The sequence below is a fragment of the Mycobacterium sp. NTMscope_Eco_3 genome (assembly GCF_976985685.1).
Window position 1 is genome coordinate 1 of sequence record NZ_CDRJYZ010000003.1, and the last position, 41,480, is coordinate 41,480.

37 protein-coding genes and 1 pseudogene are annotated in these 41,480 nt (G+C 64.1%); 10 read left to right on the forward strand and 28 right to left on the reverse strand.

From position 1 onward, the window contains the following. Positions 1 to 49: 49 nt before the first annotated feature. A complete protein-coding gene (gene mobF, locus AC0KTM_RS29370; RefSeq protein ID WP_054586162.1) occupies positions 50 to 2,890 on the reverse strand; it encodes a MobF family relaxase in 2,841 nt (946 codons plus the stop codon). Positions 2,891 to 3,059: 169 nt separating this feature from the next. Between mobF and AC0KTM_RS29375 the strand changes: the two genes are divergently transcribed. Then, positions 3,060 to 3,314 carry an antitoxin VbhA family protein gene (locus AC0KTM_RS29375; RefSeq protein WP_238958577.1) on the forward strand — a complete coding sequence of 85 codons (255 nt, stop codon included), beginning with the start codon at positions 3,060 to 3,062 and terminating at the stop codon, positions 3,312 to 3,314. 97 nt (positions 3,315 to 3,411) lie between these two features. Here AC0KTM_RS29375 and AC0KTM_RS29380 read toward each other — a convergent pair whose 3' ends face one another. From AC0KTM_RS29380 to AC0KTM_RS29415, 8 genes are all read right to left on the reverse strand, one after another. Next, on the reverse strand, positions 3,412 to 4,599 hold the full coding sequence (locus AC0KTM_RS29380) for a helix-turn-helix domain-containing protein (protein ID WP_238958573.1): 1,188 nt from the start codon (positions 4,597 to 4,599) through the stop codon (positions 3,412 to 3,414). Between the two features lie 256 nt (positions 4,600 to 4,855). Then, positions 4,856 to 5,062, reverse strand: a complete 207-nt coding sequence (locus tag AC0KTM_RS29385; protein ID WP_054586160.1) for a hypothetical protein — start codon at positions 5,060 to 5,062, stop codon at positions 4,856 to 4,858. Positions 5,063 to 5,281: 219 nt separating this feature from the next. Further along, positions 5,282 to 5,431, reverse strand: coding sequence for a hypothetical protein (locus AC0KTM_RS29390; protein WP_225336993.1), 150 nt, complete (start codon positions 5,429 to 5,431; stop codon positions 5,282 to 5,284). A gap of 19 nt (positions 5,432 to 5,450) precedes the next feature. Then, a complete protein-coding gene (locus AC0KTM_RS29395) occupies positions 5,451 to 5,753 on the reverse strand; it encodes a ribbon-helix-helix protein, CopG family (RefSeq protein ID WP_054585953.1) in 303 nt (100 codons plus the stop codon). Continuing rightward, a complete protein-coding gene (locus AC0KTM_RS29400; RefSeq protein WP_225336992.1) occupies positions 5,753 to 6,040 on the reverse strand; it encodes a transposase in 288 nt (95 codons plus the stop codon). Before AC0KTM_RS29400 ends, AC0KTM_RS29395 begins: the two co-directional genes overlap by 1 nt. A 286-nt stretch (positions 6,041 to 6,326) precedes the next feature. Beyond that, positions 6,327 to 6,635, reverse strand: a complete 309-nt coding sequence (locus tag AC0KTM_RS29405) for a hypothetical protein (RefSeq protein ID WP_054585952.1) — start codon at positions 6,633 to 6,635, stop codon at positions 6,327 to 6,329. Then, positions 6,632 to 7,417, reverse strand: coding sequence for a ParA family protein (locus AC0KTM_RS29410; protein WP_054585951.1), 786 nt, complete (start codon positions 7,415 to 7,417; stop codon positions 6,632 to 6,634). The genes AC0KTM_RS29405 and AC0KTM_RS29410 overlap by 4 nt, the downstream gene beginning before the upstream one ends. Positions 7,418 to 7,612: 195 nt before the next feature. Then, entirely contained in the window at positions 7,613 to 7,921 is a 309-nt protein-coding gene (locus AC0KTM_RS29415; RefSeq protein ID WP_054586228.1) for a hypothetical protein, read from the reverse strand. Positions 7,922 to 8,011: 90 nt separating this feature from the next. Between AC0KTM_RS29415 and AC0KTM_RS29420 the strand changes: the two genes are divergently transcribed. Together AC0KTM_RS29420 and AC0KTM_RS29425 are read left to right on the forward strand one after the other, a co-directional pair. Then, the gene (locus AC0KTM_RS29420; protein ID WP_054586227.1) at positions 8,012 to 8,572 is read left to right on the forward strand and encodes a hypothetical protein; all 561 of its coding nucleotides are present in this window, start codon (positions 8,012 to 8,014) and stop codon (positions 8,570 to 8,572) included. A 4-nt stretch (positions 8,573 to 8,576) separates the two neighbouring features. Continuing rightward, entirely contained in the window at positions 8,577 to 8,915 is a 339-nt protein-coding gene (locus AC0KTM_RS29425; protein ID WP_054586226.1) for a DUF3024 domain-containing protein, read from the forward strand. On the opposite strand, the gene AC0KTM_RS29430 is transcribed toward AC0KTM_RS29425, so the two are convergent. Continuing rightward, positions 8,912 to 9,511 (reverse strand): recombinase family protein, encoded by a 600-nt coding sequence (locus AC0KTM_RS29430; RefSeq protein ID WP_054586230.1) that lies wholly within the window; start codon positions 9,509 to 9,511, stop codon positions 8,912 to 8,914. The two genes, AC0KTM_RS29425 and AC0KTM_RS29430, sit on opposite strands and share 4 nt — an antisense overlap. A 268-nt stretch (positions 9,512 to 9,779) precedes the next feature. Between AC0KTM_RS29430 and AC0KTM_RS29435 the strand changes: the two genes are divergently transcribed. The 4 genes from AC0KTM_RS29435 to AC0KTM_RS29450 all read left to right on the forward strand — a co-directional run bounded on the left by AC0KTM_RS29435 (position 9,780) and on the right by AC0KTM_RS29450 (position 12,421). Beyond that, positions 9,780 to 10,025 (forward strand): ribbon-helix-helix domain-containing protein, encoded by a 246-nt coding sequence (locus AC0KTM_RS29435; protein WP_082408911.1) that lies wholly within the window; start codon positions 9,780 to 9,782, stop codon positions 10,023 to 10,025. Then, complete coding sequence (locus tag AC0KTM_RS29440) at positions 10,012 to 10,320, forward strand: type II toxin-antitoxin system PemK/MazF family toxin (RefSeq protein WP_082408910.1); 309 nt, start codon at positions 10,012 to 10,014, stop codon at positions 10,318 to 10,320. Before AC0KTM_RS29435 ends, AC0KTM_RS29440 begins: the two co-directional genes overlap by 14 nt. Before the next feature lie 746 nt (positions 10,321 to 11,066). After that, positions 11,067 to 11,627: a lysophospholipid acyltransferase family protein gene (locus AC0KTM_RS29445; RefSeq protein WP_161808164.1), complete on the forward strand. Its 561-nt coding sequence runs from the start codon at positions 11,067 to 11,069 to the stop codon at positions 11,625 to 11,627. An 11-nt stretch (positions 11,628 to 11,638) separates the two neighbouring features. Continuing rightward, positions 11,639 to 12,421 carry a patatin-like phospholipase family protein gene (locus AC0KTM_RS29450; RefSeq protein ID WP_161808163.1) on the forward strand — a complete coding sequence of 261 codons (783 nt, stop codon included), beginning with the start codon at positions 11,639 to 11,641 and terminating at the stop codon, positions 12,419 to 12,421. Between the two features lie 325 nt (positions 12,422 to 12,746). Here AC0KTM_RS29450 and AC0KTM_RS29455 read toward each other — a convergent pair whose 3' ends face one another. Continuing rightward, complete coding sequence (locus AC0KTM_RS29455; protein WP_152981295.1) at positions 12,747 to 13,637, reverse strand: extracellular catalytic domain type 1 short-chain-length polyhydroxyalkanoate depolymerase; 891 nt, start codon at positions 13,635 to 13,637, stop codon at positions 12,747 to 12,749. A 233-nt stretch (positions 13,638 to 13,870) separates the two neighbouring features. On the opposite strand from AC0KTM_RS29455, the gene AC0KTM_RS29460 reads away from it, so the two are divergent. After that, positions 13,871 to 14,251, forward strand: a complete 381-nt coding sequence (locus tag AC0KTM_RS29460) for a MarR family winged helix-turn-helix transcriptional regulator (RefSeq protein ID WP_338341764.1) — start codon at positions 13,871 to 13,873, stop codon at positions 14,249 to 14,251. Here the strand turns inward: AC0KTM_RS29460 and AC0KTM_RS29465 are convergent. The 8 genes and pseudogenes from AC0KTM_RS29465 to hadC form a co-directional block, all read right to left on the reverse strand. Further along, on the reverse strand, positions 14,236 to 14,382 hold the full coding sequence (locus AC0KTM_RS29465; RefSeq protein ID WP_225336970.1) for a hypothetical protein: 147 nt from the start codon (positions 14,380 to 14,382) through the stop codon (positions 14,236 to 14,238). The two genes, AC0KTM_RS29460 and AC0KTM_RS29465, sit on opposite strands and share 16 nt — an antisense overlap. A gap of 96 nt (positions 14,383 to 14,478) precedes the next feature. Then, on the reverse strand, positions 14,479 to 15,240 hold the full coding sequence (locus AC0KTM_RS29470; RefSeq protein WP_054586254.1) for an ATP-binding protein: 762 nt from the start codon (positions 15,238 to 15,240) through the stop codon (positions 14,479 to 14,481). Beyond that, positions 15,237 to 16,934: an IS21 family transposase gene (gene istA, locus AC0KTM_RS29475; RefSeq protein WP_054586253.1), complete on the reverse strand. Its 1,698-nt coding sequence runs from the start codon at positions 16,932 to 16,934 to the stop codon at positions 15,237 to 15,239. The genes AC0KTM_RS29470 and istA overlap by 4 nt, the downstream gene beginning before the upstream one ends. A 320-nt stretch (positions 16,935 to 17,254) precedes the next feature. Further along, positions 17,255 to 17,473: a helix-turn-helix domain-containing protein gene (locus AC0KTM_RS29480; RefSeq protein ID WP_054586171.1), complete on the reverse strand. Its 219-nt coding sequence runs from the start codon at positions 17,471 to 17,473 to the stop codon at positions 17,255 to 17,257. Between the two features lie 37 nt (positions 17,474 to 17,510). After that, positions 17,511 to 18,995 carry a flavin-containing monooxygenase gene (locus AC0KTM_RS29485; RefSeq protein WP_054586170.1) on the reverse strand — a complete coding sequence of 495 codons (1,485 nt, stop codon included), beginning with the start codon at positions 18,993 to 18,995 and terminating at the stop codon, positions 17,511 to 17,513. Positions 18,996 to 19,208: 213 nt separating this feature from the next. Then, positions 19,209 to 19,394 (reverse strand): hypothetical protein, encoded by a 186-nt coding sequence (locus tag AC0KTM_RS29490; RefSeq protein WP_082408954.1) that lies wholly within the window; start codon positions 19,392 to 19,394, stop codon positions 19,209 to 19,211. 57 nt (positions 19,395 to 19,451) lie between these two features. Then, positions 19,452 to 19,730: an ANTAR domain-containing protein gene (locus AC0KTM_RS29495; protein WP_161808173.1), complete on the reverse strand. Its 279-nt coding sequence runs from the start codon at positions 19,728 to 19,730 to the stop codon at positions 19,452 to 19,454. Between the two features lie 634 nt (positions 19,731 to 20,364). Beyond that, a pseudogene (gene hadC / locus AC0KTM_RS29500) lies at positions 20,365 to 20,859 on the reverse strand ((3R)-hydroxyacyl-ACP dehydratase subunit HadC); the annotation flags it as partial. Positions 20,860 to 21,081: 222 nt separating this feature from the next. Here hadC and AC0KTM_RS29505 point away from each other — a divergent pair. Continuing rightward, positions 21,082 to 31,350: an amino acid adenylation domain-containing protein gene (locus AC0KTM_RS29505; protein WP_338341765.1), complete on the forward strand. Its 10,269-nt coding sequence runs from the start codon at positions 21,082 to 21,084 to the stop codon at positions 31,348 to 31,350. A gap of 126 nt (positions 31,351 to 31,476) precedes the next feature. After that, the gene (locus tag AC0KTM_RS29510; protein ID WP_054586168.1) at positions 31,477 to 32,775 is read left to right on the forward strand and encodes a glycosyltransferase; all 1,299 of its coding nucleotides are present in this window, start codon (positions 31,477 to 31,479) and stop codon (positions 32,773 to 32,775) included. Here the strand turns inward: AC0KTM_RS29510 and AC0KTM_RS29515 are convergent. The 9 genes from AC0KTM_RS29515 to AC0KTM_RS29555 form a co-directional block, all read right to left on the reverse strand. Next, on the reverse strand, positions 32,755 to 33,642 hold the full coding sequence (locus AC0KTM_RS29515; RefSeq protein ID WP_238958575.1) for a fatty acid desaturase: 888 nt from the start codon (positions 33,640 to 33,642) through the stop codon (positions 32,755 to 32,757). The genes AC0KTM_RS29510 and AC0KTM_RS29515 overlap by 21 nt on opposite strands. A 333-nt stretch (positions 33,643 to 33,975) precedes the next feature. Then, a complete protein-coding gene (locus tag AC0KTM_RS29520; protein ID WP_198409072.1) occupies positions 33,976 to 34,728 on the reverse strand; it encodes a 1-aminocyclopropane-1-carboxylate synthase in 753 nt (250 codons plus the stop codon). 1,110 nt (positions 34,729 to 35,838) lie between these two features. After that, positions 35,839 to 36,093, reverse strand: coding sequence for a hypothetical protein (locus tag AC0KTM_RS29525; RefSeq protein WP_054586167.1), 255 nt, complete (start codon positions 36,091 to 36,093; stop codon positions 35,839 to 35,841). Then, positions 36,090 to 36,374: a DUF6247 family protein gene (locus AC0KTM_RS29530; RefSeq protein WP_308012698.1), complete on the reverse strand. Its 285-nt coding sequence runs from the start codon at positions 36,372 to 36,374 to the stop codon at positions 36,090 to 36,092. The genes AC0KTM_RS29525 and AC0KTM_RS29530 overlap by 4 nt, the downstream gene beginning before the upstream one ends. Beyond that, positions 36,371 to 36,967 carry a recombinase family protein gene (locus AC0KTM_RS29535; RefSeq protein ID WP_054586166.1) on the reverse strand — a complete coding sequence of 199 codons (597 nt, stop codon included), beginning with the start codon at positions 36,965 to 36,967 and terminating at the stop codon, positions 36,371 to 36,373. Before AC0KTM_RS29535 ends, AC0KTM_RS29530 begins: the two co-directional genes overlap by 4 nt. Positions 36,968 to 37,161: 194 nt before the next feature. Next, complete coding sequence (locus tag AC0KTM_RS29540) at positions 37,162 to 38,391, reverse strand: DUF6880 family protein (RefSeq protein WP_238958574.1); 1,230 nt, start codon at positions 38,389 to 38,391, stop codon at positions 37,162 to 37,164. A gap of 151 nt (positions 38,392 to 38,542) precedes the next feature. Beyond that, complete coding sequence (locus AC0KTM_RS29545; RefSeq protein ID WP_152981329.1) at positions 38,543 to 39,253, reverse strand: hypothetical protein; 711 nt, start codon at positions 39,251 to 39,253, stop codon at positions 38,543 to 38,545. A 94-nt stretch (positions 39,254 to 39,347) separates the two neighbouring features. Beyond that, on the reverse strand, positions 39,348 to 39,773 hold the full coding sequence (locus AC0KTM_RS29550) for a DUF4158 domain-containing protein (RefSeq protein ID WP_054586164.1): 426 nt from the start codon (positions 39,771 to 39,773) through the stop codon (positions 39,348 to 39,350). A gap of 448 nt (positions 39,774 to 40,221) precedes the next feature. Next, positions 40,222 to 40,974 (reverse strand): ANTAR domain-containing response regulator, encoded by a 753-nt coding sequence (locus AC0KTM_RS29555; RefSeq protein ID WP_054586163.1) that lies wholly within the window; start codon positions 40,972 to 40,974, stop codon positions 40,222 to 40,224. Positions 40,975 to 41,480: the final 506 nt, after the last annotated feature.

The window sequence follows — 41,480 nt, forward strand, 5'->3', positions numbered from 1 at the left end:
CCTTATGGCATCAAAGACACTGAGACTGAAGGGGTTCCGGCGAAGGTCACTACAGTTCCAATCCGTAATCTCGACTCTGGCCGCGTCCGCGACTGCGGTGGCGGTGGTGGTTGATCCATTGTTGCTGGTCGAGGAGCCGGTCGAGGCGGCCGTCGCGCCACTGCTGGTAGGAGGCACGACGGCGCGCCACTCCCGCGGCACGCCGAGCCAGCAGGCTTTGCACCCGGGCGGGCAGCTGCGCGCGGTCCTCGGTTTGGGCGGCGACGTCGTGAGCGGTGCGGGGTTGCTCGTCACGGTGGCCGATGATGCCGCGCACCAGCTGGGCGGCCTGATGGCCACTGCCGCGGCGCGCCACATGCACCCCTGGCTGCTGGTCGGGGTGTTCGTGTTCGGTTTCGGTGCCCAGCCGCTCATAGAGGTAGGCGTGGTTGGCCTCGCGGCCGCGGGTCATGGCGACGTAGAGCAGGTTGCGGCGGGTGGCTTCGCTGAGCACGGCATGGGTGGTGTCGGCGGTGACGCCTTGGGCGGCGTGCACGGTGACCGCATACCCATAGCTGACATGCTCGCGCAGATAGTCGCCACTGAAGGCCACCCGGGCGCCGTCGTCGAGCCGGCAGGCGGCGATGCGGTCGTGGTCGGGGTCCACGGCCAGGACCTGCCAGCGTTGCCCGTTGCGCACCGGATCAGCGCTTGGATCATGGACCGCGCGGCTAGCCTCAAACAGCGGCATCGAGGGGTCGTTGCGGCGGCTGAGGATCACATCGCCGACCGCGAGCCGTTGCCCGCGCGCGGCGGCCACGGTAGGGGCGTCAGCGGCGGTGCGCTCGTCGTGCAAGCGCCGGTTGAGCGCGTCAACCATCTCGGTGGTGTCGGCGATCAGCAGCGCATCGCGGCCCGCGGCCACATCCGCTTTGTAAGCCATCAAAGCGTCGGCAGCCATGGCAATCGGGTCCCCGGTATGCAGCCGATCCTGGGCCCGATACCAAGTGACCGCGCGGCGCACCGGGGCCGGCCCGCCGTCCCGCAACGCCAGGGAGGCGGCGCGCTCGTTGGGGTCACGCATCCGCCACACCTGCGACAGTGTCTGGGTCCAGGGCAGGTCGGTGCACAGCTGGGCGAACATGCCCCCGCGGGCCTTCACCGGGGCGAGTTGGTGGGCATCGCCGACCAGCACGGTCTTGGCCCCCGCGGCGGTGGTGGCGGCCAACAGCTCACGCAACGCGTCGGTGCCGACCATGCCGGCCTCATCGACCACCACCAGCGTGCGGGGAGTCAACGTCAGCGTGCCCTCACGCAGGGATTTGAGGGCTTTGGCCACGGTCAGGCCGGTGTCGCCGGCACCTTCGCGCACCGCGACGTCGACGGCTTTGCCGGTCGGCGCCACCACCAGCACCCGCTTGCCGCTATTGTTCGCAGCCCTCCGCAGGGCGCGCATGGAGGTGGTCTTGCCCGCGCCGGCCGGCGCCGACAGCGGGCACACCAGCCACGGCAACCACGCAATCGTGCGCACCGCGCGCTGCTGATCAGCCGACAAGCCCGCCAGGTCGAACTCATGCAGCCCGAACAACTGCGACCGCTCCTCGCGTGCCCCCACCACATCCAACAGCAGCGCCTCTTCGGCCAAAATCCGATCCAGGGTGTAGCGCTCGTGCCCCTCACGCTGATGCGCGGCCCGCGGCCCAGAAAGCCGCATCCCCACCTGCTCCACACTGGCCTCGATCAGCTCCCGCGGAGTGCGAGTCTCACCCTCAATATCGACCGGCAACTGCGCACCGATCACCTCGACCAGATCCGCCCGGGTGAACGCCGCCTTCTCAATCCGTGCCGCGGCCGCGGCCAACCGTCCACGGTGAAACGGCGCCGCAGCTGCGGCCCGCCGGGCCGCACGCGCCGCAGCATGGGCGGCGCGATCCACCCCCAACCCGCGCGCATCTGCACGCCACTGCTCGACCAGCGCCGCCCACGCGAGTTGTTCGGGTTTGGCCGGGCGGGTGGCCTTCTGCGCAGCCGCCAACTGCCCCTGCGTCGGCCCCGCGCCCGGGTCGACGACGACCAAATGGCGGGCGGCCCACTCGCGTAACTGCGAGGCGCGCTGTGACCACGCGGCGATGCTGTTCGAGTCGATGCCGGCGATCTCGGCCATGCCCGTGTGCGGGTCCACCGGCGCCCACTCCAACCCCAAGGCGCGGTGCAGTTCGCGGCGCAACGTGGCCTGATAGATCACCCCCGCCGCGCGCGCTTCGTGAAACAGCGACGTGCCATCGATCGACACCAGCTTCCCGTCGCCGCGGGCCTGCCGGTTGGGCACCAACACATGGGTGTGCAGGTGCGGATCCCCCGCCCGGCTGGTCTCATGCTGATACGCCACCGCCACCAAACCCGGCAACCGCACCAAGTCTTTGTCCCCCGTGGCCGGGTTGTGCACCCGGGTGTAGCCGGCATGCTGAGCCAGATACTCCAGCGCCTCCGCGATCGCCGCAGTGTGCGCGGCCAGCACCGCTTTGTCGGCCACCTCATCACCGCGCAACGCCCGCACCAACGACACACTCTTAGGCGCACAAAACGTCAAATCAAACCCATGCACCGCACCCTTACCCAACCCGCGCCCGCACACCCCGCCCGGCGCCACACCATCATCAAGCCAACGCGCCACCACCTCCGGATCCGCCTCACCACCCGCCCGCGCAGCATCGCTCAACCCCACCAACTCGGCGACCGTATGCGCGTCGCCGGCACACAACCACACCGGGGTCCGGGTGTCCTTTTCGCTGTAGTACTCCCCCAACCCACCATTGGCCCGCGCGGCGTCTTTGGCCGCTTCACCCACCGCGCGCGCGGTGTCGTTGTAATAGTTGATCGACCACCGCGACAACTTCGCCATCGTCAACACCGGCCCATCCTCGCACACCCTTGTGCAAATGTGCCGGAGCGACACGCCGGGGCGGGGAGAATGGTTGCTGGACGGAAGGGTCCGGCAGGGGGCTGGGGGAAGCGCTGGTAGGCAGGGGATTTGACGGACAAGCCGGGTGGGATAAACCTGGGAAAGGGTTGCAGTGGCGATGGTGTGGATGACGGTGGCCGGCGGTGACGGCGACGAGCTCGCGGCGTTGTGGCGCCGCGTCGACGAATTATCGGCGGAGTTGGCGCCGGCGGATCGGCGCGCGGTGCGCAACGCCATCGCCGAGGGCGTCTTATCCGGCTGGCAACCCAGCGCCGACGACATCACCCGACTGGTCGCCTACGCCGCCGGCGATATCAGCATGGCCGACTACCTCACCCACCTCACCCAGACCGCCCGCCGCCAACGTTCCTAGCACACCTAACAACCCGATTTCCGGACGGGAGATTGCGCAGAGTTGTGCGCGGCGCGCACAAAGTCGCGCCCACAACTCTGCGGTTGAGCATCGCGATTCAGCGCTGCACCGGGCGCGCGGCGCGGGCCGCGCCGGCCGCGGCTTCCCGCGCCGCGGCCTCCTGGGCGGCCGCGGTGGTGCGGTTGTGCGCGCCGCGCCGCGCCGCGACCGCGGCGGCCGCCCGCGCCGCGGTGTGGCCCGCACCGCCCAGCGCGCGCCGGCCGGCCGCGCGGGCACGCAGGTGGTCGGTGTGCGCATCGTGCTGCGCGGCCAGATGCGCGCGGTGCGCGGCAGCCGCGGCGGCCTCGCGCGCCTCATCCAGGGCAGCGGGTCGCGCGTCGAGGTTGTCGCGGCCGTGCCAGGCCAGCATCGCGCCCAGCAGTCCGATCGGCTTGTGCGGGTTGTCCGGAATACGGTTGCCGGTGACGCCGGCCCAGTCGGCGATCAGCGCGTTGAGATCGCGCGCACTCCAGCCGTGCGCCGCGGGCGCGGCCAGTAGCGCGGCCCACGCATTGGCGCTGTGCCGGCGCGCCCACGGCGGGCTGTGGCGATCGGCGCGCCAGGCCCGCGCCAGCCCGCCGCCCCGGGCATCGGGTGCTCGGCGGTGCGGCGCGCTGTCTGGCCGGGGGTCCGTAGGGCCACCGGGGTCGGTAGTAACCACCTGCATAGGTGAGTTTTTATCCCTAACGGGACCGCTACGCAGGTGGGGTGACAGCCGATACACCCGACCGGTGAGCTGGGGGTGATCGTGCAGCGCCCACACCGACGCCCAGCCGCGGCGCCGGTCCCCCACCCGCCAGGACGCCATCCGCTCGGCCCGGGTGCGCTGCCGACCCCGCAGCACCTCAGTCGCCACACCCAGCAGCCGCAACACGGTGTCGGCACGCTGCACCGTACGCACGCTGTAACCGGTGTCGGCGGCCAGCCGCTCATTCGACGGCCGGCAGTTACGCCCGGTGGCGTAATCGGCATACCGTGCCCGCGCCCCAGCGACCGCCAGCAGCGCGCGCCGGCTGATCGGATTGCCCGGCATCACCGGCCGCACCTGCGTGTCGTAGCGGCAGTCAAAGGCCACCGGAACCGTCCACGTCACCCAACGCTGCAGCCGCCCGGTCCAGCACGGCACTCCCGCCCACGGCGCCTCCCCCAGCTCGAGAGTGATCGCCGCAACCGCCTCGGCCGCCTGCCGCCGGCGATAACCATGACCGGCCGCCGCCAACCGTGTTGCCCACGGCCGCGTACACACCAAACCACGACGCGGCCGCACCGACGAACACCCGCGATACGTCAGCGGGCTAAATTGCGAATCTGGTACGTCACGGTGCGCGTTACCTGGAACCTGACGCAGGTATGCGCTACCGTGAGACTTGCTTGTCAGAGCAAAGTCCCTTCGGGGAGAGCGGAAACCCTCGGCCCGCCAGCCGGGGGTTTCGCCGTTTATTGACTTGTCACATCTGCCCTGACAGTCATGGCTCCTAAGAGCGCGCGTCGGGCGCGGCTGTCTACATCGCCAGCGGCAGCGCCTCCTTGTCGAGCTCGCGAATTAGTTCGGGGCGCCCGACGTGTTGCGCCAACACGTCGGCGACGTACTGGCCCATAGGAATTCCGCGCTCGGCAGCCTCGCGCTTCACGATGTCGTAGACGACACGATGAGGCCGGGCCATGATCTGGGCGCGGTCGCCTTTGTGTGTGCAGCGCGATTGAGCCATGGCTGAACCATGCCAGTGCGAACGGCTGTTATCTGATAACGACACGCAGACGGCGAGATCTTTTTGTGATCAAGCTGCGCCGAGGGTGGCAGTGTGGTCGACGAGTTGAACTCGGCAGTGTTCAAAGGATTGGATCACCGGCAGCGAGAACGGATAGGCGCTGAAGTCGCCGATTGCGTTGCGCGCCAAATAAATTTCGTTAAGTACTTGGCATTCTGGTCAAGGATCGTCGCCGCCAGCTGAGAACCGTTCGGTGTAATCGGCCAGGTTGGCTTTGAAGTCACGGTACGCGGCGCGGCGTTCCTCGTCGGTGGCGTAGTCGTCGCCGTAGCGGTCCAGCCAGGCCTGCCAGTGCTCGGCTGCACTCATAGCTGGTGACATTTGACGCTCACCGAGTTTTGACGATGGACAGGTTGTGGTCGTGCAGCGCACTGATCAATGCGCGAGTGCCGTCATCGTGCTGTGGCGATAGTTCATGAGCAATGGCTGTTCGTACTACAGCGGACATAGGTAGACCACGTTCTTCCGCGGCTTCGCGTAGTTGCGTCATCTCCGCCTCGGTAAGCCGAACGGTCAGGATCGCGGCCTTATCGCGGTTGGGATGGGTGGCCGGCGCGGCGGCGTATTCGGAACTGTCGACGCCTTCCAGCTCACGGGCCTCGTGGAGAAGGTCGTTGAGTTCAGTGCTCATTACTTGGTCCTTCCTTGATAGGTGCGTTGGTCGGTGGAGTTGGCGCGCCAACAGTTGGCGCCGTAATGCTGGCCCTGGTGCTCGACGACGATGACGACAACGAGCCGACCGGCCGTAAGTGAATAGCCAATAAACCGGCTGCTCTTTCCGGAGCGGCTCTTGGGGTCCGGGATGAACGCCACGACATCGGGATCATCTAAAGCCTCAGCGGCCATCGCCACAGTGGTCTGGTGGTGAGTCCACATGTGGGCTATCACCTCGGGCGGCCAGATCATCTCAGCCAACACCACCTAATTGTAAGACATACGTATGACATTGCGACCTTTTGTTTGCCTCAGCGCTCGGTAAGTTGATTCAATCCACGTCCTTCCCTCGTACTGGCCCGCTCATCGTGCGGCGTGAGGGGGTGCGGTCAGGCTCGGCACCGCCGACCGCGTAGCGGCACGGCCTTGAGGGCACCCCTCACGCCGTTGAACACGATGTTGGTCGAGGGAAGGACTCTTCGGTGACCTACGAAGCGGTGATGGCTTGTCAGGCTTCCAGGAGCTATGCGAGCTAGCAGAGCTATCTGTGCTAGCAGCTTCGCTGTTTCAGGTAGTCGTCGATCGCCTGATCAGTGATGGAGGCGATGCTGATGGTTCGGTCGCCGGTTTCGTAGCGGAGCTTGTCGACGGCTTTGGTGAGGCGGGATTTTACTGAGGGGCGGATGCGGACGTTGTGCTGTTCGCTGAGCTTTTCCTCGGTTGGCGCGGTCGCAATCTGCGCCGCCGACGAGGCCGGCCTGGCGGGGGTCGGCGCCGGCGTCGTGCTTGGTCGGTCGGGAATGGCGTCGGCGGGGTGGCCGGTGACGCGGGTGATGGCGGGCTTACGGGTAGTGGTCATGCGGCCGCTCCGATACTGATGCCAAGTTCGTCGAGGAGGTCGTCGTAGGCGACTTGCAGGCTAAGGGCGCGGCCGCCTCGGTATTTGTGCATGGGTACTTCGGCGCTGTGGGCGTCCTGGCGCGCGCCGAGGTCCGGAATGACGGTGTTGGCGACAAGACCGCCGTAAGCGGCGCGCAGTTCACGTTCTCGATCGATGTGTTCGCCCTTGTTCTGGCGTCGGGAGATGATGATTTTGGCGAATTCGAGGCGGGGGTTTGGCCGTACTTTTACTTTCTCAATGGTGGTTTCGAGGCGGGCCACCCCTTTAACGGAGTCTTTGGTCGGTTCGGTGACTGCGTAAACGTCGTCGACGGTGAGCAGGACGGCAAAAAGGAGCTTGCCGAGGCTGGGTGGACAGTCGAAGAGCACTGCGTCGTAGGCGGATAAGTCGAGTCCTTCGAACGCGACGTCTAAGCGGAAGACGAGGTCGGACGCGCCGCTGGACTCGGCGTTAGACAGGTCGAGGTGCGCTGGGATGAGGTCGATGCCGTCCCAGTCGGTGGCCACGACGGCATCGATAGCTGATCCCGGTTGAGTGCGATCCATCAGGTCGGCGGTGGTGAGTTGGCCTTCGACGGTGTAGATGCCAAGGCCTTCAGTGGCGTTGGCCTGCGGATCCATGTCTACGACGAGAGCTTTGCCGCCGCGATGACTGATGGCGCTGGCCAGCCCAAGCGCGGTGGCGGTTTTGCCGACGCCGCCCTTTTGGTTGCACAGCGCGTGGCGTTTGGGTTGTTGCATGGTCAAATCCTCAATTCCTGGCCAATTGCCGCGACCGCTACGCTAGCTAGCGTAGCGCACATAGCTACGCTAGCAGCGATAGCTATGTTAGCTTGGTCAACTAGCAAAATCGTTCAGGATTGCTCTCGCGTGTCCCGTTAACGAAGGTTTTTGGGACCGTGGAAATGTTTGAGGTGACGGAAAGTCAGGCACGGATCACTCGCGTTGTCGCGGTGTGACCCGTTCCCACCAGTTGATCGTTTCGCCGTCAGTGGCCATCCGATCGAGGATGCCGGCGATCATCTCGATGTGTGTTCCACCGCCACCGGACCAGCAAAATTTCCATAGCTCGCGGGCGGCTTGGTGATAGTGATGGATCGTCTCGTCGACGGTGTAGGCGTCGAGCTGGCCGGCGCGGTAGCCGTCGATTGCAACCGCAATGTGTTCGATGAGCTCACCGAGTCGCGCTTCGTGATAGCCGGCCACGGTTGTCCTCGCGGCCCGGCGTTCGGCCTTTGTTCCCACAACAGGACGATACCGATGCGCCCCTCACCGGCGACGATTCCGACACGTCGACACCGCTGTAGATCGCCCGGCCCGGTACAGTCCTGCACAGTGTTGGTCAGCGACCTAAATCATTTCCTGGACTTGCCCGACGACGTCCCCAGTCCCGCGCGTCGCCTCGCCGAGCACTTCGGCACCATCGTCCGGGCTGCCACCGCCAGCCACGGTGCCGGCGATCTGTGGACCAGCGCGCTGCCCTGCCCGGGACGGATCACCATTGCGCGGCGCGAACCGCCCGCACCGATTGCGTGGCGGTGCAGTGTCTGCGCTGACGAGGGAGTCATCAGCAACTGGGCCGACTCACCGTATGACCTGCGCCGCCGGCGGCTCACCGCAGCCGCCGCCCCGGTCCACGAGGTCGTCACCGCCGATGAAGTGGCCGCCGCGCTGCGCGAGCTGGTATTGCTGGACCCCGACTGTGAACGGCTGGTGTTCGGCATGCGCGCCCACCCCAAGGGCGCCGCCCTGCACGCCACCGCCGACGACCTCGACGAACTGATCGGATTTTTTGCCGCCGAAGCCAACCACGAACCCAACCGCCGCCGCCAACAGCGCCTCGATGCCGCCTTTGACGCACTGAGCACCGCGGCCCAAAAACTCAACGGCTGGTGATCCGATGGCCCTGCCCGACCTCGACGTCGCGCGAGTACAGCGGTGGTGCGCTGACCGGGTGCCCGAGCACGCACGCCACCAAGTACGCGTCGAATGCGACGCCGCCCCAAAACATCTCACGATCATCGAGCGCCGAGCGCCCTGGCGCGAGGACTATGGACCGCACTGGAGCAGCTTTCCCATCGCCCGCCTGCGCTACACCGCTGCGACCAAGGTGTGGACGTTGTACTGGCGCGACCGCAACCTGCGCTTTCACCGCTATGACTCCATAGAGGCCTCGCCACATGTCGACGACCTGCTCGCCGAGATCGACCGCGACCCCACCGGCATCTTCTGGGGCTAACTCCCCAGGCCGTGTACCGCAGGCGCAGCAGGAAGTGGGGACGAGAGATAACGGTATGCTGTGGCCCGCCCAATCCCAAAGGCCGAAGCCAGCTCGCGCACCGGTTCACCAGTGGCAGCCAGTCGGCGCAACTGTTGTTGCCGTTCCGGGCTGAGTTTGTAGGGCTTGGTGGCCGGCAGACGCCGGGCTCGGCGGGATTCGCGTGATGCGGCCCGGCGTTCCCGACCCAGCTCCAGTTCCAGTTCAGCCAGCGTGGCCATAATCGCCGCAACCGCGCGCCCGGTCGAGGTGGCGGTGTCGATTCCTTCACGTAAGGCGCGTAACACGATTCGCCGTTCGCCGAGTTCGGCGATGGTGCGGGTGACTTCGGCGACGGATCGGCCGAGCCGGTCGATCGCGGTGACCACGACAGTGTCGTCGGCACGGGCGTAGTCGAGCATGGCGGTCAGCCCGGGCCGGGCTGTCTTGGCCGACCCGGACAGTTTGTCGGTGAAGATCCGCCCCGGCTCGACGCCAACGGCGTTCAATGCGGCCAGTTGGGCGTCGAGGTCCTGGCCGGTGGTGCTGACCCGCGCGTAGCCCAGAATCGCCGTCACCGGCACACCGTCTCACAGCCTGCGGCACACCAGATTCGAGACACGCCGGTGCGGGACAAGAAACGAGACGGCCCGCGACAGCGCGAGCTGCGGAGATTCTTTTGGAATGACTCCAATCTGGACATTCCCGAATCTTTAGATTCGAGACATCGGGACTCCTCGCCGAGGTCTGGCGGGGCGATTGGTGCGGCCGCGATAACCTCGGCCGGCAGCCCTGGCCTACGTGTCGATCTCGCGCCGTCATACGGTCTAAGATGGTTGTATGACAATGGTTAGCTTTCGCGTCGACGACGAGGACGCGGCCGCGGTCGAGCAGTGGGCACGTCGGCTGCACATCGATCGGTCTGAGTTGCTCCGCGAGGCACTGCGACGCCACCTGGCCGAGCTCACGGCAGACCAAGACGTTCAGGCATACTCCGAGCAGCCCGTGACGGATGATGAGAAGGCCCTCTCCGAGATCGCCGATTGGGGACCTGCCGAGGACTGGGCTGACTGGGCCGATGCGGCGCGGTGAACTGTGGTTCGCCGCGACACCCGGCGGCGACCGGCCCGTACTTATTCTCACGAGAGATCCGGTTGCTGACCGGATCGGCGCGGTCGTCGTAGCCGCATTGACCCGCACCCATAGGGGACTGGTTTCCGAGCTAGGACTGACCATCGCCGACGACCGTGTACCAAGCGATTGCGTTGTCAATTTCGACAACATTCATACGCTGCCGCGCGCCGCGCTCCGACGCCGGATCACTCGCTTGTCTCCGGCACGGATGCACCAAGCCTGCCGAACACTTCGAGCAGCCACCGGTTGCTGAAACTTGTTATCCGAGACAGGATCTGATCGCTCCCCAATCTCTAGAAAAGAGCACAGGCGTACCCCAAACGGGTTGTCCGAAGTTCATAAGTTTCGTTGCCGTAAATTTGATCTATGTCACGGAGCTCTGACTTTGAGGTTGGTCAACACGTACGGGTTTACCCTGGCAGCAGCGACGAACGTTCCGGCGTAATCGTCGAAGACTTTGGCGATTCATCTGGATACGTCGTCACCGTCGGAAACACTCGCATCGCCGAACCAAGCCGACGATGGGCAATCGAGCTCGACGACGGAAACCTTATCTTTGCTGACGGCACCGATCTCCAGAGATCTCAAGACAAGATCTGATCGGCCTTATTTCTTGCTCGATTATCTGGACATTCTGGCGCGCCTGGCAAGGCCTTGCCGCGACTTGGTTCGCCACCCCGCGTCAGGTTCAAACAGCTACCAGTCGACTATCGTCGGACTCATGGGTGAGTCACCGGTCGACGATGCGTCCGCGGAGGGCAGAGCTGCTTGGATGACAGTTTCTGTGCACCCGGAGACGCCTACGCCTTGATGGAGCGGTCGTTGCCGCGTACTTGCGTCTCCTGGCGCACTGTGCCGACCTTTATTGCGGGCGCGGTGGCGACATTGGCGGTCGCGATGTTCCTAAGTTGTCACGGATCAGTTCGATCGGGGTCGGAGGTGGCTGACCGCGCTGTGCGGTGGTGGGCCAACGTATGGTTGCGCGCTACAGGAGCGCGGGTGATCGTGCATGGTCTCGATAATGTCAGCGGGACAACGGGCTATGTTGTGGTGTCCAACCACGAGTCGAATCTCGACCCGATGGTCCACCTGAGCGCATTGCCGATCTCTTTGCGCATTCTGACCAAACGTGAGCTATTCCGCATCCCTGTACTTGGCTGGTTGATGCGAGTAGTCGGGATGGTGGAAGTCGATCGGCGTTGCGCGGATCTGAAGCAGATCAACGAAGTTGCTGCTGGATGTCTGGCGAGTAGCCACTCCCTTTTGGTGTTTCCGGAGGGCACGACGTCGACTGGTCAAGCGGTTGATAGGTTCAAAGACGGCGCATTCGCGATCGCAGTGATCAATCAGGCGCCGATCTTGCCGGTCACTATTCACGGGAGTTGCCGGGTGTGGGCGCGCGGTGGCACGGCGATCCATGCCGGGGTGGTTCACGTCATCATCGGTAAACCCCTTGCGACAACCGGCCTTACCCACTGCGATGTAGCGATACTGCGTAATCAGGCGCGCGACATCATCGAGTCGACACACCGTGATCTGGTGTATGGAGCGGCTCGCTAGGAAAGGTGACGGTGAGGGAGAAAACACCCGAACGTGGGCCCCGGCTTGGTCTCGTGCTCGGCGGCGGTGCCGCGCTTGGTGCCGCGCATGCCGGTGTCGTAGAGGTTCTCGACCGGGCCGGGCTCTCCTTTCCCGTCGTGGCGGGCACTAGCGCCGGCGGCTTGATCGGAGCTGGCTACGCCGCGGGGCTGAGCAGCCGCGTCATAATTGATGTAGTCCTCAACGCAACGTGGGGCGATATCGCGAAACTCAACCGGGAGCGGCGGTGGGGTCTGCTCGATACGTCGCCGCTAGAACAGAGCATCGAAAAGCACATAGAAGTAAGCAGGATCGAGGATCTACCGCGCCGCTTCGGTACGGTAGCGTGGGATATTCGCGCTCGGGAGGCGGTGCTGCTCACCGAGGGGCCGTTAGGCTGTGCATTGCGCGCTACGAGTGCAGTCCCAGGCCTGTTTCCGCCGGTGCGCATCGGCGATCGGCTGCTCGTCGATGGGGCTATCGCTGACAACCTGCCGGTACGGGCCGCTCGCCTTCTCGGTGCAGATCTGGTCGTCGCCGTCGATGTCGAACGCGGCGTCCTGCGGACGGCACGCCACATGTTGCGTGGGGCTGGACGCCATGCAACGGAGGTCAGCAACGGCCACCCGGCGGAGATAGTTATCCAACCGGACACCAGCGGTGCACCGCGCTGGTCAGCAAAAGCAGTGCCCGAACTCATTGCTGCAGGACAACAGGCCGCCGAAGCCGCGTTGCCCGACATCGCCACCGCGATCGCAGACGCGCGCAAAAGTTAACTCGGAGGAAGTTCGGGTGTGAAGTGGCGGTGCCGACTTCTTCCAGTACCCGTTGGGTAACGGCAGAGACCAGCTGCATCAGCATCGTCTGGATCTTGTACCTGGTGACACGATCCTTACCGACACCCCAAGTTTGCGCGGCGCGCCCTTCGACATCGCTGAACGCATCGAGGAACTGCTCGATCAGACCGGCTTTGTTATCCACCGTTGTGACCGCTACCAGCCCGTGTCCGCCTTGAAAGAGGCCAAACTCCGAAATCGGCGTTCCCGCTGACCAAATCGATGCCCACCGTGGCGAAAGGGTCGTCGTGGCGACCCATGCAGGCTAGCGTGCGTGGGCGGCGAAGAAGTCCCATGAACTCTGCGACTGATCAAAAGCTGTTGTGGTGGGCCCAATGATCACCTTTGGCAGGTATTGGGGACCGCCGGGCCAGGTGTGTCCGCCACCGTCGACGCGCATGAACACGACGCTACTGCCGGCTGCGCACGACGGCGAGACGAAGCGGTCCACAGTCATTCCATCGCTGCCCTGTAGCGTGTCCTCCAGGGGATCGCCCTGGCAGCTATTGATGTCGCGCCACCGATCGACCATCGCGGGTGCCGACATGATCGTGCTCCTGCCGCCTCGGCCGGTCATCGTGCCGCCATCGAACGGCACAATCGGGTCGGCGGTCCCGTGTGTTTCGAACACCGCCACCGGACGAGACGGAGCGCATGTGATGTTGGTACCGAGGGTGCCTGACACGGGCGCAATGGCGGCGAAGGCATCGGCGCGCTCACAGGCGAGCCGATTGGTCATGAAGGCTCCGTTGGAAATTCCGGTGGCGAAGACATGGCCTCGTGGAATGCCGAAGTCGTTGACGAGCTTGGCGGCGAGCGCGGTGAGGAAGCCGACATCGTCGACGCCGCGCCGATCAGGTTCTGATGCCCCACGGCCGTCGGCCCAGTTCTTGTCGATGCCGTCGGGGTAGACCACGACGAACCCATTGGCGTCAGCGACGGCGTCATAGTGGGTGAGCGTGGCTTGCGCTCTTCCGGTCGAGCCGCCGCCGTGCAGGTTGACTACCAGCGCTTGCGGGTGGGTGACACCCGCCGGCGCATGCACGGTGTAGGTGCGCGTCAGCCCACCGTAGGCGAGCTGACCGGATTCGTCGGGATTAGCCATTGCGCGACTGACGCAGGAAGCGGCACCGAGAATCGCGATGGCGCAACTCATTGCGATGGCAGTGGTGCGGCGTGGGGAAGGGCATCTACCGACCCGTTGGTGCATTCTGGTAAAGATACTTTACTAACTTGAAGGGTGCAGAGCTTGTGTCGAAATCCACGCCGCGGCGCGTCCGGGCACTGAGTACCCAGTCCGCAGTCCCGCCGATCGGCGGGAGCGTCGATGTCGGGTTACTTCCGCTGACGGCATTGGTGGCCCGGCTTACGTATCAGATCAGCAGGTCGTTGGCTGACGCATACAAGAGCCAAGGTGTCACCGCCCAGCCGCTGGACGCGTCACTATTCGTGCTGCTCGCCCAGGGCGGTGCGCGGCTGACCGCCGTAGCCGAGCGCCTGGACACCTCGAAACAGGCACTGAGTTTCGTGGTGAGCCGTCTCGAGCGCGACGGCTATCTGGTGCGAGTCGATGATCCAGAGGACAAGCGGGCGAGGCAGATTCAACTCACTGACGCCGGCCATCGGGTAGCAGCCATTACCGCTGACGCGCTGCGCCGGATTGAAGTCCGTTGGCGATCACGCCTAGGAGAAGACTGGCCTCAACTCCGTGCCGCGCTCGCTGACGTCGTCGCCGAATCGGAGCGGAGCACGCATCAGACCATGCCGTGAGCGATTGCGGTGCCCTCCAGCATCGGCCGTCCCAGACCTTGCTGACCCGCCGACGCTCCCGGCGGAGTGCGCACGCACACCTTGCCGAACGCCTTGGCCACGTCGATGGCGCATACCCGCTCGATGATCAACTCGTGCTGTTTAGCCGGAGTTTTTGGTAGCGGGTGCGTGACGAAGTGGTAGCGCGGGCGCGGGGATCTGGTAGCGGTCCCCGCGCCCGCGTTCGTTCATGTGGAGTCGGTGTGGTGGCTGTGTCGGCGCATGTTGGGTCCGTCGAGTTGGACGAGCTCAGCGGTGGAAACGATGCGGTTGAGGATGGATTCGGCGATGACGGCGTCGTGCAGGGATCGGTACCAGTCTTCGGGGTCGAATTGGCTTGTCACGACGGTGGATCCGCGGCCTTCTCGGGCGGCGAGGATGTTGAGCAACTCGGCGGCGGTCTCGCCGGTGATCGGGGTGGTCAGGAAGTCGTCGAGGACGAGGACCTCGCAGCTGTGCACGCCGGTGAGAAACGTCAGTCGTTGGGTGTCGCGGCGTTGGTAGACGGCGAGCTGGTTGGCCAGATCATCGAGGCGGAAATATCTGGCGGTGTAGTCGCGCCGGCAGGCAGCGTTGACCAGCGCTTGGGCCAGATAGGACTTGCCGACGCTGGATTTGCCGAGGATGACCAGGTTGGTGGTGTTATCGATCCACCGGCACGCGGCGAGGCGATTGATCAAGTCGCGGTTGAGGTTTCGGCCGTCGAGGTAGTGGATGTCTTCCACGCACGCGGCCGGGTTCGGGGTGCGGGAGGCTTTGAGCAGTTTGAGCACGCGCCGCTCGGTGCGGGCGGTGGTCTCCTGTTCCAGGGCATGGCGGATCTTCTGGGAGAAGCTCCATTGGTCACAGGCGGGGTCGTTGGCGATCTCGATGACGGCTTCGCCGAACGCGGTCATCCGCAGTTTGGTGAATAGCGGCATGTCATCGACGCTGAGGTGTTGGTCATTCATCGCCGGACTCCTGCCGCGGCGTCATCGCCACCATCGTCGGCGCGCCGATCGCCGGTGGTGAGCGCGTCAAGGCTGAATGCTTTGGCCCCGGCCAGATGCGCGCGGCTGGTGTCACGGCCGCCGGCCCGGGCCACGGCGCCGCCGGTCCTGGGCACGGGCGTGATCGGGCCACCGCCACCGTCGTCGCTGGTGGTGGTGGGGCGTTGGCCGGCGGCGGCGCGCAGCGCGCTGATGCGGTGTTTGACCGCGGTGTAGGTGATCGGCCGGTTGGGGTCTTCGGCGACGAGCTCCCGGCAGGCCGCCTCCAGCAGCGCTCGGTTCTGGCTGGAGCGTTTGCCCAGGTCCAGGATGTTCATGCACGACCGGTAGCCCTGGGCTTCGATCGCCTTGCCGTCGAGCAGCCTCGTGAGCGCTGCCGCCGTGGCCGGACCCACCTTGGCCCCCTGGCGCAGGAAGTAGCCGCGGGTCCACAGCCCGGCCACCGACTCATAGTGCGGGGGCGCGTGCTCGGGGTCGGTGACATAGCCGTTGCGGTGCCGGCCCTGCTGATGGACCGCGATGATCTGCCCGTCGGCGAGCACCTCGATCGCCGTGCCGACGATCCGCACGTCCACACCGAGGCCGGCGAATCGGTAGGGCACTGAGTATTTGATGGTGCCGAGCTGGATATGCCAATCCCGGTGGACCTTCGCCTTACGCCAGGTCACCGGCTCCCACCGCTGCGCCGGCAACGCCATCAGCTCATCGCGCTCATGGGCGTCGAACCAGTCACGCCGCGACCGCGGCTCCCCGCGAAACGGGGTGCGGTCGTTGATCGCCTCGACCTGTGCGGCGACTGCATCGTTGAGGTCATCGAGGCAGGCGAACACCCGATCGGCCAGGAAATGAATTACCCAGTTGGTGACGACCTTCACCCCAGCTTCGGCGTTTCCCTTGTCCCGCGGGCGATTTGAGCGTGTCGGCACCGCCGCGGCCCCGTAATGTGCCAGGAAATCCGCATACGAGGCGTTGACCTCGCGGGCCCGGTCGGCGCGGCTGATCTGGTTCGACGCCGTCGAAGCGTTGTCCGGGACAATCACCTGGGCGACCCCGCCGAAGTACTCGAACGCCCGCCGATGCGCATCGCACCAGGCGGGCTGTTTCTCATCGAGGTAGCCGTAGGCGAACACCATGCCCGAAAACGGCAACGTCGCCACGAACACCGGTACCGGTGTCACTGCCCGAGTGATCGGGTCGGTGACCTGCATCGCCGTGCCAGCCCAATCGACCTGCATCGTATGCCCGGGCACGTGGGCGATCGGCAGACTCAGATCGTTGACCCGGACGTGCTCGGTGACGATCTGGCAGAACCGCTCATACCCGTAGAACCGGGCACCCGGGGCGGCCTCGGATTTCAGGTACCGGCCCCACAGCACCTTCAGCGGAGGCTTCTTACGGCCCAACCGCGCCGTGACGACCTTGTCGATGTCGACCGGCACGAACTCGCCCACCACGCTCTTGCGGCCATCAGCGAAGAGACGATCCAGATCCTCGGCCGACAATCCCGCGACCTGCTCGGCGGTGCTCAGCTGCTCGTCGTCGAGCACCCGGCGGGCCCGGGCGATCGCCCGATGCGAGCACCCCGCCATCGCCTCGATCTGCCTATAGGCCAGCCCCTGCACCAGCAGGCCCATCACATACCGGTAATCCGTCATCGGCAGAAGATCCCTCTCGCTTGCCGCGACCCCTGCGGTCACGGATGAAAGCGATCCTCCACAGCGCTACCAGATACCCGCGCCACCGCTACCAGATAGTTACACAGGTGCTACCAGAAGTGCCGACTTAACACTCGTGCTGGCAACCCAAGCCCATTTTCACGCCTGCGAGGCGTCCCGAAAACGGAACTTGGGGCTCAAATCTAGAGATTCGGGACAGGACAAATTGGATTCGTCCCAGAAAAGTGTTCGCAGTTCGCGCTGTTTCGGGCTGTGATCTTCGGCGGTGTGTGGCGGTGAATCTTCAGCGATAAATGGCGTCACGTGACCCCACCGCCAGCTGGGGCCTTGCCCAAGTGCCGGTAGATGGTGGGTCGGGTGACGTCGAACTCGGCGGCGATCTGGGCGACGGTGTAGCGGCGCTTGCCGTGTTCGTCTTTTTCGTCATACATCTGCGAAGCCAGCTTGACCTGGCGAGGACCCAGTTTGGGTTTTTGCCCGCCGGCGCGGGCCGCGGGCCGGCGCGGCGGCCAGCCCATCCATCGTGCGCTCCGACATCAGGGCGTGCGACAGCGGTTAGCTGATGCGGTAGGCGGACAAGGGGAAATTTGAGCCTTCGTGGACGGCGTTGCGAGTTGAGGTGGGGCGCAGCAGGATCGCTTCGCCAGCGTGGTTGAAGTAGTAGGACCGCGAGGTTGCACAGTTGCCGCGGTTAAAGACCGTGTTGTCGAGCTTTTTGGTCATCCGCTCCAGAAATGCGGCGCTGGCATCATCAGTGACCTCGAAGGTGGTCGCGCCCCGGCGGCGCACCTCGGTGAACAGGCGGTGCATGTGTCGCATCTGGTATTCCATGATGTTGAAAAACGACAACCCGGAGTGCGCGAACGGACCAGCCAGGCTCAGGTAGTTAGGAAAGCCGGGGATCGACACGCCCTGGTAAGACTGGAAGCGGTTGTCGCGCCACCACTTACCCAGGTTTCGGCCGTCGCGGCCGATCACTTCGATGGCCGGGAAATTAGCGTCCCACAGGTCGAAGCCAGTGGCCAGCACCAGGGTATCGATGCGGGTCTTTTGCCCGGCGGCGGTGACAATGCCGTCGGGTTCGATGCGTTCGATCGAACTGGTCTGCAGGTGTACGTGAGGTTTGGTGAAGGCGCGGTAGTAGTCGTTGGAGTAGGTAGGGCGTTTGCAGCCGAAGTCGTAATCCGGGGTGAACTTGGCTCGAAGTTCTTTGTCTCGGATCGAGATGAACCGGTTGATCTTGGCCAGATCAGCCGCGGCAATGTTGACCCGGCGAAAGTACCGATAGTTGAGCACCGCCGAAACCATGCCCAGCTCGAACAGGGCGTCGGTGATAAAACGCAAAGTTCGTTGTACCCACGGCGCCCTGGCGAACAGCCGCCGGATGAGTGGCGGGATGGCGAAATCGAGCTTGGGCACTACATGGATCGCGGTGCGCTGGTAAACGGTCAGATCGGCGGCTTGTTTGGCTAGTTCGGGAATGAGCTGCACCGCGGTCGCGCCGGTGCCGATGACGCCGACGCGCCGGCCGGTGAAGTCGTAGCTGGGATCCCAGGCGGTGGTGTGGATGACCTTGCCGGCGAAGTCGGCGATGCCGCAGATGTCGGGGGTACGCGGTTGGGATAAAAACCCAGTCGCGGTGACCAAATACCGGGCGCTCAGCGTTTCACCGCCGGATAGGCTCACCTGCCAGCGGTGGTCGTCTTCATCCCAGCGTGCCCCCTGCACGACGGTGTTGAACCGCATGTGTCGGCGAACGTCATACTTGCCGGCGACGTGCTCGGCGTATCGCTTGAGCTCCACACCGGGTGCGAACAGCCGTGACCAGGACGGATTGGGTTCAAACCAGTACGAATAGGTGGTCGATGGCACGTCCACCGCCAAGCCCGGATAGCGATTCTGATGCCACACCCCACCCAAGCCGGTCTGGCGATCCAGGATCACGATCCTGTCGACGCCAAGTCGTCTGAGCTGGATCGCCGCACCGATTCCGCCGAAACCAGCGCCAACAATGACAGCGTCGTACTGCTCCGTACTCATCTAAAACTCCGCTCGCTACCGCTGACAATGCTCGGCCAGCCCACCCCGTCTACGATCACAGTTCGCCCCCGGCCGGATCTACCCGGACAAACACTGATACCCAGCGCAGCCTGCGTGCAAGACAGGAGACGCGTCGCAGATCTCTAACAAACGAGACGCTGGCGTTTCTGCGGCAGGGCTAACTTGCGCTGGCGATGCTGCGGCCGCCGGTGCTCATGCGGTGCGACGCAACCGTAGAACGTCGTGGACGACACAACCGACACGGTCGGCGGCTTCAGCGGCCGACAACGCCGGATCAAGCAAGATTTGCAACTCCTCGGCAGTAAACGCCGGTTTAGCATCCCACGGCGCCACATCCCATCCGGTTTCACCAAAGCCGGAAAACAACTCCTTGCGCATCACTTTCCTTCACAAAAACAAACGACAGGACTGAATATTTCGGTGTTGTTTCGCGTGTCAAAGGCCGGTAGATGTCGCCCCGGTACCGGCCGGACTCAGCAGTGAACGGCCGAACACACCACCCCACGTCGAGGCCGCGGCGTCACAGGCGCCCTGATCGGAGCGGTGCCCGCCGTCGAAGGACGCCAGAGCCACCAGCGCCCGAGCGAGTGCGAAAACACCGACGCGATGGCGTTGGGCCACCTCGACCAATTCGGCAAGCGCTTCATCTAAGGTGCACCCCCGTGTTGCAATCAGCACACCCTTGGCCACATCGAACATCCGCGCATCCGACATGCCGCCACCATCATGGGTCATCTGCCACCGCCTCGTTGACGACACCGTTTCTCAAGGTTCCTGGCACAGGATGACCCTGCCAGCCCATCCCAAACCTCTTCTGCCACGGTGTGGTCGGGCCGCATGGAAGAAGGGTATTCGGCTACGGTTATCGCCGCGTTATCTCCGATCGGCGCACAAGTTACATGACCTCAGCCCCACGCCGGTGGCACACCGACCCGTTCGGGGGCCGCTGTGCTGGTCAAACTACCGCGTGGGGCGAGGGCCCGGTGTCTGGTGACAAAGGAGCGGCGGCATGGCGTCGCGACTGCCCAGAATGCCGGGAACTTTTGGCTCTGGCCCGACGACTGCTCGTCTGATGCAGTGGAGTGCGGGCCGGGAACGAAGTCCAAGCGACCCATGTCGCAACCGACCGCCGGTACCGGACGAGACAAGTTCTGATCTGATCACGCTCGTTTGTCTACAAACGAGACCCTGGCGTTTTTACGGATGCGGCGGCCGGAGATGTAATCTTCGGCCGCTTTCAACCCACTGCCGGGCGCCGTGCCATGGGCTGCGGGTCAGGCACGCCGGAGCCAGGCCCCGACATCAGCGCCTCCTCGTCGCGCTGCTGCGTGTCGCGGCTCGGTGGGGTGGTTCTGATGACTTGGCCGGTTGCGGTGTCCCATTTGAGCTGGACGGAGTCGGTGGCTTCGTGACCCATCATCGTGGTGTAGGCCTCTAGCACGAGTTCTCCGGCGTCGTTGGTGCAGAGGTTGCGGGTGACGACGGTATCGGCGCCGAAGCGCTCATCGACAGACTGGATTTCCATCCGGGCGTGCAGTACCTCACCGGCGATGATCGGCTTGTGGAAGATGAACCGCTGGTCGACTTGCACGATCTGCGTTGTTTCGTAGCCGGTGTCGACGCTGCGCATGAAATCGTTTTGGACCAGCTTGGCGAAGATGGTGGCGAATGTCAGCGGCGCGACGATGCCGTCGTAGCCGAGTTCGGCGGCCGCCTTGTCGTCCAGGCAGGCTGGATCGTCGGCCTTGATCGCCTTGGTGAATTCTCGGATCTTTTCCCGGCCTACTACATAGGTGTCGGGGTACGTCCGTACCATCCCACGGATGTCGGTTTTAATCGCCATGCGTCGAGCACTCGCATGGGGCAGACTGAGGCAAGGTCATTGGCGGGATCTCCTTCGGTGTGTGCTTGGCGGTACACACATCGACGATCTCGCCGACGATGCTCACCCACAGCCGAACCTGCCTGCGCTATCGCATAGACTCAGGGACCTAAGCGGACGACGAACCTACCTCAAACCACTGTGACGCCGCACCTGGAACGCCCCGGAGCTTTAGGGTAGTGAATGGGACGTGACCTGGCACTACCGCTGACGCGCGGGCAGCTGGACATCTGGCTCTCGCAGGAGTCGGGTTATGCGGGTACGGAGTGGCAGCTCGGCTTGTTGATCAAGATCGAGGGTGCGATAGACCGGGATGTCCTCGAGCGGGCGATCCACCAAACGGTGGCGGAGGCCGAACCTCTGAGGGTTTCGTTCTTCGAGGTTGACGGCCAGGTGGTGCAGAGCCCGATCGCTCACCTGCATGTCAATCTCGAGTTTCATGACCTGACCGGCTCGCTTGATCCCGTGCGGGACGTCCGCTGGATGACATCGTGCATCCAGCGCACGCCGATGGCGTTGAACGGTCAGTTGTTCAAATTCGTCCTGTTCCAGACGCAGGCCGAGGAATTCTATTTGTTCGGCTCCGGCCACCATATCGCCATAGACGGCCTGGGGATGGCACTGGTTTCCCGTCGTGTCGCAGCCATCTATTCGGCAAAAGTCGCTGGATCAGCGGTTCGCGACGCCTATTTCGGCTCGGTGCAAGACTTGGTCGATCTCGAGGCGGTATACGAAGCATCAACCGATTATCTGGAGGACGAAGCCTACTGGAGCAGGAACCTTCCGTCGGAAGGCGGGCAGGATTATGGCGCGTCCGGATCCAGCGTCGACCGAGACCCGTATTCGCCGTCGGCGTCAGTCAAGTTGGATCCCTCCGCATTCGGCCACATGCAAGAGCTGTCCAAGAAGCTGCGCGTCCGTCGTTATTCGGTGACCACGGCGGCGTGCGCGCTTTTGGTGCATTCCTTTTCGGGAAGTGGTTCTGAGGTAACTCTCGACTTCCCAGTCAGCCGGCGGGTGTGTCCCGAGTCGAAGACGCTCCCGGGAATGCTCGCTGGAGTTGTTCCGCTGGTTTTGCAGACGTCGCCGGAGATGACAGTCGCCGATTTTTGTCAGCACGTTGACGTGCAGATCCGGGAATTGTTGAAGCACCAGCGGTTTCCGGTGCATCAGCTCGTTGAGGGCGAAAGCAGCTTGAGGAACAGCACGAACAGGGTGGGTATCAATTTCATCCCGTCCCGGTTGGCCTTGGAGCTTGGTGGCGCTCCGGCGACCGCGACGTATACCGCCAACGGTCCCGTCGGGCACTTTGCGCTCTTCTTCATCGGCATGGGTGATCAGCTGTTTCTGAGCACGGCTGGGGCGGGCCAGCCGTATTCAAGTTTCGAGGTTTCCTATCTGGCGGCGCGCCTACAACAGATGTTGAGGGACATGACCGCCAATCCGGGCCGGCCGATTTCGTCGATCGGAGTACTCGATGGACGAGAGAACACCCGGCTCGACGAGTGGTCGTGCCGCCCCGCGTTAATCCAGCCGCCAACCGTGCCGGTGTCGATTACCGCGGTTTTTGCCGAGCACGTCGAGCGCAGCCCCGAGGCGGTAGCGGTGACCTTCGACGGCCGCTGCATGACCTATCGGGGACTCGACGAGGCCGCGAACCGGTTGGCGCATCTGCTGGCCGATCACGGCGTTGGTCCGGGGAAGTGTGTGGCGCTGTTTTTCCCCCGGTGCGCTGACGCGATCGTGGGTATGCTCGCGGTGCTCAAGACCGGGGCTGCGTATGTGCCGCTCGATGCGGGGCACGCGTCGGCGCGGACGGAGTTTCTGATTGCCGATGCGGCACCGGCCGCGCTGATCACCACGGCCGAGCTGCGATTACAACTCAAAGAATCCGACCTATTCGTGGTGGATGCCCACGATCCCGCCATCGAGGCCCAGCCCTGCACTCCACTTCCCACGCCCGCCGCTGAAAACGTCGCTTACATCATCTATACCTCCGGCACCACAGGAACGCCGAAAGGCGTTGCCATCACTCACCGCAACGTCACCTGGCTGATCGAGGCGCTCGATGAGCGCCTGCCGCCCGGCGGGGTGTGGGCGCAGTGTTATTCCTCGGCGTTCGACTTGTCGGTGTGGGATATCTGGGGTGCGTTGCTGCGGGGTCGGCGACTGTTGGTGGTGCCCGAGTCGGTGGCGGGCTCCCCGGAAGATCTCCATGCGTTGCTGGTTGCCGAGCAGGTCAGCGTGCTGACCCAGATTCCCTCGTCAGTGGCGATGCTGTCACCTGAGGGTTTGGAGTCGACTGCCTTGGTGGTGGGCGGTGAGGCCTGCCCGACCGAGGTGGTGGATCGGTGGGCGACACCCGGGCGGGTGATGATCAACGCCTACGGCCCGACCGAAGCGACGGTGTGCGCGTCGATGAGCCCTCCGCTGACGCCCAGTGAGGGCTTGGTGCCGATCGGGTCGCCGATACCCGGGGCGGCGATCTTTGTGCTGGACAAGTGGCTGCATCCGGTGCCGCCCGGGGTGGTCGGTGAGATGTATCTGGCCGGCCGGGGGGTGGGCTGCGGATATGTGCGGCGTGCTGGTTTGACCGCGTCGCGGTTTGTGGCGTGCCCGTTCGGGGCCCCGGGGACACGCATGTATCGCACCGGCGACCTGGCGTCCTGGGGTGCGGACGGGCAGCTGCGGCACCTGGGCCGATCTGACGAGCAGGTCAAAATCCGCGGGTACCGCGTTGAACTCGGTGAAATTCAGACGGCCCTGACTGTACTGGATGGGGTGGACCAGGCGGCCGTTGTGGCTCGCGAGGACCGCCCCGGTGACAAGCGGCTGGTGGGTTACATCACCGGCACAGCCGACCCGACCGACATCCGCACAGCACTGGCCGATCGGCTCCCGGCCTACATGGTCCCCGCCGCGGTGGTGGTACTGCCGGCAATCCCGTTGACAGCCAACGGGAAACTCGACAAGCGCGCCTTGCCCGCACCGGAATACACCACGGGTGAGTATCGGGCTCCGGGCAACGCGGTCGAGGAAATTCTGGCCGACATCTACGCCCAAGTCCTCGGGGTGGAGCGGGTCGGGGTCGATGACTCGTTCCTTGACCTCGGCGGCGACAGCATCTTGTCGATGCAGGTCGTGGCCCGCGCTCGGTCGGCCGGGGTGATGTGCCGGCCGCGTGACGTTTTCGTCGAGCAGACGGTGGCCCGACTTGCGCGGGTCGCGACGGTGGCCGAGGGCGAGGTCGGCGTCGTCGACGAGGGCGTAGGGCCCGTGGTGGCTACCCCGATCATGCGCTCGCTGCACAGCGTCGAGGGCCCGATCGACGAGTTCAACCAGACCGTGGTGGTGGCCGCCCCGGCGGGGGTGACCGAGGCCGACGTGACTGTCGTCCTGCAGGCGTTGCTCGACCGGCACGCCACGCTGCGGTTGTACGTCGACGATGACGGCGCCGGCGGCTGGACGTTGGCGGTATCGGAAGCCGGGTCGGTGGACGCGGCCGGATGCCTACATGTCGTCGAGGCATTGTCGGATGAGGCGCTGGCGCGGGCCCGCTCTCGGTTGAACCCCTCGGCCGGACTGATGCTGAGTGCGATATGGGCGACCTCCACCGGCCGGCTGGCGCTGATCATTCATCACCTGGCCGTGGACGGGGTGTCGTGGCGAATCCTGCTGGAAGACCTCAACATCGCGTGGGCGCAGCATCGCCGCGGTCAGCCCATGGCGTTGCCGACGGGCGGGACGTCGTTTGCCCGATGGTCGGCGCTGCTCGCCGAGCATGCGCGCAGCGCCGACGTGGTGGCCCTGGCTGACGCCTGGCGACAAGTGGCGGCGTCACCGCCGGCGCTGCCGAGGGTGCAACCCGAGGTGGATACCTATCAGACCGCTGGACAGTCGATGACGTCGCTGGACCTGGAGACGACCCGCCTGCTGTTGGGCGAAGTGCCGGCAGCGTTCCGAGCCGGGGTGGGCGACATACTGCTGATCGCCTTTGGCCTGGCGCTCGCGGAATTACTCGACACCGGCGGGGGTGTGCCGATCGGCGTCGACGTCGAGGGTCACGGACGCCACGAGGAGATGGCTCCCCAGGTGGACCTGTCGCGCACGGTGGGCTGGTTCACCATCAGATATCCGGTCGCGTTGACGGTCGGTGGCCTGTCGTGGGCGCAGGTGGTTGCCGGTGAGGCCGAATTGGGCGCTTTGATCAAGGCCGCCAAGGAGCAGTTGCGCGCCCTGCCCGATCCGCTGACGTATGGTCTGCTGCGTTACCTGAACCCCGACGCGGACCCCGGTGATCTGGACCTGTCGATCGGGTTCAACTACCTAGGCCGTCTCGGTGCGGGTGTCGACCTGCCCGGCGAATTGTGGCGGATCGACGAAGACAGTCTGTCGTTCGCGCGTAAGGCGGCGGCGGTGCCCCTTCGGTTGGCGCACACGGTGGAGCTCGACGCCGTCACCATCGACACCGAGGCTGGGCCGCAGCTGCAGGCGAACTGGACGTGGGCGCCCTCAGCACTGAATAACGAGCAGGTCAGCCGACTGAGCCAGTTATGGTTCGAAGCTCTGGCCGGTATCTGCGCGCACGTCAAAGCCGGTGGGGGCGGGCTCACTCCGTCCGACATCATCCCTGCGCGGCTCAGCCAACAACAGGTCGATGACCTTTGCCGGCAGGACCGGATCGTTGACGTGCTGCCGCTGACCCCGGTGCAGCAGGGTCTGTTGTTCCACACCAGTTTTGCGCCGGGTCTCGACGACTTGTACGCCGTGCAGCTCGGTATCACGGTCCACGGTGCCCTCGACGCGCACCACCTGCGTGAAGCCGTGCAGGCGGTCGTCAACCGGCACCCCAACCTGGTGGCCCGGTTCTGCGAAGACTTCGGTGAGCCGGTGCAGGTCATCCCGGCCAACCCGGTGATCGCGTGGCAGGACGTTGAGCTGGACCCCGCGGGCGGCATCTTTGATCAGCAGGTTGAGCGACTGTGTGCTGCCGAGCGCGCCGCAGTCTGCGACCTGGCTGGCAAGCCGACGTTCCGGGCGGTGTTGATCCGCACCGCAGCAGAGCGATACCGCTTCGTGCTCACCATTCACCACATCGTGGCGGATGGGTGGTCGCTGCCAATCCTGCTGCAGGAGGTTTTCGGCAGCTACTACGGCGAGCGGCTGCCTGCGGCTCCGTCGTACCGCAGCTTTGTCACCTGGCTGGATGGGCAGGATCGCAGTGCCGCGCGAGGGGCGTGGCGCGAGGTGATGGCGGGTTTCGAGACCCCGACATTAGTGGGCGCGCCTGGTCAGATAGGGCGTCACGACGTCGCCTCCTTCCGGGTGTCCGCCGAGACCACAGCGGCCCTGACAGAGCTGGCCCGCTCGTGCCACACCACCGTGAGCACCGTCCTGCAGGGCGCCTGGGCGCAGCTGCTGATGTTGCTGACCGGTCAGCATGATGTGGCGTTCGGCACCGCGGTCTCGGGTCGGTCGACCGAGCTGATCGGCTCGGAATCCATTGTGGGCTTGATGATCAACACGGTGCCGGTGCGCGCCAAGACTACGTCGTCGACCACTGTTGCCGATCTGCTGGCGCAACTGCAGCACGTCCACAACGACACCCTGGAGTACGAGTATCTGGCCCTGCCCGAGATCCACCGCGCCACCGGTCACGATCAGCTGTTCGACACGCTCTTCGTGTACGAGAACTATCCGATCGACGCCGGCGCCCTGTTGGGTGCCCATGACCTGGCGGTTACCGAGTTCGACAGCCGCGAATTCAACCACTATCCACTCTCGCTGGTGGCGACGCCGGGCCACGAACTGAGCCTGCGCGTCGAATTCGACACGAACGCATTTGACCGTGCAGCCATCGACTCGTTGATCGACCGGTTGCACCGGGTGCTGGTGGCCGTGATCGCCGATCCCGCCCGGCGGTTGTCGTCGATCGATCTGCTCGACCGGGGCGAGCACGACCGCCTCGACGAGTGGGGCAACCGGGCGATGCGGGCCGAGCCGGAGACGTCCGTAGCCTCGATCCCCGAATTGTTCGCCGCTCAGGCGGTCCGCGCCCCGGAGGCGGCGGCGATCAGCTATGGGGATCGGTCGTGGACTTACCGCGAGGTGGAGGAGTCCGCGAATCGGTTGGCGCACGTGTTGATTACTGAGGGTTCTTGCCCGGGTGCGCGTGTGGCCCTGTTGCTTCCGCGTACCCCTGATGCGGTGGTGGCGATCCTGGCGGTGCTCAAGACCGGTGCCGCGTATGTGCCGATCGATCCGGCGGTGCCCGCGGCGCGCATGGAGTTCGTGTTGGGCGACTCTGCGCCTATCGCTGTGGTTACCACCGCGGACGCGCGGTCACGGCTGGAGGGGTCTGGCCTGCTGCTCATCGACATCCACGACCCTGCGGTGACGACCCAGCCCGAGACCGCGTTGCCGGCGGTGGGGGCCGAGAACATCGCCTACATCATTTACACCTCGGGTACGACGGGAACACCCAAAGGTGTTGCAGTGGCTCATCACAACGTCACCCAACTGCTGAATTCGCTGGACGCCCAGTTGACGTTGGGGCAGGTATGGGCACAGTGTCACTCGTTGGCGTTCGACTTCTCGGTGTGGGAGATCTTCGGGGCGCTGCTCTACGGCGGGCACCTGGTGATGGTGCCCGATCCGGTGGTGCGCTCGCCGGAAGAATTGCACGCCTTGCTGGTTCGCGAACAGGTCAATGTCTTGAGCCAGACGCCATCGGCGTTCTACGCGCTGCAGACCGCTGATAGCCTGTCCCCGGAATTGGGACAGCAGCTTAAGTTGCAGTCGGTGGTGTTCGGTGGCGAGGCGCTCGAACCCAACCGCCTGGAGACCTGGCTGGACCACCACCCCGGACTGCCGCGTCTGATCAATATGTATGGCATCACCGAGACGACGGTGCATGCCTCGTTCCGTGAGATCGCCGACGGCGACGTCGAGAGCAATGCCAGCCCTATCGGGGTGCCGTTGGCCCACCTCGCCTTCTTCGTGCTCGACGGCTGGTTGCGTCGGGTACCCGCCGGGGTAGTCGGCGAGCTGTATGTGGCCGGTGCCGGGCTGACGACAGGGTACGTGGGCAGGGCCGGGTTAAGCTCGACGCGGTTTGTGGCGTGCCCGTTCGGAGAACCGGGTGCGCGCATGTATCGCACAGGGGACCTGGTTTCGTGGGACGCCGATGGTCAGCTGCGCTATGTCGGGCGCGCCGACGAGCAGGTCAAGATCCGCGGCTACCGCATCGAACTCGGCGAAATCCAGGCCGCCCTCAACGGGCTAGACGGGGTCGATCAAGTGGCGGTGATCACGCGCGAGGACCGTCCCGGCGACAAGCGGCTGGTGGGCTACATCACCGGGTCCGCTGACCCCGCCGAGGTCCGCGCGGCGCTGACCGATCGGCTTCCGGGCTACATGGTTCCGGCCGCGGTCGTGGTGTTGCAGGACATTCCGTTGACTGCCAATGGAAAGCTCGACAAACGTGGCTTACCGGCACCGGAATACTCCGACGCCGACCATTACCGGGCTCCGATGAACATGGTCGAGCAAATCCTATCCGGCATCTACGCCCAGGTCTTGGGAGTAGAGCGGGTCGGTGTCGACGACGGGTTCTTCGACCTGGGCGGCGACAGCATCCTGTCGATGCAGGTCGTGGCCCGCGCCCGCGCGGCGGGTATCGTGTGCCGCCCGCGTGATGTCTTCGTCGAACAGACGGTCGCGAGGCTCGCGCAGGTAGCCACGGTGATGGCCGACGGCGAAGACGGGATGGTCGACGAGGGTACCGGGCCCGTGGTGGCCACTCCAATCATGCTGTGGCTCAAGAGCGTTGGCGGCGCGATCGAGGAGTTCAACCAGACGATGGTGGTGCAGGCGCCTGCAGGCGTCACGCAGGCCGACGTACTGATCGTGCTGCAGGCGTTGGTGGATCGCCATGCTATGTTGCGGCTGCGCGTCGACGACGACGGCACCGGTGGCTGGTTGTTGTGGGTGCCCGAGGCGGGGACGATCGACGCCGGTAATTGCGTGGACACCGTCGACGCGCTGTCGACCGAGTCGCTGCTGGCGGCCCGGTCACGCCTGAACCCGCACACCGGGGCGCAGCTTCGCGCCGTATGGGCCGCGTCGACGAACCAGTTGGCATTGATCATCCACCACCTGGCCGTCGATGGCGTGTCGTGGCGAATCCTGCTCGAAGACCTCAACATCGCCTGGGCGCAGCATCACAACGGCCAGCCAGTCGCGCTACCGGCACCCGGGACATCGTTTGCCCGATGGTCGTCGCTGCTGGCCGAATACTCGCGAAGCTTGAGCGTGACAAGTCAGGCCGAGGCGTGGCGACAGGTGGCCGCGACTCCCGCTCTGCTGCCACCGGTACAGCCGGGGGACACCTACGCCACCGCGGGCCAACTGTCGGTGTCGTTGGACACCGACACGACACGCCTGTTACTGGGAGATGTTCCGGCGGCGTTTCATGCCGGAGTTCAAGACATTTTGCTGATCGCATTCGCCTTGGCGTGGACACACTTCTTGGGCACCAACACCCGGATCGGCATCAATGTGGAGGGCCACGGCCGCCAGGAAGAGGTGGCCCCACATGTCGACTTGTCGCGCACGGTGGGCTGGTTCACCACCAAGTACCCAGTGGCCCTGAACTTCGGGGGGCCAGTCGGCGGGCTGTCCTGGGGACAGGTGGTGGCTGGTGAGGAAGCCCTGGGCGCAGTGATCAAAAACGCCAAGGAACAGCTACGCGCCCTGCCCGACGGTCTGACCTACGGGCTACTGTGCTACCTGACCCCTGAGTTCGATCCTGGCGGGTCCGAGCCCGTGATCGGCTTCAACTACCTGGGCCGGCTGGGTGGCGCAGCCGAACTCTCCAGAGAGGTGTGGCGGCTCAGCGAGAATAGTTTCTCGCTGGCCGGTGCCGCAGCGGCAGTGGAGACGCCACTGGCACACACCGTCGAGCTCAATGCCGGCACCGTCGACACCGAGGCCGGCCCGCACCTGCAGGCCAACTGGACCTGGGCGCGCTCGGCGCTGGATAACAAGCAGGTCAGCCGGCTCAGCGAGCTGTGGTTCGACGCCTTGGCCGGCATCTGCGCGCACGTGCGCGGCGGCGGGGGTGGCTTAACCCCGTCCGACTTCCCGCTCGCCTCTCTCACCCAGCGAGACGTCGACCTGCTTGCACAGCGCTACCGGATCGCCGACGTGCTGCCATTGACCCCGCTGCAGCAGGGTCTGCTGTATCACACCGGCAACACCCAGACCAGTGACGACCTGTACGCGGTGCAGCTCGATATCACCGTGAGCGGCGCCCTCGACCCACAGCGGTTGCGCGAGGCGGTGCAAACTGTCGTCAACCGCCACCCGCACATGGTGGCGCGCTTCTGCGGGGACTTCGGTCAGCCGGTGCAGGTGATACCCGCAGATCCTGAGCTGGCGTGGCTGTACGCCGAGCTGAGCCCGGCAGAGGGCCACGTCGAGGAACAAGTTCAGCGACTGTGCGCCGCTGAGCGCGCCGCGGTCTGCGATGTCGCCAGCCAACCGCCCTTCCGGGCCGCCTTGATCCGCACCGCAGACAACCTGTATAGGTTCGTGCTCACCAACCACCACATCGTGCTCGACGGCTGGTCGAAGCCGATCCTGCTGCGAGAAATCTTCGCCAGCTATTACGGCGCGCGGCTGCCTGCCGCCCCCTCGTATCGCAGCTTTGTCACGTGGCTGTCCGAACAAGATCGAGGCGCCGCTCAGGCAGCGTGGCGTGAGGTCCTCGATGGGTTCGACACTCCCAGTCTGGTGGGACCCCCGGGGCGCCCAGCGCTCGGTCCGCGCGGTGTGGCGTCGTTCCAGGTGTCTGCGGAGACCACAAAGGCGTTGGGCGAGCTGGCGCGCTCGTGCCGCACCACGGTCAGCACCGTCTTGCAGGCCGCGTGGGCGCAACTGCTGATGCGGCTGACCGGCCAGCACGACGTCGTATTCGGCACGGCGGTGTCGGGTCGGCCGACCGAGCTAGCTGGCGCGGAATCGATGGTCGGGCTGTTGATCAACACGGTTCCGGTGCGGGCGACCATCGGTGCGGAGACCACCATCGCCGACCTGCTTGACCAGCTGCAAACCGCTTACACCAAAACCCTTGACCACCAACACTTAGCACTGAATGAGATACACCGGGTCGCGGGGCACGACCAGTTATTCGACACGATGTTCGTATATGAGAACTACCCGATCGTTACCGCCGCATTATCGCCCGTCGACGAGTTAAACATAAATGGCTTCACCAACCGCGAATACAATCACTACCCACTTTCAGTGCAAGCCATGCCAGGCCACGAACTCATCCTACGCGTCGAATTCGATACTGACCTCTTCACTGCAGCCAGAATCGACACGCTGGTCAAACGGTTCCGGCGCGCGCTAGTAGCCATGACCGCAGATTTGGAGGAGCAATCATGAACTGCGGGAAGGCACGGGCGATTATTGTCGCTCAAGCTGATCGAAGCCCATCAGGCACATCGTTGACCGTTACCGTTATAACCTCGCCAGCTGCCTAAGGGCCGACCGGCCTCACAGGATCGCATGATGAAATTTTCCCTAGCATGCTACGGAACCCGAGGCGACATCGAGCCTTCCGCTGCCGTTGGCCGTGAATTGATGCGCAGAGGCCACGAGGTCCACATGGCCGTCTCCCCCGAGCTGGTTAGCTTCGTGGAGGCGGCTGGGCTTGCAACGATTCCCTACGGGCCGGAACTGCAGGACTTCTTGGACGAGGAATTCCTGCGCAACATGTGGACGGAATTCTTCCGCAACGTCTGGAAGGTCCGCGACCCGATCAGGCTGGTGCTCAAAGGCTGGGAACCCATCATCCGGCATTGGAGCGAAGTCGGCGCAACGCTGGTAACGCTGGCGAACGGTGCCGACCTGCTATCTACCGGCTTGAATTTCGAGCAGGCCGCCAGCAATGTCGCAGAGTATTACGACATTCCATTAGCCACCATCCATCACTTCCCCATGCGGGTCAACGGCCGACTAGTTTCGAGCGTGCCAGCACCAATGATGCGCTCCGCCATGACCGCAGTGGAGTGGCTGTTTTGGCACTCAACGAAGGATGCCGAAAACGCGCAACGACGCGACTTGGGCCTACCCAAGGCAACACGTCGGTCGCAGCAACGGATCGCCCAACGCGGATCATCCCTGGAAATCCAGGGCTACGATGCGGTGTGCTTTCCCGGGCTCGCCGCCGAATGGGCAAAATGGGGTGAGCGGCGCCCCTTCGTGGGGGCTTTGACGATGGAGTTGCTGACCGACGCCGATGACCAGGTCGCCTCCTGGATCGACGCGGGGAAACCACCGATCTGCTTTTGTTTCGGCAGCATAGCGCTCGCATCCCCTTCCGCCACAGTAGAAATGATCGCGGCGGCTTGTGCACAGTTAGGCGAACGGGCGCTGATTTGCTTTGGCGGAACCGATTTCAGTGACGTGCCGTATTTCGATCACATCACGGTGGTTGGTGTCGTCAATTACGCGTCGGTCTTCCCGGCGTGCCGGGCAGTCGTTCATCACGGTGGCTCGGGCACCACAGCAGCAAGCCTGCGCGCCGGCCTCCCCACGCTGATTCTCTGGAGCTCGGCCGACCAGCCCTACTGGGGAAGCCAAGTCAAACATCTCAAAGTGGGTGCCGCCCGGCGCTTTTCGGCCACCACCGAGAGCTCGCTTGTCGCGGACCTGTGCTGCATCCTCGCCCCGGATTACACCACCCGGGCCCGCGAACTTGCCACCCGCATGAGCAAACCCGCCAACAGCATCGCCGCTGCCGCCGATGCCCTAGAAGACCGCGTCCGCAGAAAAGCCGCCGGCTATTCAGTCCGAACCCGCCGTTGACAACATGGCCGCTACATTTTCGGGAGGATTTTCAGGTGCGGCTTCCCGCCATGTGCGGTACTCCGAAGGAGTCATTTCCTGCCCCCACGCGGTCGTGATCGGCACGTTTCGGTCCAGATAGGCGGCTTCTGCCGTCCTCCATGCCTTGACGTATAGGTAAAACGGGATCGCAGGATGGATGTGATGGACCAAGTGATAGTTCTGATACACCAGCAAAGGACACAGCACTCGCTCCCAGCCAACCCGAACTCGGGTGCCCCGGAATCGGTCGGTCTTTACCGTGGGAAGGTCGTGATGAGGCAGCCAATCAAACCACCACGCGAGGATGACCATGCCGATCCGCTGTGGGATAAAATAGATGAGCACCAGCTCTCGCCAGTAGCCGAGAATCAGGATGGTGGCTACGAAGACAAGGGCCGCCGTGAGGGATGTGGCGAATCCCAGGACCTCCTTACGCGGGCGCCGGCGCAGGCTCGCTAAGTAAAAGCGGCAATACCAGGCATCGATCGTCAACCAGCGTAACGGCAGCTGCCAACGCGGGCCGGCAGTACTCCACGCGTCCGGATCATCGTGGATGCCTTCGTTAGTATTGCGGTGATGCGTGAGATGTATATACGCGAGCATTGGAAATGTTCCGAATAACGAGACGAATGGTATCGACAAGCGGCCGAAGACCTGGTTAATCCAGTTTGGCCGGCCGACCAGGTGGTGGATCGATTCGTGCAACACACTGAACATAGAAAACGTTACGAGACCCTGAACGACGATGGTGACCACCAACCACCAATGACTCACTCCGCAGAGAACCGCCGCCGTTGCCGCCCACCAAACAACGAACGATCCAAGCCAGACCAGCACAGTCGGCACCGCAACAATCGGCCGCGCGAACCTGGGAGCTGGGAAGCCTCGTGGGACCGCAGCCACCTCGCCCGCGCCCCGTGACCTTTTCTCGATGGCGACAGGCATTTCGACTCGTGTCACCACCACCCCCAACTAGGAACACGATTCAGGCACACTGCATAAAACACCATATGGCTATCCCCGCTTCGACTGGGACCCCACTTTTTGGGTCCGAAAATAGCTAGCCCCGGGAATCTGCAACATCGCAGATTCACCAGAGCAAAACCAACATCGGTCACTTTCACTTACTCGCCGGAAAAGCAGCGCTATCGTTGCTTACCGGAAAGCAGCATCCACTATCTATACCGCAAGTTCATGACTCCCCGCATACGCGCAGGTTTTTCCGCTTTTCAACACCACCATGAGGTTTCCCGCCAAATCGGCTGACACCGATCTGACGGAGGAAAGCCGAACATGATCCATCAGATTCACCAATGTATTCAATATATAGTGCGGTTCCAGCTGCGGACTTATCGCGGCACCACATATTGCGATAGGAATTGTTTCATGATACCTCATGCCCAGCACGAACGCTCTCTTTGAATCGGCACTGATCATGAATGGCTCATCACCCTTGTCGAGATTTCGGAGCATGAGAAGCGGAATATCGCTTACCCAAAGAGGTTCAGCAGGTTTATCGCGATCCGTATGGGTGCCGATTGGATTTCTCGGATGAGTCCAAGCGATTGTCAGGCCAGCGGCTATAAGCTCAAGTCTCATTTCCTGCCGCCACACTTCGCCTTCGACAGCGACCGCTTCTAAGAAGTTTCCCTCATTCCGATACGCGACCCCAACAACCGAATAAGCGTCAGACTGACTAGCATGAAATGCACGCATCTCTGCTATAGCCCGGCAAAATTCCTCCTTATGCAGGAGTAGATCGCTCGTATCGTAGTAGAACAGACGCTTTTCCAGCATTCTCCTGGTAAAAGGACAATGAGCTTTTCGGCCGTCACCTTGAACAAGAAAATCAAGATATCGTTGTATTACCATCACGCAGTCGTCCGCGTGATGGCCGAGTTCAGTGAATACATAGTCCGATCGTCGTTTCATCGATACACCCCTCAAACGGCAAATTAGGCTTACATTGATTAAGCAGGCACATTACTGACAGCCGACCCAAGCCCCTCATCATTCTAAATGAGAGTAACCATGACCGCTCGGCGAATGGGATTGCACATCGGGTCCACGACTTTCCGCACCGCCGGGGGCCACGGTGGAAGTGGTAACGGGGTGCCCGTCAGGTTGATGCGGTGCTGGCCGGGTTGACTCGGATTCGGGCTCATCGGAGCATCGGCGGCCCGCGCTCTGTGTGCGGTGAACGTCAACAACACCACCAGAGCAGCCCGACGGTGGCACCCAGCCACATCTGGCACCTCGGCCGATCAGCGATCATCGTCATATCGGTGAGCCAACCCAGGCCCAGGACCCGGTGTCGGCACGCCGCCGCGCGTCTCCCGTTTGGCCGGACGGAATGCCCCGCCTATAACGTGCAGCTAATTCCAGTGACTCCGCCGGTGCAAGACAGGCTCGGCAGCGTGCAGCCGGAGATTGTCAGCGCCGCAGCCGCGAGGACGACACCGAGTGCAACTCGGCACTTCATACGAGACATAACCAACTCCATTCATGAGAAGAAACGCTCCGCCCGAGAAGGAAATTCTACGAGGAGCAAAGCTCAAGATGCATGGGGATTCCGCAAAATTTGCGTTAACGTTAATTCTGGCCTCGATCTTTCACGCAGCCGACGCGTTGGCCTGAGCGGTTTCGGATTTGTTTGGGTCGGCCCATGTCGGGGTCGCCCGGTGTCATCGGGTGGTGCCGGGCCCGTTGTTACCCGGGTTGATGCCTTTCGTCTGGTAGGGGCGGGTTTGTCGGCGGTCAGGTCGGTGCCGGTAGTGCGTTGAGCCTGGTCAACGCGTCGGTGAGCAGGTGTTTCCAGGGGGCGTGGGCAACCAGTCGCAGCCGGGCTCGGCGGAGCGTGACGGGTGATGCGGGCGGCGATCGAAAATAGGCGCAGCGGGCGGGATCTTCGTGCAGGGCCAGCATCTGCAGACAAGCCGTGCGCTCGCAGGCCAATTGGGGTGTCGGTAAGGATCGTGTCACCAGGTACAAACGAGCCACCGGGTACACCGAGGTATGCGGGGGAAGCCGCGATGCGCGGGGTTATCCGGTCCAGAGGATGTTGAAGATGACCAGGAGTTCGGCGTCGTCGTCGACGCGGGAAGACAGCAGCCCGTGCTCGCCGAACTGGGTTTCCCGGAAGTCGGGCTGGTCGTCGGGGTAGAGCGGCCAGGCGTCCCATGGCGCGTCGACGAGCCTGATGATCCGGTCCATGAGTGCTTCGTAGGCGAGGTGGTTGTCGATGAGGTCGGCGAACTGGTTTTGTGCGCGTCCGATCAGCATCGGCCGGTAGCTCACTGCTTGTCGTCCCACCCGGGCAGCGGGACGAGGTCTTGCGGGTCGGCTTGAGACGCGGCCTGTGCGGCGGCCTGGAATCCGGGGTCGGCGTAGGCGGTGGCACGCAGCCGCCATCGGTGCAGCAATGCACGTAGGCGGGGCCATTGGCCGACTTCGCGGGCGGCGTCAAGTCCGGATCGGTACTCGTCGAGAAATTGTTGCTGCCATCGCTGCGGCAGCAGCGCCAGGATGTGCGCGGGGTCGTCGGGATCCGGTTGTGGAGGTATTGATTCGGCGGTCAGGGCACCATCTCCTTGGCGTTGTTGCGGTTGATGGTTCGGTAGACGGTCGGTCGGGAGACCTTGAAGACTTCGGCGAGATCGGTGATGGTGTAGTCGCCGGTGTCGTGCATTCGCCGCAATTCCTTCTGCTGCTTGGTGGTGAGCTTTGGTTGTCGCCCTTTGAGACGACCCTTGGCGCGGGCAACAGCCATGCCTTCGCGAGTTCTCATCCGCAGCAGGTCGACTTCGAATTCGGCGAAGGTGGCCAAGATGTTGAAGAACATCTTGCCCATCGGGTCGGTGGGGTCATAGACCTGTCCACCCAGGGACAGCTTGACCCCGCGCGCGGCGAGGTCGTCGCCGATGGCGCGGGCGTCGGGCACCGAGCGGGCGAGCCGGTCGAGCTTGGGTACCACGAGGGTGTCGCCGGCGCGCACCGCCGCGAGCGCCTGATCCAAACCCGGCCGTGCCCTGTTCGTGCCGGTCAGGCCGTGGTCGAGGTAGATCCGGTCGTCGGCGACCCCGAGTTCATGCAGCCGTTGCCGTTGCGCGGTCAGGTCCTGCGTCTGGGTGGAACAGCGGGCATAACCGGTCAGGGTGTCGGCACCAGCCATCCCAGGAGTGTAACGGATAGCACGGGCTTGGTGAGAATACTTTCGTACCAGGCATCTGAGACGTAGCCGAATGCGGTTGCTGCCTGTCGGATGCCGCGTTCAATGGCTGTGGCGCCTGCCCGTTTGGGGGTCCTCAAACGGACGGCTCGCAGCCCCGCAGCTGTGATCTTCAGCGCCGGAGTTCCGGTCGGTGTTCAGGGCAGTCCAGCGCGGTCGAATTCCTGTTGAAGTCTTGGTCGGCGGCGGTGGGTCTCGCGTAATTGGGCGACCAGCGTGTCGACCGCTTGTGCGTGGTCGCTGCCGGCGGCCAGTCGGCGCATCTTGGCCAGCCGTCGCGCGGCCAGACGGTAGTTCTGGGCTTTGGCCACCACCAGGTCGTTTTCCACGAGGCGTTGCAGAACGGGAAGGACGGCCAAGAGGTCGACCTTCTCGTAGGCCTTGACCAGTTCGCTCCATGTCGGGTCGTCGGCCAGGGCCAGTGAGTACGCCAGATCCCAGGCGAACTCAACGTCGTTAAGAGTGCGCAGGGCGAACATCACGGCATCACGGGGATGTGACGCGAGTGTGGCCATGACGTCGGCGCGATAATCGGGCCAGGAGGTGTCGGCTGCGGTGTGCAGATGTGCCGCCGTTGTCGCCGATGGCCAACGACGGAAGACCAGCAGGCGAGCGGGCAGGGATTCGTGGGGCCGGTGGTGGTCGAGGAGTTCACACCAGTAGTCGGCGGCGCGGCGGGATTGGTGGCCGTGGTTGAAGTCGGTGGCCTGTTGGGCCCAATCGATGGCCAGGTCGGGTTGCCCGATCTCTTCGAAGGCTTCGGCGGTGTCCTGCAACCAGGCCGCGACGCGTCGGTCCCGGGCGTGGGTGGCGATGATCGCGTCGATATCGCGGTCGAGCACGGCCAGCCTGCGGGCGTTCCACTCAACGGTGAACCACTCGTGGGAGTGCGGCGATGTCCAGCGATCGGCTTGGCTGGGACGCTGGCCCAGACCGGTCTCGATCTGCATCAATCGTGCCCGGTAGGCGATCATCCCGGCCTCGCCCAGTGCGGGGGCGTAGGCCACCGGATCGAGGGTGAAATAGTCGACGTCGCCGTCGAATTGGAATGTCATCATCCAATCGATGAGTTTGGGTGCTGCAACGTTGGCGGCGGCGGCGACCTTGGGGTGCAGGGCCAGAAGCCGCCGGCAGGCGTCGCCGATGATGCCGCTGGAGTCATCTGCTCGGGCGATGACTTTGATCGCGCTGCCCAATGCTTTGTGGGTCACCGAGTACGCCTCGGCTGGATCAGCCGTCGGCAGCGCGGTCTCAAGGATGTCCAGGGCGGCGTGCATCCGGTGTCCGTGGTCGTTGGCTGCGGCCCATCGGTGGACATCGGCCCTGGTACGAATCAGGGGCAAGACCGTATCGGCGAGCGCGCTCACCGGCGGTCCCCAGGCACCATGTCGCCTGTCGTTCGATGATCGTGAGGTGTTGTCTGCGCCATCACGTCACCTTCCGTTGGGCGTCTGGGCTGTGGCGCCGAGGGCATCGTAGGCGGCGTCATCCATCGATCCGGCAGCCTGAACTCGGACGTCAGGGGTAAACGATGCCGACCTCGAGCAAGTGCCAGCGCTTGCCAATCCTCGCAGCGGTCACGAACGCCGACCAACCGGGGCGGGCGAGATCGCTGGCCTTTCGCGGCACGGCAATCGGCCCGACACCGTTCTCGAACCAGATCTTGCCGGGCTCCGCATCGACGATCTCAAGGTAATCCTCGACCCAGTCCTCGTCGTCGACATCGTCGGGATCAATGGCAGGCGCCTGATCGGTGACGTCGTGCAGCAGCATGCCCAGGCGCTCAGCCATCGGCAGATCGCGCGTGGCCTCACGAGCTCGATCACCAGCCTGATCGGCAGACGCTCCATCGATGTAACCGCGCTCACCGAGCCAGAGCACCAACTTGCCCGTGACCGTGCCGGAGGCCTTCAGCAGCTCCTGGCCGGCGATCACCTTGCGCACCATGAAGTAGCCGAGGAACTCGCCGAGGTTCTCCGCGATCTTCTCCGGCCCGAACAAGCGGCAGAAAGCGCCGTCCTCGTTGGTCTTGAACTCCTCCTCCCAGCACCGACGCTCCTCTTCATCCAGGGACTGGTAGGCGTACCCGTCGAGGCAGTCCCGCAGCAGCTCAACGACATCCTCATACCGGCGATACGTCCGCGCCGAGAGCCGCTCCCGCTGCTCGGCTAGGAACTGCAGGAGGACCTCGTCGATCGTCGTGTCGCTCCGAGCTATCGGCACGGGCACCGAACTTACCGCACCTTCACGACGGAAGCTGGCTCACCGCGGCTCCCGTCTCCATCAGGCCTTGGCGCACCGTCCTTCGTCCTGTAGACGATCCTCAAGCGGACGGCGGCCCGCTCAGCGCCAGGCGGGTGTTCATGTCGAGTTTGACTTCGCCGTACGGCAGTACGTGTGACCAAAACAGCGGGGTCAGGCCGCGCTCGACCTCGGCGGTGAGCACGGTGCACTCGCGGACACCCAGTGCCTGCCGGATCTGGGCCCGATGGAACTTGCTGGTGCGGCCCGTCCACTCATAAAACGCGATCTCGGTCGGATCCACCTCGACCTGCCGCGCCATGTAATCTACTGCGGCATCAGGGATCTCGGAACGGCCGCGCGGGAACCGACCCCGTTCGGTGTAGTACCGCAGTAGCAACGCAAAGCCCAACTTCGTTGCTCCCCGCTTACCCGCCACCAGCTCCAACTCGTCACCGACGAGCGTCCAACAATCGATCAGCCCATCCTGGTCAACCTCGCGCGCCACGCGCGGAAGCTACACCGCCAGACCACCCGCCACGCCGTAAACGCCGTTTGTACCTGGTGACACGATCCTTACCGACACCCCAACACGCGATCAGATACGCCCAGCACACCACCGCCGAACTCGACACCACGCACCAAAACGCAGCCCGCCTTGCTGCCGCCGCGCCAGCGACCAACCATCAAGACCCGAACATCGCCGCACGGGGCCAAAATTCGTGCAGATCAGTGGGGCCAAACCACTTGACGAAACGCAACCGTCACCCACCACGGCGACCCCCAAGCCAACCGTCCTCCGCTATGGGCCGGACCCGTGCGCTGGCAGCGCTGACGATCGGTTGCCCAACGATCCCGGCGATTCCCAATGACCCGTCAACCGGCCCCACATCTGATCGAGGGCTCTGCCACCGCGGCCATCGTCTGGCCCACAACCCTCTCGGACCGCTTGCGGGCTACTCCTCGGGTCGGCGAAGCCGTCCTAGCAACTGGTGAGCGACCTCGTGCAATTTAACGTTTTGGTCCTGCGATCCGCTGACGAGCCGCTCAAACGCCTCGTCCGCGGTGCAACCATGGATGGCCATCAACGCCCCCTTTGCTTGATCGATTTCGGCCCGCGAGTTCAACGCGCGTTCCAGACTGCCCACGGTGTCTCGAGTCTTTTGCCACCGGCGGGCGTTGGTGATCGCTTGGCCGGCCGTAACCGTATACAGCCGGATCAGTCCCTCGTCGAACGGGTCAAACGCCGACGCGGTGTAGCTGTAAACATTAAGCGACCCAACAAATTCGGGTTCACCGTCATCGACGAGCAACGGCGCCGACAAGCAGGCCCGAACGCCAAGCTTTTTGGCCTTCTCAGCAAATTCGGGCCACCGATCCCCCTCCACGGCGGCAGTCTCCACACGCACTGGTCGACGCCCCTGAGCCGCCTGTATGCACGGCCCTCGCCCAGACTCCTGCTGAACGCGATCCAGGGCGATGAGCCGTTCATCGGTGCTCGCAGCTGGAGTGCTGCAGGCGCTGCCGCTGCTGATCACCGTGATACTCACGGCATCGGCGTCGGGAATCGCCCTCACACCGGCCTGAGCAACCCGCGCCAAGACATCACTTAACGGCTCTTCGGCAGCGAAAACATCACGTAGGCCCGCGACCGCCTCCGCGGTGGCGTCCAACCGCAACAAAGGATCTGGTCGTTGAGCACCCGTCATTGTTCCCTGGTTTTCACCTTCACCAGATCATGGCGAACACTGGTACAGCCAATCCTAACGGCCAGCATTGCGCGGAAACGTGTCGCTACCTGACGACTCGACGGCCCTGTCGTCGACATGACGGAACACTGTTAAAACAGCGTGCCGGAATAAGGTGCGCGTTGGGTGTTGAAGGCGGCTTCCAGGTTGCCCAGCGCAGTTCGGTGATGCGGTCGGCTGCGTGGAGTTCCGACACGGCATGCGCGCCCATGTAGATCGTTCCGAGTTCAGCCAGACCGACCCTCGGCGCAGCCCACCGCGACCAATCTCCAAGGCAATACTGCCAATACGCCGCGGTCGACGATTGCACCCGGTTACGGCTACAACAGGCCTATCCGTGCGGAGTCCAAGGCCATGTCGTCACCGCCTCGACCACGAGGGCTTCGCGACAAAAGCGCCGACTTGCTCAGGTGGATGCGGACTGTCGAACCGAAACTGCACGCCGAGAAGGGATCGCGCAAGTTGCC

Coding starts and splice junctions, on each gene's coding strand:
- AC0KTM_RS29410 (WP_054585951.1), bottom strand. CDS start 7,417: ATGCAACAACCCAAACGCCACGCGCTGTGCAACCAAAAGGGCGGCGTC.
- AC0KTM_RS29395 (WP_054585953.1), bottom strand. CDS start 5,753: ATGAGCACTGAACTCAACGACCTTCTCCACGAGGCCCGTGAGCTGGAA.
- AC0KTM_RS29390 (WP_225336993.1), bottom strand. CDS start 5,431: ATGAGTGCAGCCGAGCACTGGCAGGCCTGGCTGGACCGCTACGGCGAC.
- AC0KTM_RS29470 (WP_054586254.1), bottom strand. CDS start 15,240: ATGAATGACCAACACCTCAGCGTCGATGACATGCCGCTATTCACCAAA.
- AC0KTM_RS29440 (WP_082408910.1), top strand. CDS start 10,012: ATGCGGCGCGGTGAACTGTGGTTCGCCGCGACACCCGGCGGCGACCGG.
- istA (WP_054586253.1), bottom strand. CDS start 16,934: ATGACGGATTACCGGTATGTGATGGGCCTGCTGGTGCAGGGGCTGGCC.
- AC0KTM_RS29455 (WP_152981295.1), bottom strand. CDS start 13,637: ATGAGTTGCGCCATCGCGATTCTCGGTGCCGCTTCCTGCGTCAGTCGC.
- AC0KTM_RS29520 (WP_198409072.1), bottom strand. CDS start 34,728: ATGAAACGACGATCGGACTATGTATTCACTGAACTCGGCCATCACGCG.
- AC0KTM_RS29375 (WP_238958577.1), top strand. CDS start 3,060: ATGGTGTGGATGACGGTGGCCGGCGGTGACGGCGACGAGCTCGCGGCG.
- AC0KTM_RS29385 (WP_054586160.1), bottom strand. CDS start 5,062: ATGGCTCAATCGCGCTGCACACACAAAGGCGACCGCGCCCAGATCATG.
- AC0KTM_RS29435 (WP_082408911.1), top strand. CDS start 9,780: ATGGTTAGCTTTCGCGTCGACGACGAGGACGCGGCCGCGGTCGAGCAG.
- AC0KTM_RS29480 (WP_054586171.1), bottom strand. CDS start 17,473: ATGGGCTGGCCGCCGCGCCGGCCCGCGGCCCGCGCCGGCGGGCAAAAA.
- AC0KTM_RS29555 (WP_054586163.1), bottom strand. CDS start 40,974: ATGACGGGTGCTCAACGACCAGATCCTTTGTTGCGGTTGGACGCCACC.
- AC0KTM_RS29425 (WP_054586226.1), top strand. CDS start 8,577: ATGGCCCTGCCCGACCTCGACGTCGCGCGAGTACAGCGGTGGTGCGCT.
- AC0KTM_RS29495 (WP_161808173.1), bottom strand. CDS start 19,730: ATGTCGGATGCGCGGATGTTCGATGTGGCCAAGGGTGTGCTGATTGCA.
- AC0KTM_RS29490 (WP_082408954.1), bottom strand. CDS start 19,394: ATGCGCAAGGAGTTGTTTTCCGGCTTTGGTGAAACCGGATGGGATGTG.
- AC0KTM_RS29510 (WP_054586168.1), top strand. CDS start 31,477: ATGAAATTTTCCCTAGCATGCTACGGAACCCGAGGCGACATCGAGCCT.
- AC0KTM_RS29535 (WP_054586166.1), bottom strand. CDS start 36,967: ATGGCTGGTGCCGACACCCTGACCGGTTATGCCCGCTGTTCCACCCAG.
- AC0KTM_RS29485 (WP_054586170.1), bottom strand. CDS start 18,995: ATGAGTACGGAGCAGTACGACGCTGTCATTGTTGGCGCTGGTTTCGGC.
- AC0KTM_RS29405 (WP_054585952.1), bottom strand. CDS start 6,635: ATGACCACTACCCGTAAGCCCGCCATCACCCGCGTCACCGGCCACCCC.
- AC0KTM_RS29505 (WP_338341765.1), top strand. CDS start 21,082: ATGGGACGTGACCTGGCACTACCGCTGACGCGCGGGCAGCTGGACATC.